This is a genomic window from Aureimonas sp. Leaf454 (genome assembly GCF_001424685.1).
Lineage (GTDB): Bacteria > Pseudomonadota > Alphaproteobacteria > Rhizobiales > Rhizobiaceae > Plantimonas.
In genome coordinates, this window is record NZ_LMQT01000001.1 from 738,397 (window position 1) to 794,153 (window position 55,757).

The 55,757-nt window shown below is 67.5% G+C and carries 55 protein-coding genes, 4 tRNA genes, 1 pseudogene and 1 riboswitch (2 of these 61 only partly in view); of the genes and pseudogenes, 12 read left to right on the plus strand and 48 right to left on the minus strand.

What is annotated here, in order from left to right; all coding sequences use genetic code 11:
* On the plus strand, nucleotides 1-5 hold the 3' portion of the coding sequence (locus ASG43_RS22525) for a hypothetical protein (protein ID WP_156386394.1). The gene continues 349 nt to the left of window position 1, outside the view; 5 of the gene's 354 nt are visible here — the last part of the coding sequence; its start codon lies off the left edge, out of view; its stop codon occupies nucleotides 3-5.
* Nucleotides 6-119: 114 nt separating this feature from the next.
* On the opposite strand, the gene ASG43_RS03290 is transcribed toward ASG43_RS22525, so the two are convergent.
* From ASG43_RS03290 to ASG43_RS03435, 30 genes are all read right to left on the minus strand, one after another.
* Nucleotides 120-1,046 carry a hypothetical protein gene (locus tag ASG43_RS03290; protein WP_056500073.1) on the minus strand — a complete coding sequence of 309 codons (927 nt, stop codon included), beginning with the start codon at nucleotides 1,044-1,046 and terminating at the stop codon, nucleotides 120-122.
* The gene (locus ASG43_RS03295) at nucleotides 1,043-1,528 is read right to left on the minus strand and encodes a hypothetical protein (protein WP_056500076.1); all 486 of its coding nucleotides are present in this window, start codon (nucleotides 1,526-1,528) and stop codon (nucleotides 1,043-1,045) included. The genes ASG43_RS03290 and ASG43_RS03295 overlap by 4 nt, the downstream gene beginning before the upstream one ends.
* Complete coding sequence (locus ASG43_RS03300) at nucleotides 1,525-2,709, minus strand: hypothetical protein (RefSeq protein WP_056500078.1); 1,185 nt, start codon at nucleotides 2,707-2,709, stop codon at nucleotides 1,525-1,527. The genes ASG43_RS03295 and ASG43_RS03300 overlap by 4 nt, the downstream gene beginning before the upstream one ends.
* 55 nt (nucleotides 2,710-2,764) lie before the next feature.
* On the minus strand, nucleotides 2,765-3,370 hold the full coding sequence (locus ASG43_RS03305; protein ID WP_056500080.1) for a DUF4376 domain-containing protein: 606 nt from the start codon (nucleotides 3,368-3,370) through the stop codon (nucleotides 2,765-2,767).
* On the minus strand, nucleotides 3,367-4,335 hold the full coding sequence (locus tag ASG43_RS03310) for a hypothetical protein (protein WP_056500082.1): 969 nt from the start codon (nucleotides 4,333-4,335) through the stop codon (nucleotides 3,367-3,369). Before ASG43_RS03310 ends, ASG43_RS03305 begins: the two co-directional genes overlap by 4 nt.
* Complete coding sequence (locus tag ASG43_RS03315; RefSeq protein ID WP_056500084.1) at nucleotides 4,332-4,967, minus strand: hypothetical protein; 636 nt, start codon at nucleotides 4,965-4,967, stop codon at nucleotides 4,332-4,334. The genes ASG43_RS03310 and ASG43_RS03315 overlap by 4 nt, the downstream gene beginning before the upstream one ends.
* A gap of 7 nt (nucleotides 4,968-4,974) precedes the next feature.
* Entirely contained in the window at nucleotides 4,975-6,861 is a 1,887-nt protein-coding gene (locus ASG43_RS03320) for a hypothetical protein (RefSeq protein WP_156386396.1), read from the minus strand.
* A 133-nt stretch (nucleotides 6,862-6,994) separates the two neighbouring features.
* Nucleotides 6,995-7,750 (minus strand): hypothetical protein, encoded by a 756-nt coding sequence (locus ASG43_RS03325; RefSeq protein ID WP_056500088.1) that lies wholly within the window; start codon nucleotides 7,748-7,750, stop codon nucleotides 6,995-6,997.
* Complete coding sequence (locus ASG43_RS03330) at nucleotides 7,750-8,208, minus strand: hypothetical protein (protein ID WP_056500090.1); 459 nt, start codon at nucleotides 8,206-8,208, stop codon at nucleotides 7,750-7,752. The genes ASG43_RS03325 and ASG43_RS03330 overlap by 1 nt, the downstream gene beginning before the upstream one ends.
* Nucleotides 8,208-9,632: a hypothetical protein gene (locus tag ASG43_RS03335; RefSeq protein ID WP_056500093.1), complete on the minus strand. Its 1,425-nt coding sequence runs from the start codon at nucleotides 9,630-9,632 to the stop codon at nucleotides 8,208-8,210. Before ASG43_RS03335 ends, ASG43_RS03330 begins: the two co-directional genes overlap by 1 nt.
* 12 nt (nucleotides 9,633-9,644) lie before the next feature.
* The gene (locus ASG43_RS03340; RefSeq protein ID WP_056500094.1) at nucleotides 9,645-10,211 is read right to left on the minus strand and encodes a hypothetical protein; all 567 of its coding nucleotides are present in this window, start codon (nucleotides 10,209-10,211) and stop codon (nucleotides 9,645-9,647) included.
* 11 nt (nucleotides 10,212-10,222) lie between these two features.
* Complete coding sequence (locus tag ASG43_RS03345; protein ID WP_056500096.1) at nucleotides 10,223-11,431, minus strand: hypothetical protein; 1,209 nt, start codon at nucleotides 11,429-11,431, stop codon at nucleotides 10,223-10,225.
* Entirely contained in the window at nucleotides 11,428-12,117 is a 690-nt protein-coding gene (locus tag ASG43_RS03350; protein ID WP_056500099.1) for a hypothetical protein, read from the minus strand. Before ASG43_RS03350 ends, ASG43_RS03345 begins: the two co-directional genes overlap by 4 nt.
* Before the next feature lie 4 nt (nucleotides 12,118-12,121).
* Nucleotides 12,122-12,586 (minus strand): hypothetical protein, encoded by a 465-nt coding sequence (locus ASG43_RS03355; protein WP_056500102.1) that lies wholly within the window; start codon nucleotides 12,584-12,586, stop codon nucleotides 12,122-12,124.
* A 153-nt stretch (nucleotides 12,587-12,739) separates the two neighbouring features.
* Nucleotides 12,740-13,741, minus strand: coding sequence for a N4-gp56 family major capsid protein (locus ASG43_RS03360; protein WP_056500105.1), 1,002 nt, complete (start codon nucleotides 13,739-13,741; stop codon nucleotides 12,740-12,742).
* Between the two features lie 86 nt (nucleotides 13,742-13,827).
* Entirely contained in the window at nucleotides 13,828-14,778 is a 951-nt protein-coding gene (locus ASG43_RS03365; RefSeq protein ID WP_056500107.1) for a hypothetical protein, read from the minus strand.
* Between the two features lie 86 nt (nucleotides 14,779-14,864).
* A complete protein-coding gene (locus ASG43_RS03370) occupies nucleotides 14,865-15,068 on the minus strand; it encodes a hypothetical protein (protein ID WP_056500110.1) in 204 nt (67 codons plus the stop codon).
* Nucleotides 15,058-15,396, minus strand: coding sequence for a hypothetical protein (locus tag ASG43_RS03375; protein WP_056500113.1), 339 nt, complete (start codon nucleotides 15,394-15,396; stop codon nucleotides 15,058-15,060). The genes ASG43_RS03370 and ASG43_RS03375 overlap by 11 nt, the downstream gene beginning before the upstream one ends.
* Nucleotides 15,396-17,723, minus strand: coding sequence for a hypothetical protein (locus ASG43_RS03380; RefSeq protein WP_056500116.1), 2,328 nt, complete (start codon nucleotides 17,721-17,723; stop codon nucleotides 15,396-15,398). The genes ASG43_RS03375 and ASG43_RS03380 overlap by 1 nt, the downstream gene beginning before the upstream one ends.
* Nucleotides 17,723-18,466, minus strand: a complete 744-nt coding sequence (locus tag ASG43_RS03385) for a hypothetical protein (RefSeq protein WP_056500118.1) — start codon at nucleotides 18,464-18,466, stop codon at nucleotides 17,723-17,725. The genes ASG43_RS03380 and ASG43_RS03385 overlap by 1 nt, the downstream gene beginning before the upstream one ends.
* A gap of 30 nt (nucleotides 18,467-18,496) precedes the next feature.
* Nucleotides 18,497-18,769 (minus strand): hypothetical protein, encoded by a 273-nt coding sequence (locus ASG43_RS03390; RefSeq protein ID WP_056500123.1) that lies wholly within the window; start codon nucleotides 18,767-18,769, stop codon nucleotides 18,497-18,499.
* Nucleotides 18,769-19,617 carry a hypothetical protein gene (locus ASG43_RS03395; protein WP_056500127.1) on the minus strand — a complete coding sequence of 283 codons (849 nt, stop codon included), beginning with the start codon at nucleotides 19,615-19,617 and terminating at the stop codon, nucleotides 18,769-18,771. The genes ASG43_RS03390 and ASG43_RS03395 overlap by 1 nt, the downstream gene beginning before the upstream one ends.
* Nucleotides 19,617-19,889, minus strand: a complete 273-nt coding sequence (locus ASG43_RS03400) for a hypothetical protein (protein ID WP_056500130.1) — start codon at nucleotides 19,887-19,889, stop codon at nucleotides 19,617-19,619. The genes ASG43_RS03395 and ASG43_RS03400 overlap by 1 nt, the downstream gene beginning before the upstream one ends.
* A gap of 8 nt (nucleotides 19,890-19,897) precedes the next feature.
* The gene (locus ASG43_RS03405; protein ID WP_056500133.1) at nucleotides 19,898-20,653 is read right to left on the minus strand and encodes a terminase family protein; all 756 of its coding nucleotides are present in this window, start codon (nucleotides 20,651-20,653) and stop codon (nucleotides 19,898-19,900) included.
* Between the two features lie 4 nt (nucleotides 20,654-20,657).
* Nucleotides 20,658-21,287: a terminase small subunit gene (locus tag ASG43_RS03410; protein WP_200939455.1), complete on the minus strand. Its 630-nt coding sequence runs from the start codon at nucleotides 21,285-21,287 to the stop codon at nucleotides 20,658-20,660.
* Nucleotides 21,288-21,425: 138 nt separating this feature from the next.
* Nucleotides 21,426-21,758, minus strand: a complete 333-nt coding sequence (locus ASG43_RS03415; protein ID WP_056500139.1) for a hypothetical protein — start codon at nucleotides 21,756-21,758, stop codon at nucleotides 21,426-21,428.
* A complete protein-coding gene (locus ASG43_RS03420) occupies nucleotides 21,758-22,024 on the minus strand; it encodes a hypothetical protein (protein WP_056500142.1) in 267 nt (88 codons plus the stop codon). The genes ASG43_RS03415 and ASG43_RS03420 overlap by 1 nt, the downstream gene beginning before the upstream one ends.
* A gap of 168 nt (nucleotides 22,025-22,192) precedes the next feature.
* On the minus strand, nucleotides 22,193-22,372 hold the full coding sequence (locus ASG43_RS03425) for a hypothetical protein (protein ID WP_056500145.1): 180 nt from the start codon (nucleotides 22,370-22,372) through the stop codon (nucleotides 22,193-22,195).
* Nucleotides 22,372-23,079 (minus strand): hypothetical protein, encoded by a 708-nt coding sequence (locus ASG43_RS03430; RefSeq protein WP_156386397.1) that lies wholly within the window; start codon nucleotides 23,077-23,079, stop codon nucleotides 22,372-22,374. Before ASG43_RS03430 ends, ASG43_RS03425 begins: the two co-directional genes overlap by 1 nt.
* 237 nt (nucleotides 23,080-23,316) lie before the next feature.
* A tRNA-Gly gene (locus ASG43_RS03435) sits at nucleotides 23,317-23,391 on the minus strand.
* A 316-nt stretch (nucleotides 23,392-23,707) separates the two neighbouring features.
* Between ASG43_RS03435 and ASG43_RS03440 the strand changes: the two genes are divergently transcribed.
* The 4 genes from ASG43_RS03440 (at nucleotide 23,708) to ASG43_RS03455 (ending at nucleotide 26,418) form a co-directional block, all read left to right on the plus strand.
* The gene (locus tag ASG43_RS03440; RefSeq protein ID WP_056501051.1) at nucleotides 23,708-24,256 is read left to right on the plus strand and encodes a YbaK/EbsC family protein; all 549 of its coding nucleotides are present in this window, start codon (nucleotides 23,708-23,710) and stop codon (nucleotides 24,254-24,256) included.
* 127 nt (nucleotides 24,257-24,383) lie between these two features.
* Complete coding sequence (gene trxA, locus ASG43_RS03445) at nucleotides 24,384-25,301, plus strand: thioredoxin (RefSeq protein ID WP_244487975.1); 918 nt, start codon at nucleotides 24,384-24,386, stop codon at nucleotides 25,299-25,301.
* 194 nt (nucleotides 25,302-25,495) lie between these two features.
* Nucleotides 25,496-26,176 (plus strand): LON peptidase substrate-binding domain-containing protein, encoded by a 681-nt coding sequence (locus ASG43_RS03450; protein WP_056500156.1) that lies wholly within the window; start codon nucleotides 25,496-25,498, stop codon nucleotides 26,174-26,176.
* 47 nt (nucleotides 26,177-26,223) lie between these two features.
* Entirely contained in the window at nucleotides 26,224-26,418 is a 195-nt protein-coding gene (locus tag ASG43_RS03455; RefSeq protein WP_056500160.1) for a Trm112 family protein, read from the plus strand.
* 66 nt (nucleotides 26,419-26,484) lie between these two features.
* Here ASG43_RS03455 and ASG43_RS03460 read toward each other — a convergent pair whose 3' ends face one another.
* The 12 genes and pseudogenes from ASG43_RS03460 to ASG43_RS03515 all read right to left on the minus strand — a co-directional run bounded on the left by ASG43_RS03460 (nucleotide 26,485) and on the right by ASG43_RS03515 (nucleotide 38,083).
* A complete protein-coding gene (locus tag ASG43_RS03460) occupies nucleotides 26,485-27,162 on the minus strand; it encodes a GNAT family protein (RefSeq protein ID WP_056500163.1) in 678 nt (225 codons plus the stop codon).
* Nucleotides 27,159-28,046: an alpha/beta hydrolase gene (locus tag ASG43_RS03465; RefSeq protein WP_156386399.1), complete on the minus strand. Its 888-nt coding sequence runs from the start codon at nucleotides 28,044-28,046 to the stop codon at nucleotides 27,159-27,161. Before ASG43_RS03465 ends, ASG43_RS03460 begins: the two co-directional genes overlap by 4 nt.
* Before the next feature lie 16 nt (nucleotides 28,047-28,062).
* Nucleotides 28,063-28,707, minus strand: a complete 645-nt coding sequence (locus ASG43_RS03470; protein ID WP_056500166.1) for a 2-dehydro-3-deoxy-phosphogluconate aldolase — start codon at nucleotides 28,705-28,707, stop codon at nucleotides 28,063-28,065.
* Between the two features lie 56 nt (nucleotides 28,708-28,763).
* A complete protein-coding gene (locus ASG43_RS03475; protein ID WP_056500168.1) occupies nucleotides 28,764-30,200 on the minus strand; it encodes a trehalose-6-phosphate synthase in 1,437 nt (478 codons plus the stop codon).
* Complete coding sequence (gene otsB, locus ASG43_RS03480; protein ID WP_056500171.1) at nucleotides 30,197-30,949, minus strand: trehalose-phosphatase; 753 nt, start codon at nucleotides 30,947-30,949, stop codon at nucleotides 30,197-30,199. Before otsB ends, ASG43_RS03475 begins: the two co-directional genes overlap by 4 nt.
* Before the next feature lie 155 nt (nucleotides 30,950-31,104).
* A pseudogene (locus tag ASG43_RS03485) lies at nucleotides 31,105-31,674 on the minus strand (N-acetylmuramidase domain-containing protein); the annotation flags it as partial.
* 94 nt (nucleotides 31,675-31,768) lie between these two features.
* The gene (locus tag ASG43_RS03490; protein WP_056501055.1) at nucleotides 31,769-33,046 is read right to left on the minus strand and encodes a D-amino acid dehydrogenase; all 1,278 of its coding nucleotides are present in this window, start codon (nucleotides 33,044-33,046) and stop codon (nucleotides 31,769-31,771) included.
* A gap of 153 nt (nucleotides 33,047-33,199) precedes the next feature.
* Nucleotides 33,200-33,288: riboswitch (glycine riboswitch) on the minus strand.
* 67 nt (nucleotides 33,289-33,355) lie between these two features.
* Nucleotides 33,356-34,165, minus strand: a complete 810-nt coding sequence (locus ASG43_RS03495; protein ID WP_056500173.1) for a transglutaminase family protein — start codon at nucleotides 34,163-34,165, stop codon at nucleotides 33,356-33,358.
* A gap of 284 nt (nucleotides 34,166-34,449) precedes the next feature.
* Nucleotides 34,450-34,526: transfer RNA gene (locus ASG43_RS03500), tRNA-Met, on the minus strand.
* Nucleotides 34,527-34,858: 332 nt separating this feature from the next.
* Nucleotides 34,859-36,526 carry an AMP-binding protein gene (locus ASG43_RS03505; RefSeq protein ID WP_200939456.1) on the minus strand — a complete coding sequence of 556 codons (1,668 nt, stop codon included), beginning with the start codon at nucleotides 36,524-36,526 and terminating at the stop codon, nucleotides 34,859-34,861.
* Between the two features lie 419 nt (nucleotides 36,527-36,945).
* Nucleotides 36,946-37,299, minus strand: a complete 354-nt coding sequence (locus tag ASG43_RS03510; protein ID WP_056500182.1) for an antibiotic biosynthesis monooxygenase — start codon at nucleotides 37,297-37,299, stop codon at nucleotides 36,946-36,948.
* 79 nt (nucleotides 37,300-37,378) lie between these two features.
* Nucleotides 37,379-38,083, minus strand: coding sequence for a TetR/AcrR family transcriptional regulator (locus ASG43_RS03515; protein ID WP_056500184.1), 705 nt, complete (start codon nucleotides 38,081-38,083; stop codon nucleotides 37,379-37,381).
* Between the two features lie 403 nt (nucleotides 38,084-38,486).
* Between ASG43_RS03515 and ASG43_RS03520 the strand changes: the two genes are divergently transcribed.
* From ASG43_RS03520 to ASG43_RS03530, 3 genes are read left to right on the plus strand one after another with little or no spacing between them, the layout of a single operon-like run.
* A complete protein-coding gene (locus ASG43_RS03520) occupies nucleotides 38,487-39,590 on the plus strand; it encodes an efflux RND transporter periplasmic adaptor subunit (RefSeq protein ID WP_156386401.1) in 1,104 nt (367 codons plus the stop codon).
* Entirely contained in the window at nucleotides 39,587-40,678 is a 1,092-nt protein-coding gene (locus tag ASG43_RS03525) for an efflux RND transporter periplasmic adaptor subunit (protein ID WP_244487955.1), read from the plus strand. The genes ASG43_RS03520 and ASG43_RS03525 overlap by 4 nt, the downstream gene beginning before the upstream one ends.
* Nucleotides 40,675-43,761 (plus strand): efflux RND transporter permease subunit, encoded by a 3,087-nt coding sequence (locus ASG43_RS03530; protein ID WP_156386403.1) that lies wholly within the window; start codon nucleotides 40,675-40,677, stop codon nucleotides 43,759-43,761. The genes ASG43_RS03525 and ASG43_RS03530 overlap by 4 nt, the downstream gene beginning before the upstream one ends.
* Before the next feature lie 19 nt (nucleotides 43,762-43,780).
* Here ASG43_RS03530 and ASG43_RS03535 read toward each other — a convergent pair whose 3' ends face one another.
* The 6 genes from ASG43_RS03535 to ASG43_RS03560 form a co-directional block, all read right to left on the minus strand.
* Nucleotides 43,781-44,824 carry a LacI family DNA-binding transcriptional regulator gene (locus ASG43_RS03535; protein ID WP_056500187.1) on the minus strand — a complete coding sequence of 348 codons (1,044 nt, stop codon included), beginning with the start codon at nucleotides 44,822-44,824 and terminating at the stop codon, nucleotides 43,781-43,783.
* Nucleotides 44,825-44,993: 169 nt separating this feature from the next.
* Entirely contained in the window at nucleotides 44,994-46,031 is a 1,038-nt protein-coding gene (locus ASG43_RS03540; protein ID WP_056500188.1) for an L-idonate 5-dehydrogenase, read from the minus strand.
* A gap of 277 nt (nucleotides 46,032-46,308) precedes the next feature.
* Nucleotides 46,309-47,397 (minus strand): substrate-binding domain-containing protein, encoded by a 1,089-nt coding sequence (locus tag ASG43_RS03545; protein ID WP_056501066.1) that lies wholly within the window; start codon nucleotides 47,395-47,397, stop codon nucleotides 46,309-46,311.
* Between the two features lie 78 nt (nucleotides 47,398-47,475).
* Entirely contained in the window at nucleotides 47,476-48,501 is a 1,026-nt protein-coding gene (locus ASG43_RS03550) for an ABC transporter permease (protein WP_056500191.1), read from the minus strand.
* A 45-nt stretch (nucleotides 48,502-48,546) separates the two neighbouring features.
* Entirely contained in the window at nucleotides 48,547-50,052 is a 1,506-nt protein-coding gene (locus ASG43_RS03555; RefSeq protein WP_056500194.1) for a sugar ABC transporter ATP-binding protein, read from the minus strand.
* A gap of 519 nt (nucleotides 50,053-50,571) precedes the next feature.
* Nucleotides 50,572-50,648: transfer RNA gene (locus ASG43_RS03560), tRNA-Pro, on the minus strand.
* 185 nt (nucleotides 50,649-50,833) lie between these two features.
* Here ASG43_RS03560 and ASG43_RS03565 point away from each other — a divergent pair.
* The 4 genes from ASG43_RS03565 to ASG43_RS03580 all read left to right on the plus strand — a co-directional run.
* Nucleotides 50,834-50,908: transfer RNA gene (locus ASG43_RS03565), tRNA-Gln, on the plus strand.
* Between the two features lie 391 nt (nucleotides 50,909-51,299).
* A complete protein-coding gene (locus tag ASG43_RS23040; RefSeq protein ID WP_056500197.1) occupies nucleotides 51,300-51,815 on the plus strand; it encodes a FecR domain-containing protein in 516 nt (171 codons plus the stop codon).
* A 5-nt stretch (nucleotides 51,816-51,820) separates the two neighbouring features.
* Nucleotides 51,821-53,710 carry an adenylate/guanylate cyclase domain-containing protein gene (locus ASG43_RS03575; protein ID WP_162244664.1) on the plus strand — a complete coding sequence of 630 codons (1,890 nt, stop codon included), beginning with the start codon at nucleotides 51,821-51,823 and terminating at the stop codon, nucleotides 53,708-53,710.
* A gap of 206 nt (nucleotides 53,711-53,916) precedes the next feature.
* Nucleotides 53,917-55,757: the 5' portion of a methyl-accepting chemotaxis protein gene (locus tag ASG43_RS03580; protein WP_056500201.1), read on the plus strand. 67 nt of this gene lie beyond the right edge of the window; only the first 1,841 of its 1,908 coding nucleotides appear in the window; the start codon lies at nucleotides 53,917-53,919; its stop codon lies off the right edge, out of view.

The window sequence follows — 55,757 nt, forward strand, 5'->3', positions numbered from 1 at the left end:
CTTGAACGGGGAACAGCAAAAACCCGCCGCGCTGGAAGCGGGCGGGCTCATTCGGTTCGGTGGCAGGGTCTAAATACCTGCGTAAGCTCGGGGCGCTCGGGCGTCAAGCGCCCGCTGCGTCAGGCGGCGACGGAGACGATGCGCCCCTGGGCCGGATCGTACTCGAAGCGCGTGCGGCCATAGGCTTGAGCCGGCGTCGGACGAACCGTCGTGTCCTGCGGCATCGGCTTCTCGTAGACGGCATCGCTCATGTTGTACGAGGCGCGCAGGCGCATCTCCTTCTCCAGCTCGGTCGCGCGCGACTTGTCGTATTCCTCCGCCTGCATCTTCAGCTTCTTGTCGTCCTCCTTGCTCTTGTAATAGGCCATCGCGCCCTCCCCGAGCCCGGCCAGCACGTTGCCGCCCGTCTCCGTGCCGAGGAAGCTCATCAGCCCGCCGCCGCCACCAGCGGCCGCCGCAGGGGCCGCAGCGGCAGCAACCGCCGGAGCCGCCGCCGCGCCGCGCGTCAGCGACGCCGTCTGATCGTTGAGAGCCGACGCGAGTCCGCCGCGGCCGTTCGCGGCCGGGACGTTCTCTCCGAACCGCGCGGAGTTCGGCGCCGATGACGTGATGCCGGTCGGAGCGACGCCTGTCGCGGTCTGCGCCGCCTGCAAGCCCGCGTCCGCCGCCGGCGCGGTCGTGGCCGCCGCTGGCATCAAGCCGGTGCCGGACGCGAGCCCCGTGAGCCCGCCCGTGACTGCCCCGCCAAGCCCGCCCATGAGCGCGCCCTTGCCGAAGCCGTTGCCGGTCAGCGCGCTGATGCCGCCGCCGATGATCGCGCCCATCGCCGCCTGCTTCACCGCGCCGGTGAGGACGTTGCCGAGGACGCTGTTCCCCATCGAGGAGGCGACCTGGGACAGCCCGCCGGATGCGAGCGACTTCGCGCCCGTCGCGGCGCCCGCGGTGAAGGTCGCGGCGCCAACGGCGCTGACGGCTTGGCCAACGCGCGCCACGGCCGAGCCGACGGACTGGAAGACCTTCGTGATGCCGGAAACGATGCCGCTCATCGGTTGAACTCCATTCGATAGATTTCGCCGTAGTGCTTCAGGCCCAGCCGCTCAAGGGCGCGCCCGGCTTCCTTCGGATCGGCGCGGATCACCGCGCTTGTCCCGCATTTCATCTCGATGCAGTCGGGTGCGGCCTCGGCCCACTCGATCATGCTCTTCATGAGCCGGATGGGATCGGCCGGGTCGACGTCCTCGGCCGCGAGCCAGAACAGATCGCTGGCCATGAGGCGGTCGTAAATCCCGTAGAGGCGCGACAGGGTGCCGACCAGGACGCCTGTGACCCGGCCATTCGTCTCGGCGACAACCGCCCATGTCCCGCCGAGGTTCTTCGAGCCATGTCGCTGGATCGCCTGGACGAGGAGACGCTTGGTCTCACGCTCGTCGATCATGCAGCCGGTCAGAGCATAGTGCGATCGGCGATGGCCGTCCTGGAGAACCGCGACGATGCCGGGAATGTCGCCGAAGGTGGCGGGCCGGATCACCAGCGCCGCCCTTCCGTCTTGCCGAACATCTCGTAGTGCTGTTCGGGCGTGATGAGCCCGGCATCCACTGCGGCAGCGACATCAGGGTTGGCCGCCAGATAGCTTTCCGGGTTGAACGGCTTGGTCGACTGCGCCGCGACGGGAGCCGCGGGGGCGAAGTCGGCGTCCGTCCATTTCAGGTCGATGGCATACATCTGCTCGACCATGTTGATGTTCTTGTCGCGCAGGTTCCGCGCGGACACGATCTGCGCCTCGCGCGCACCAGCGTCGAGGTTCGGGTTTGCCATGAGCGCAGTGTAGCTGTCCTGAAACGCTGCCTGCATGTTCACCAGCATCTGCGCCGCCTGCCCGCGATCCGAGGACTTGAGGTTCCAGGACGCGAGCTTCTCCTGAAGGCCGCGGTCAAGGTTCCTCTCTGCCGTCTGGTAGGCAATTTCCCTCTCCTGGGTAAGCTGCTGATTGGCGCGATCCTGTGCCGCCAAGCCCACCTGCACGTTGAGGGATCGGTCCTGAAGAAGCTGTTGGTTGATGCGGTCCTGGTTCGCCAGCCCCTCGCGCGACGCGATATCGCGGCCCTGCATCATCTCCTGCAACGCGCGCTCGGCCGCGGCCATGCCCTCTCGCGAGGAGATGTCGCGGAGCTGCTGCCGTTCCTGCAGGGAGATGTTCTTGTCCTGCATCAGGATATCGAGTTCGCGCTGCGCCTTCGCGATGCCCTCGGTCGACGCGCGATCCAGCCCCTTCTCGCCGCTCTGCCATTCCTGGTCGTCGTCCTGCCCGAGCATCCTGAACTCGAAGTCCTTGCCCTGCATGTTCTTCTGGAACGCCTGATTGGCGTCCTGGGCGGCGATCGGCAGGATGGAGCGGAGCGTGGAGTCCTGAACGGCGCCGGCGGCCATCGAGGAGTTGAGGAGGCCGCGGCGGTTGGCGATCTTCAGGCCGTCGGCCTTCGCCTGCTGCATCAGCACGCTGTCCTGCGACGACAGCTCCTTCACCTTGTCGGCGACGCTGTCGTTGATCTGAGCCGGGAGGGTCTCCTTCCAGGCCGCGCCCTGCGCAAGCCCGGTCTTCGGCGTCGAGAGCGCGGTGCTCGCGACGTCCGGCGTGGTCAGCGCCTTCACGCCAGCGGAGGTGACGGCCGGTGCGGCGGCGGTCAGCTTGAGCGGATCGGTGTTCGACATGCGAGCGTGCCTTCAAGGCGGGAGGATAGAGCGGGGCGGGAGGAAAAGCCGCCCTTCAGGACGGCCAGTACCGATCGTGGGCGAAGTCCGACGGGGCCGGCGAGGTCTCCTTGATCGCCTTCGCCGCGAAGATGATGGCGCTCTCCTGCGCGGCCGCGGCTTCCCCGAAGGCGAAGCACTTCCGCGCGTCCATCGGCACGAGGGTGTTGTCGCGTGCGATCCAGACGAAGTCGCTCGTGCCGCCGTGCCACCGCAGATCGCCCGGCAGCGAGCCGGCGGCAACGGCAAAGCCGGCGAGCGTCGCAGCGCCGGTGATGCGCTTCTGCGAGGCGTCGTCATAGTCGAAGGCGACGCCCTCGAAGGTGAAGCCGGCTCGGATGCGCCGGTCGCGCTCGGCGTTGATGTCGCGAGACTCGGGGCCGGGTTTTGTGGTGACGATCCAAGTCTGGCGCCAGACACCATCGGTCTTCTTCGGCGGGCCTTCAATGACGACCTCGGTGAGCAAGTCGAAGCCGGGCATGGTTGTCGGCTGGACGATGTCAGCTCCGACCTTCTCCAGGACGTCCAACGGAGGCGTCGCCCCGAACAGGGCCGATGCGGTTTCGCGGATATCCTCGGCGGTGAGCGGATAGCGGCCGTTTGCGCGGAGCCTGTAGTTCATATCTGACCTGCCTGTGTGCTCGGGAAGGCTCGATCCTTGCCCCAGATGATGCGGACGGCGCCGCTGGTTGCGGCTGTTGAGAGGGCGCCGCCGCCGCGCCCATAGTCGCCCGTCGAGCGGGAGGCCAAGCCGTAGGGGGCAACGCCCTCGCCTGGGCTTCCGCTCGATCCGCCGCGCCCGCTGCCGGCTGAGCCGGACGCCGCGGCTTCGGCATAGGCGGTGCTGTATGTCGTTGTCGTCCCGCCGGACTGGCGGCCGTTCGTCATCTCGTACTGGTAGTAGCCGCTGGTCATATACGAGGCGTAGAAGCCCGCGTAGGACCAAGGGTATCTCTTCGTGTCAGGCGGGACACCCTTGGGGTCGCCGACGACGCGATAGAGTTCGGGCTGATAGGTGATGCTCTCGGCGAAGGGCTCGATCTTGGTGTCCGAATACGCCGCGAGGCCGCCCGTGAACGTCCAAGAGTCACTGCCGGTATCCGGGTTCTGCGTTACCGTTGGCTGCTGATACGAATAGTAGGCCGCGCCCGTGCCGCCGCCGACGTTGTACCCGCCCGACGCCCCGCCGCCCCCGCCGTAGCCGCTGTAGTAGGTGCCGCCGGGTCCGCCAGCATACGAGACAACGCCCGTCCCGCTGGACGCCGGAGCCCCGCTCTGTCCGCTCGCGCTCGCTGCGCTGAGGAGGCTACCAACCTGCGCCGGCTGGCCTGAGCCGACCGATGGCACGACGATCGAGATTTGCTGTCCAGCCGTGACCGGGATGTTGTTGCGGTAGGCGAGCGCAGCGCCGCCTCCGCCATAGGCCCCATAGGAGCCATTCGCGCCGGCACCGATCGCAACAGCGCTGATGGAGGTGACGCCCGCTGGGACCGTGAAGATGTAGCTGCCCGGCGAAAGGTACGACTGCTCGCCGCCCTTCACCTTGCGTCCTGCGATCAAGAGCTTCTTGCCGCTCGGAAGGCTCATTGGATGGCCGCCGTTCGCCGATCGGCGACGATCTCAAGGATCAGGCGATAGGGCGTGCCCGCAGTGAGGACGACGCCCGTGTCTGCAATCGCAGTGCTCTTGGTGCCCGCGCCGAGTTCCCAATAGGTCGTCCCGCTGATCGAGATCGAGCCGCTGGAGTAGATCAGGTTGATCTGCATCACGTCGCCCTCGACCATCCCGGTCGGGTTGATGACGAGGGAGCCGGCGACCGTGACCTTATGGACGTTGCCGTCCGCATACTTGAACTCCTCGGTCACGGACGCCTTCGTGCCGTGATCGACCACCTTGGGCGACAGCGAGCCTGTCAGGCGATCGCCCGCCTTGGCGACGTAGGTGTTGTCGAGGCCAAGCGCGGTTCGAGCCTCCGCCGCTGTTTTGCCGCCGGTGCCGCCGCTCGCGATCGGCATCGCGTCCGTGATGGCGATGCTCTTGGCGACGAGGTTGCCGAGCTTGTCGACGGTGAACTTCGCAACGCCGCCGATCTGGAGGTTGAGGAGCTTCGAGTCGGGGGCGGACGCGGCATCCGAGACGTTGATCTTGATGCCGTTGTAGCTCGTGCCGATGCTGTTCCAGGAGTCGGTCAGCTCGTAGATATATTGGTTCGTCGCCATGGGAGCCCTATCGAAGCTGGCGGCGCGGGCTGAAATTCAGCGTCAGCGCGGTGAGGGTGTGGGGGTCTTCGGTGGTGTGCTCGGTGATGAACGTCAGCGCGATGTTCCGCCCGATGCCGGCCAGATCGTCGAGGTTGATCTCGCCCGCGGCGGCGAGCGTCCAATCGACGTCGGCATAGTTCAGGGTGGCCGCCATCAGATCGGCCGAGCCGGACGCGACGGCATAGCTGCGCAGCTCGCCGGCAAGGTTCTCGGTCGCGTTGTAGTCGACGTGGTAGCGGCACCCGACCGACATCGAGGAGGCGTTATCCGTCTCCACCCGAGCGCTGTGGAAGCGCTTCTCCATGTTCGGAGAGCCCAGCCCGTTCCAGGCGAGGCGGATATACGCAGGAACGGGCGCCCCATCGAACGACGGACCCTTCTGCATCTCGTAAACGTGGCCGTCCTGGGAGCCCACGAATGTGCGCTCACCGTCGCCCTCTCTGACCTCGCTCGAATAGGCGCAGAAGATCGCGGACGGGAGCCGGAACGGCATGAGTTCGGGCTTCTCTCGCCCAAGGTAGAGCACTATTCCCGTGCCGTCCGCGAAGAAGAGGCGATACTGATCCTTCGCCTTCACGGTGATGGAGGCGACAACCGGGACGCTCGCTTCACGCTTGGCGCGGATCAACGGCTCGATGAGCTGGGACAGCGTGCCCATGCGCCAGTCGCCGAAGGCAGATGTCGTGGTGAGGTTCCGAAGCCCGCCCTCGTCGAGGTAGATCGGGGACTCCCCTGCGACTTGCGCCGACCAGCGAGCCGCGCCGGAGCTGTCGGAGATCGGCTTCATCTCGAAAGTCTCGCTGTCGGTGCCCTGAAGGTACTCGACGCGCGACTGGCCGAAGATGACCAGCGACGTAGACACGGACGAGAGGATGCCAGTGGGAGCCGCGCCGAAGGACATCTCTCCGGCACCCGCGGTGGTTCGAAAGTCCAAGGGTTCGCCGACGCCGGAGTGCATTAGCGAGCCGGCATCGAAGCCGAGGAAGAGGTGGTTGGAGTGAACGCCGATGTGGGTCGGCTTGTCGGTCTCCCCGCGCAGCGCGGGAGTGTCGCCGGCTCGCGTCAGGACCGTGCTGCCATCCCGCGTCATGACGTTCGTGAACTCGGTCTGCGTGCCGGACTGGTTGCCGGTGCGGATCGGGGAGAGCGCTTTGCCGTCGAACTCGTATGCGGTGTCGACGCCGCTTGTGAAATAGAGGCGGCGACGTCGCGCCGCGCCGTAGAAGTTGTGAACCGTGAAGTCGTAGTGCCCGCCGCCGGCCAGCTTGATCGGAGCCGGGGATGAAATGGCTCCCTTGCCGCCCTGGCTGTCGGTGCCCTGCTCGGCCACGAACGTGCCGATCGCGCCCGACACCACGAGGTATCCTGCCGCCGATCCATTCCAGGCGCCGGATTGGAGAACGACGCGGTCGATGACGGCCGTCGCGGCGGACGTGCCGCCGGAGAGCGTCGCGCCTTCGTTGAACTCGACCGTGCCGGCGCTGAACGCGAGCGTCAGGCCGAAGCTGATCGCCGCCCAGCCGTCGGCCGTCGACTTGAACATCTGCCCAGCGCCCGAGAGGCTGTCCCGAAAGCAGTAGATGTCGCGCTCGTAGATGACGACGCCCCGGATCGGGCCTTGCCCTGGCGGTTTGGATATGGCCGCGCGCCGAGCCGCGATCGTCGCGGCGTCCCCGCCGGCGGAGGGAGACGGCCTGCCGTCGAAGCGCTCGAAGCCTCCTATGCGGCTATAGCCGCGCGCCTCGGACTCATAGTTCAGGGCGGCGATAGCACGGCCTTGCGGGAGAGCAATGGCTGGCGAGACAAGGTCCAGGCCGCCCTGCAAGACGAAGGACGTGGTCGACATTGGCACAGTGCGGGGACCTTTCGAGTGCGAGCCGGTCCCCGCCCGGTGAGCCAGACATGCGCCTGCCCTGCCGTCGCTTGTGGCGTCCGTTGAGAGATCAGCTCGGAGGGGCAGTTCGGGCGGACGGCCTGGGAGAGGCTTACTCGATCACCTTCACGGCGACGGAAGCGCTGGCCTTGACCACCAGCGTGTCGCCGGGCGTGAGCGGCAGGTCTTTCACGACGATGAACTCGTCCACCGCAAGCTCCTGGCGCACGAGGCGGTGCCGGGGCTGGATATTCGGCGTGAGGCTGATCGTGCCTGCAGCCGGGCCGTCGATGTCCACGATCGGCAGCTCGCTGTAGCCGCTCCCAGGCGTCAACAGAACGAAGCTCGCGACGCGGTAGGTGGCGCTGAGGATGAGGTCGCGCCCTTTGCCGCCGGTGGTTTTCAGGCCGACCTGCTCGCGCGCCAAGGTCGTGAGGAAACCCCGCGTGGTGATGCCCAAGCTGAGCACGCGGCCGTTGATGTCCACCGCCGTGACGGTGAGCGTCGGCTTGGTGCTGGCGCCGCATCCCAGCGTCAGGACATCGTTGACGCGATAGTTGAGCCCGGCATTGCCGATCGTCAGGCCGTTCAGCTCCATGCGAACCTGAAGCTCGGGTGCGACCTTGACCTTGGACGTCACGCGCGCCGCGGGAACGCTCGTGTAGCCCGAGCCCTGCGCGGTGAGCGTGGTCGAGGCGAGCGGGGCGTCCGAGGACGAGAGAAGCAGAAGCTCGACGGCGTTGGCCTTGGCGAGGTTGGTGGAGAGGTTGGTGAGCACCGCCGTGACGGGGCTCGTGTCGCCGTCCGGCTGTCGATAGACCTCGACAACCGAACCGGGGGCGATCTCCAGGCTGGAGCGGATCGCCATCAGCCGGCCAGGATTTCAGCGGCGCGGCCGTCGGCGATGAAGCCCTTGAACTCCAGGTAGCCCGTGCCGGCGACGGTGTCGGGATCGCGGAGGTCGATGGCCTCGGCGAGGTTCACCATCAGCATGAAGTCCTTGACCACGACGTCATCCGAGGCAGCGAGAGCGATGCGCTCGGTCTGAGTGAAGAGCCGCAGGAAGCCGAGACGGGTTTTCACCGCATTCTGCGCCTCGACTGCGGCGGCCTGCTCGGTGTTGGCGCGCTCGGTCTGGTCGGCCGCGAACGCCGCCAGGGCCTCCTCGTCGGTCAGCCCCTTGTAGCGGTCGACGACAACGCCATCCTCCAGCTCATAGCGCAGGAGCAGCTCCGACGTGGAGCCCGCGGGGAGAGCATAGCCCTCCCCTTCCGTGAAGCCGACGGCGTGGCGAACCTGCCCGACGTTAAAAGCAAGCTTCGCCATTAGGTGCGCTCCTTCCATTCCGTCGTGTTCCAGACGGGGTCCTGAACCTTGATGAAGCCGTTGCCGCCATACATCGTCGACGTCGTGTAACCATTCACGGCGAAGTGGTTGAACAGGAGGTTGTTGCTGGAGGTGAGGTTCTGACCCGCGAGCACGATGCTATCGAGGTCGATAACCGCGCCGTCGCGCAGCTTGCTGTCGGCGTTGTTCGCCCAGCCAAGCACGAAGTTCGAGCCGCCCATCGGCGCGATCGACATGCCGTAGGAGCTGTCCGTGTAGGAAGCGGTCAGGTAGCGGGTGGACGTTGCCGCCGTATCGCGCGGGGTGAAGAAGAACTGCCCGCCACAGAAGTAGTAGTAGTAGGGGCAGTAGGTTGCGACGAACTTGCCGTCATCGCTGACCATGTGGCGGATGCCGTAGAGACTGCCGCCATCTCGGCCATAAGAGGTGGTGAGCGTCAGGCTTGCCACTACGGCGAACGTGCGCGAGCCCGCGGCGCCCGTGATCCGCGCCAGTTCGATCTTCGAGGACGGCCACATGCGCGTCATCCAGAACGTGCCGTCATCACAAGGGATGATGCGCGTGCCGCTGTGCCACTCGGGACCGTTCATGCCCGACCATACGAAGTCGAAAACTTCGTAGGACGAGCCATTCTGACCCGCGATCGCCCCTTCAAGGAGCGCCTTCAGGTGGAGCGCGTTCGCCTTGATCTTCGCCGGCAGGTTCTTGAAGACGTGGGCGCGGTAAGTGTAGGCCGCGTTGTTCGTGGTCTCCAGGAAGATCAGCGTGTTGGTCACGCGGTTGTAGGCGATGTCGCCATGACCGACCGCAGCCGCGCCCGCCAGCCGCTGAAGACCCGTCAAAGCCGTCCAGTTGAAGGCGTAGTTGGTATCTGCGGTGCGGCCGGACAGATAGACGTCGCCGACGCCCCCGACGAGGATGTTCGTCCCCATCTTCAGAAGGTCGATGCCCTGGCTGTATCCCTCCTCACCCAGGACGACGCCCATGCCCGAGTGGGTGTTGGAGATCACGCCCTCCGCTCCGTTGAACGAAACGTAGTCCTCGGCCGTCACATCCATGTTGTTCAGGAGCATGGTGTGGCTATGGCCCGAAAGGCCCGTCCCGCCGCCCGCAATTGAATAGCCGCTGGTCCCCGCGAGCGCGCTTGCGGCCCCGCCCCAATAATTAATCGCCGCCTCGGTGTTGGTGTAGGTGGAATAGCTTGGCGGTTGGCCGGGGAGCAAAGCGCCGGTCCTCAAAAACGTCTTCATCGACCGCTTCTCGCGATCGGCGAAGAAGTTGAGCGAGTTGTTCGCGCTGGCCATGCCCGAGTAGTAGGCGAAGATGGGCTTGCGCGCGAAATACTCGTTGAACATCGCGCCCTTGTTCAGGCGCTGAAGCTGGTTGAGCGTCAGAATATCCATGTGAGCCGGTCCTTAAACGGAGACGCGCGACACCGTCATGTCGCCGGTGGTGGGATGGTAGGAGGCGGTGTAGAGCCACGTCGCGGTCTGGCCTAAGCCGTTCGTCGCACTCTCTTTCCAGGTCTTGATGCGGTCGCTCACATCGTAGGTGATGTCGGCATAGGAGATGCCGTCGGGAATGGACCAGGACTTCACGCGGCGCCGGGTGTCGTAGGTGGTGTTCCCGCTGTTCATCACGCCGGTGAACAGGACACCGAGAACGACGTTTCGGATCGCTCCCGTGGCTTGCCCTTCTGCGGTGTTCATCGTGCCGAGAATGCTCGCGAGCCTTGCGGCGATGTCCGACAGTGCGGTCGTGGCGGCGGTGTTGACCTCGGAGGTCTTCGTCGCGCCATGGGCCGTGAGAGCCGCCTTGAGGTCGTCGGCGATGATCTGAAGCTCGACCGCCGACACCCGGCCGGCGATCTTCTCCATCGCGACGCCAAGCATGGCGACCTCTTCAGCCGTCGCGGTCGCTGAAAGGCTCTGGATCTGTGTCTTCAGAGCGAGCAGCGCATCACTCAGCGGGGCGTCAGACATTCCGGGGGTCCTTAAAATTCGAGGCCGAACATGCGGCGGATACGCTCCTTGCGGAGTGCCTCTCGCAGTTCAGCGAGCGCGTCGTTGGTCTCCGTGGTGATCTCGTCCTTGAGGTCCACGAACTCCACGCGAAGGGTCGCCAGCTCGCCGTCTACGTTGTTCGTCAGAGCGGTAATCTGACTGTCGACCGTGGTCTGCAGGGTCGTGATCGTGCCGTTGACCGCGGTCTCGAGCGTCGTGATCGTGGCGTTGACGTTGGTCGTCAGCGTCGAAATGGCGGTGTCGGTCGCGGTCTGCGCATCCGCGAGCTGCGTGGTGGTCTCAGCCTGCAGCGTGGCGATCGCCGTGCTGACGTCGCCCTCGATCGCCACGACGTCGGCGCGGATCACATCGAGAAGGGCGTTGGCCTCGGGCTTGGTGTGGTAGAGCGCCGCGTCGAACTCTGCCGAGCGCACCGCCCTGTCAGCGCTGGCTGCGGCCTCGTCCGCGAGGACTGCAGCCACGTCACGAGCGGCCTCGGAACCTTGCCGCGCGGCAACGGAGCCGGTCTCTGCTGCAACGGCGCCGTCACGGGCGTCCTCTGCTGCGGCCTGCGCTGCAATGGATGCGTCGCGCGCAGCCTGGGACAGCCCGCGTGCAGTCTGAGCTGCATCCCGTGCCGCGTCCGCGCCGGCCTTCGATGTGGCCGCACTGCCTGCGCTGTCGTCTGCGTTCGCTGCGCTGGCGCCTGCGGCATCCTTGGCCGAGACGGCGGTGGCGGCTGATGCGGCCCCGGCCCCGGCGCTTTCTGAAGCGGACTGCGCCGAAACACTCGCATTCGAGGAAAGGGTCTGAAGCCGCAGCTCGACGGCATCGACGGCGTCATCCGCCGCGGTCTGTGCGGCGCTGTTGGCCTGATCGAGCGCGGCCTGCGCCTCCAGGGTGACGTCGCCGGTGTCGCCCCGCGGGAAGACGGCGTCGAGAACGTAGTTCTCCTCGCCGACCTTGGTCAGCGTCATGGACGCGGCCGAGCCGGGCGCGCCCGTGACGATGTCGCGGATGGTGATCGCGTCCACGACATAGTCGTCGGGCCGGTCGATCACTCGGCCCTTCGGGATCAGGGCTCCGGCCGCCCCGCTGCCCGGTGCGACCGGGGGCGTGGCCTCGATCTCGTCGACGACATAGTCCTCGGCGGCGATCGCCTGCCCTTTGGGGATCAGTGTGTCGACGACTTCGGTCATGCGAGCGTCCCGCCGAACGCGATGCGCGGGAGCTGGTCGCGCTCAAGCTGGCTGAAGCCGCGAAGCTGCCGGAGCTGGTAGAGCGTCAGCGTCGGGGCGCCCTCGTCGTGCGTGGTGAGCATCACGAGGGCGCCGTCGACGATGAGGTCGTGGAAGCGGGGCGGCATTTCGGGGACGTCGTTGTTGGCGTCCAGCTCCTGCACGTCTTTCCGGTAGGGTCCGCGGATCGTGTAGACCTTGTCCGGCGTCGGCGAGAGGCAGAGGGCGCCCGACGGGTCGATCGAGAAGAGGTTCGGCCGGCCCTGCCGCACAGCCTGCGCGCCGCGGAGCTGCGTGGCGTAGAAGGTGCGGTAGTCGACGAAGCGCAGCGGCGCCTCGCTCTCGCGTCCAAGGGCCGGGTCGAAGAGCGAATAGCGGTCCTCGTCCTCGCCCGTGCAGACGTACTCGGCAAAGCGCGAGAGCCGCGAGCTGTAGGCTGAGGTTCCAGGGACCGTGGCGCCGCTGAACTCGCCCTGCATCCAGTTCCACGCGCCATGCACGTTCTGGATCTGGCGGTAGGCGTCGTTCGTCCAATGGACGATCTTGGCGAGGCGGCCGGTCTGCCCGGCGACGGTGGTCGGCTGTGTGCCCGACACCGTGCCGGAGTCGCGGGCGACCTTCTGCACGAGCTGGAGGAAGGTCGCCATCGGATCAGGCCACGATGCCGATGATCGAGAACGGGTAGATCGGCACGAGCTTGGGGTTGGTCAGCTCGCCGTTCGGCCCGCGCTCGAAAATCTCCTTGTTCGCGTTCTTCAGCACCTCGACGTATTCGGCCGGCACGTCGACATCGACGCCGCGCATGATGCGGGCAACGGTGCCGTTGACGCCGACGGGAACCGCCTCGGTGCCGCCAGCGACGCCTTCCTGAACCGGGATCATGATGCGGATCATCTTGCGGCCGGCGACGTCCTCGGCGGCGATCGGCTTCTTGGTGGAGCCGACGAGCTCGTCAGCGACTTCGATCTCGTCGCCGTCAAAGCCGGTGGAGGTGATGAGCGCGCGCACGGCCGCCTTGCTGGGCATGGGCGTCGTGTCGACTTCCAGGCCGAGGTTCGTGGTGGCGAAGCTGATGAGCTGGACGAGGGTGGCGGAGGCGAAAAGGACTTTGGCCATGGTGGGCTCCTGGGTGATGAGACGGGGCTTGGGCTTCCGCCTTTCTGCACGGCCGGGCGGTGCAGAAAGGTCGAAGTCCAGATGCAGAAAGGCCGCCGCGAGAGGTCCCGCGACGGCCGAGTTTGATGGGAGTTTGATGCCGCCCTACACGCCTCAGAGGGCGGTGGTCGCCACTTCCAGACGCGCCATCCAGAGCTGGTTCAGGATCAGCGCGACGTGCCACATCTTCCAGCCGGCATAGCCGCGCTGGCCGAGCGGATCGTCCTTGGTCTTCGTGCCGGCCGAGATGATGGACGGCTCGACCGCGCCCTGGCCGCGCAGCGGGACCATGGCCCAGGCTTCACGACCGAAGAACAGGACCGGGTAGACGTCCGCGTTCACGCCGGTCGTGGAGACCATCGAGCCCTTGGCGCTGCCTGCGTCGAGGAAGGGGTTCAGGTCCGGCGACAGGACGTAACGCACGTCCTCGACGGAGCCGATCTCCTGCTCGCAGATCATCTGGCGACGGCCGTATTCCGCGCAGGGCACGAAGCCCGCGAGACCACGGATATCGTTCTCCAGATCCGTGTGGCCAACGGCGATGAAGGCCGCTTCCACCGGCTTGGTGCGGTAGTTCGGCGAGCCGTCGAGCACGTTCGTGATCTTGGTCGCCTTCTGGTTCTTGAGGCCACGCAGAACCGCGCGCTGCTTGGCGAGCGAGATCGGCGTGTTGACCGAGGCGCGGGCCGCACCGTTGGCGTAGAACACGTTCGTGCCGGCGCGCAGGGTGGCGTAGTTCAGCGCCTCCTTGGTGCGGCCGATGTTCTCGCCGAGCATCATCGTGATGTCCTTGAGGACGGGGTCCTCGTGGGTGTCCTCGATGACGTCCGTGATGACGGCAACCTCACCGTACTGAGCGAGCGTCGCGGAGACGTCCTCATAGGTGAAGGCACGCGACGCCGGGGTGACGCCTTCCGAAAGCTGCGTGGTGGCCGCGGCGAAGGGAACAGGACGACGGAACTTGATCGTCATGCTCTTGTTCTTCGGCATCGGCTTGATGAGCGGGCCGGTCTTTTCCAGGATGGTGACGGGCTCGGCGTGCTTGAGCATCTCGCGCTCGGCGAAGACGTTCGTGCGCTGGGAAATTCCGGCGGTGCCGGAGGTGATCGTGGGCATCGGTTCAACCTTGGAACGTGGGGATGCGACCCGGATCGCGGACGATCAGGCGTGGTCGCGGGAGGGGTGATGCTCGCGTGCAGCGCTTAGCGGCGCTCGGCGTCCTCGAAGGCGTCCCAAATGTCCTGCGGGTCGGCGTTCTCGGGGATGCCCGAGACGGTCGGCCGGCGATGGGCACGGGTGGGAGCTGCGGTTGCGCCAAGCTGGCGTTCGCGCCGGCTTGCGAGCGAAGGGGTGGCAGCAGGGCGCTCGGCAGCGGGCGCAGGCGCCGGCATTCCGAGGTGTTCCTTGAACATGCCAACGACGGCTGCGGCTTCCGCAGCGTTCACGACGTGCTCGGCGTTGCGGTTGAAGGCATCGCGGACGGCGCGGGGCTGGTCGTCGATCCAGGCCACGAACTTGTCCGAGTTGGTCTTCAGCACGTCGAGATAGTCGGGATGCTGCGACGTGAGAGCCGCGGCCTCGGTATCGAGATAGTCCGTCAGCTCGGTCTCGGCGGCCTTGCGGCGGCCTTCCTCGGCTTCGGCTAGGGTTGCTACGTCGCCCTGGATCGCATTGAGCGCCTGGGACAGGGGCTCGGCGATCTCGGGATAGTCCTCTTTCAGTGCGTCGAGAGCTGCTTGCGGTGCCGGTCGATCGCCCGGTGTCGCTCGCGGCTCGGCCGCCTTCTTGAGGTCTTCGTACCGGCGTTGAAAGCCGGACGCGCGCCCGGAGGCGGAGCGTTCTTTCTGGAGGAGCTTGGCGTTTTCCGCCTGCAGCGCCTCAAACTGGTTGCGCAGCGCTTCCGGGGCGCTGTCCCATACGCTCGGCGCGGTGTCGCCGGCGTCGGCACCACCACCGTTAGCCGCGACCGCGTCGTCATCGTCGCCGAAGTCGGCGCCCTCGCCTTCCTCGTCGCCAGCATCGGCGTCCGCGTTGGTGCCGGCATCGCCGGCCGGCGCGCCGCCGTCGGCCTCTTCGAACTCGGCCCACACGTCGGCGGCGGTCTCTTCGGTCTCGATCTGGTCGTCGGCGGCGGTGTCGAGTTCTTCGTTCAACGGTCACGTCCTTGGTTGGCAGCGCGCATGAAAAAAGCCCCGACGGAGCGGGGCTTTGCGCAGTGTTGACGGATGGGTTGGCCCGGTCAGTAGAGCCGGGTGGACGACTCGATCGGCGGCCGGGTGTCGGCGAGCGCGAGGATTTCGCGCAGGGCCTTGATGCGACCGCGCTGGTACTGCGCCGCTTCAATCGCCCCCTGCGTTTCGAGCTGGACGCGAGCCGCTTCGATCCCGGCCTCGCAGTGCGCCTTCACGGCGCGCCACGTCGGGCTGTCCTTCTCAACGGCCATAGCGCATGGCCTCCCGCCGGGCGCGCTTCTGCTCGAACGTCAGCCGTTCGCCGGGGAACTCGTCGAGATCGCGCTTCTCGATCTGCCGCGCGGTGAGGCCGAGGTCTGCGATGCAAAGGACACGGCCGGGCTGGGTCAGGCAGGCGATCTCCAGGGCGGCGCGATCCGACGCGGAGAGGCTTGGCATGACGACGACGGGAGCCGCATCACGGTCAAAGCTCTCGCGCTTCCAGATCGGCAGCTCGTCGACCTCGGCGGCGATGGCCGCGTTCAAGGCCGACCGGCGATCGAGGGCCGCGTTCACATGCTCGCGTGCTCGGTGTCGCATCACAAAAATCCTCCGCCGCTCGGCCCTGCCCGCTCCGTCATCGCGGCCTCGGCGGCGAAGATGCGCTCCTTCGACTGAGTGTCGTTGCGCGACTTCGCAAGCATGGCTTCGAGCTTGTCCATTTCCATGTTCTTGGCCTCGGCGAGCTGCATCATCTGCGTCTCGTGCGACAGCTCCGCGACCTTCAGGCGCGTGCCAGCATCCATGTTCGCTATCTCGATCTTGGCCGCGATCTCGGACTTGCGGACCTCCAGCTCCTCCATCTTGAGCTGGGCGGCCGTTTCGTCGACGGGCTCCTGTTCGGCCTGCGCCTGGGCCGCTGCGGCCTGGGCGAGCACGGCGTCGATCTCGTCGTCGGTCAGCAAGACCTCGTCGCCCGAGATCATGTGCGCCTGGAACAGCTTCCGCAGCAGGGCCTTGTTCTTCAGCATCGGCCCGTAGACCGGATGCGCGCCGAGCTGCAGCGCGATGATCATGAGGTTCTGCGCCTGCATCTCGCGCACGAGGAGGACGGAGGAGCCGCGGGCATCGACGCCATAGTCGCCCTTGATCTCGTCCTTGTCCGAGAACTGCATGTTCCAGTCGTAGAAGCGGCGGATGTTCGGCTCGGTCACGTCGTCGTCGAACCGCTTCACGATGCGGCGGAAGGTGACGTTGCTCGCGTTCATCAGGAGCGCGGTGCCCTGCGCGGTGCGCTCGGGCTTGGTCGCGCCGTCCTCGCCCTGCGCGATCGAGGGCATCCCGGTCATGTCGTCGATGAACTGCTTGGAGATGGCGACGATGTTCGCCAGCTCGGCTTGGTACATCGGGATTTCAGCGACCTGGAACGCGCGGCGGTCCTGCGGGATGCCGGCCTTGGCGCGCCAAACCTTGTTCGGCTCGATCGTCCAGTCGCCGTTCTCGGGCTCGATCAGGTCGGTCGCGACGATGATCTGCGGGCCAGCCGCCTTGCCGGCGTTGTCCATCATGGCGCGCCAGCCGGCGTTCAGCGACTTCTGCGGATGGCGCATCACATGCGGGATGCCGTAGCCGAAGATCGAGGCTTCGTCCTGGTAGAGGTTGAAGACCGAGTAGAGCGTTTCGCCGCTGTCGAACGGATAGGGCGCAAGCTTCAAAAGCTCGTTCTCGCAGAACCAGACGACCGCGTTGACCTCCGTCAGCGGGTCGAGTTCGGCGACATCCTCCATTGCGTCCTTGTCGCCCTTGGCCTCGGCGAGCGCGCGGATATCCTCGGCCGAGAGCGGGCCGCTGTATTCGTAGACGTGGTAGCAGTCGCGCCCGACCGACGAGTGCGAGCCGGCGACGATGTCGCGAAGGCGCGCCATGAAGCTCGGCGTGGTGCGGGTCGGCTTGCGCTGGAGAAGGCGACGGATGGCGTCCTTGTCGAAGCCGGGAAGCTGCGCGAGCTTCTTCATCCGCTTCTCGTTCATCAGATGGCGCTCGAAATCGCCCTCGCCGTCCTCGATGCGGCGCACGTCCATGTCGGGGAAGAAGTTCCAGATGTCGACGTAGCGCATCGCCGGCACTTCGGCGCCCTTGGCGGTGTCGAGCTGGTACGATCCTGGGATGACGACGCCGGCCTCGTCGGTCGAGGGCTTCGACTTCTTCCAGCCCCTGCGCACCTTGTCGCCAGTGACCGGACCCTTGCAGACGCCGGTGCCGATCTTGCAGGCGTCGTCGATCACATCGCGCATGGCGGCGTGGTAGTTCGACGCCTTGAGCTGGTCGTCGATCTCGGCTTGCATCGCGTCGGCGCGCTTGGACGCTTCCTCGATGATCTCGCGAAGGGCGTCGGCTTTCTCGCGGGCGAAGTCGGCCCGCTTCTGAAGCGCGATCATCGCCTCGTCGGGAGCGGCCGGCGCGGCCGGCTGTCCGTCGGGCCCGGGCTGCGCGCTCGCGGCGGCCTCCATCTCGTCCTGCTTGGCCTTGAGCTGCGCGTTGATCTCGCGCAGCGCCTTCACGGCCTTCTCCGCATCGTCGACGAGGAGCGGGACGGGCGTCGGCCCGATGCCCCAATTGCGATCGTCGGTCGGGAACAGGAGGTCCATGAGCCGGGCGGACATGGCGTCCGTCTTCGGCCGGGTCAGGTTGATGAAGAGCTTGGAGCGCTTGCCGCCGGCGAGGGCCTGGGCGGTCAGGGAGTCGTACTGGCCGTGGTACTGCTCCAGGTCTTCGAGCCAGCGATCCTCAAGCGGCTGGCGCTTGGTGATGCGGCTCGAGACTTCGCTTTCCAGGCGATGCACGATCGAGACGAGGCGCTCGTTGAGGCGCATGGCCTCGGCCTCGGGGTTCCGACGGGCGACGTCCTTGGTCTTGCGCGGCGCCATCAGTAGCCCGCCGTCGAGTCAGATATGGAGGAGATCATGCCCGTGCTCCTCTCAGGAGCCTGAACGGCCGCGATCTGATCCCACGTCATGACGAGGTATCGGAACGCATCCATCAGGTGATCGAATTGTTTGACGATCTTGCCGTGCTCATCACGGCGGTAGAGGCGGTATTCCGCCTTGAAGTTCATGAGGGTCGAGAAGACCTTGATGCGCCCGATCGACAGCTTCTCCCAGCACTCGTAGAGGCCGGTTTCGACGCCGTTGATGGCCGGAGCCAGCTTCAGTCCCTGTCCCTGGTAGAGCGCGAGGAGCTGTTCGCCGTCCTTCTGCGCCCGGCCGCGCGATGCCGGGTCGATGGCGCCCCTGATCCACGAGCCGCGCGCCTTGATCGCGCCAGCGTGGACGATGGGCTCGGCCTGTCCTCGGTAGTGTTCGGCGTAGACGTAGAGGGTGCTGTCGGACGGGTCCTGCGCGCCCCACACGGCGGCGGTCTTCTTCCAGCCGACGTCGAGGGCATAGCCCTTCTTCCAGTGCTTCGGGATCGGGAACGGAGCGACCTCGATCTCGGATATCTCGATCGGGTAGATCGCGCCGGCGCCGAGCGACGGGATGCCCTTGGATCGGGCGTCGCGCAGGAACGGCGGCGTGGAGGCGAGCAGCTCGCGCTTGGTGTCCTCGGATAAATGGGGCACGTCATCCCACCCCGCCTGGATCATGAAGCGGGACGAGGTGATCTCGGGCACGGGCGCTTCCTGGTGTGAGCCGTTCAGCGATCAGTCGACGGCCGGCAGGAAGATGACTTCGCTGTCGAGCATTCGGATCGGGAGGGTGGACAGGCGGCTGGACCAGACCGGGCCATATTCAGGGTCGTTCAGGATGCGAGCCGGCGCCACGAACTTCCCGACGGCCACCTCGGCATCGCCAAGCTGACCGGCGAGCGGGTTGTCGATCACGCGCGGGTCGACCTTGAAGTCGGTCGTCTCGCTGAACTGAACGGCATCCGCGCGCTGCGCAGGGGTGAAGATAAGCCAAGCCTGAACGGTCATCAGACAACTCCTACGGCCGAGCGATACGGCTCGAACCAGTTATAAAAATCGGTGATCTCTTGGTCCGTGAACCCCGCCCCTATCCAACCCATTGCGAACTGACACGCCCGCATGGAAGCATTAGTGATGGCGCCTAGACGGAACGTGCCGTTAGCAACCGCAGCCTCCGCTGCGATAGCGGTCCGCTGAATAACGACCCCATCCCGAGCCACGACTGCGTCAGTAGCCCCGTTGCGCGACGCACAGAACATGCCGACCGAGGTGCCATTGCCTGCTGTGAAGGAGGCGGACGCCTGATTAACCCGGAATGTGACACTGTTCCCTGCGTCTCTCGGGTTGATGGTTGTTCCTTTGCCGCCATCGTGAAAACCGGCCAGTGACCCGCCAGAGGAATTGTTGGTGTTAGACCTGACGCCTAGCGTTCCGCTGAGGCGGGAATACTTAGCTGCAGTCTCTACGAACGGGTTGAAGCCCGTGTTGAGATAGCTCGTCGAGCCGTCGCCCATGTAGCCGCGGTCAGTCGTGAAGGCTGGATTGTTGACCGGGATGCAGTTGTAGATGTCCCCCAGCCAGTTCAGGCGTCCGGCCTCTGGCGCGTGCGCCGCGTGAACCCACAGCGCGTCCAGCTTCGACCAGAAGGACTTCGCCTTGCCGGCCACGAAGCGGTCGGAGATGAGCTGCTTGCGTGTCGCGTCAGGCTGCGTGGCAAAGCGGGCGAAGAGGGCGGTGGCATCGGGGTCGTAGGTCGGCCCCTGTCCTTCCCCACCAGCGCCAAGGGCACCCGCGCCAAGGCCCAGGGTGAGCCCCTTCTTGGGCGCAAAGCGCGCAGCGCCGGCAATCAGCGGCATCAGCCGAAATCCCGACCATCGAGCGAGAACGAGAAGGTGCCGGACGTGAAGGTCTCCACGCTGAAGCGCACCTGACGCAGAAGAGCGAAGGCGACGCGGAGATAAGCGCCCGACGTGGTGCCGCGCTCGATCGTCAGCCACTCGTCATTGATGAGCGCTTCGAACTTCCAGGTGCCGGCGAAGGTCCCGGATACGACGAAGTCGCAGGCGAGGACCGCGGCGACGTTGGTCGTGCCGACGGCGGTCAGGCTCTGCTTGATGGTGGTGGCCATGGTGGCTCCTACTCGGGCCGCATGTCTTGCGGCATGAACTGAAGGACCGTCTCCGACAGGCCCTCAAGCGGCGTGAAGGTCAGCATCACGATGCCGCCGGTGGTCGCGGTGCGGATCAGGCACTCGCCGTAGACGTCGATCGGGCACTCCTCGTCGAGCCAGATCAGGTGTTGGGCCGTGCCCTCGAACGATCCGCGGCCCTGCTGGAAGCTCTTCATGCCGAGCGAGGAGAGCCCGCCGGAGGCGTGCTTGATCTTCACGACGTCGGCGAAGTCCTGGACGCCCTGCTTCCAGGTCACGGCCTCGATCAGCCGACCGGGAATCATCCCGGTACCGGAGAAGCCTTTGCGCCCCTTGCCGGCCGGCACGACGTCGCCGAGCAGTTCCTTCTGCACGACGTCGCGGGTCGACTCGTTGGTCTTGCCGGCGGCCCAGGCGCGCACCGGCTGATCGAAGCGCCGGCCGATCCACCAGTGCGGATAAAGGCCGGTCAGGTGGCAGGTGGTCTCGAACGATCCGCCGACCGTCTTGCCGATGCGGTTGGCGGCCATGAAGCACCGCTCGCGGTACGTCAGGCCGGTCGCGAAGAACTCCATGTGCCGCACGTACTTTTCGCGGGCATGGATCAGGGAGCCATCCGCCTGGATGGTGTCCTCGTCGGGGAACATGCGGTGGAACTTGCGCTGCAGGTAGCGCTTCTCGCGCTCGGCCAGGAGGAGAGCCAGGCGCTCCTTGGCCTCGCGATCGAGGCCGGAGAGGTCCACGGCTTTAGTTCACCTTCTTGGCGAGCAGCACCTCGATGTCGCGGTCCAGCTCGTCGTCACTGATCTCGGAATAGCTGTGCGCGACCTTGGCTTCGAGCTTGTCGACGAACATGCCGAGGTGGCGGGCGACGTTCTCCATCGCCTTGTCCTGGTCGCGGACCTTGATCTCGAGCCCGTCCTTCGTCGTCTTCACGCCGGCATAGAGGAGCCGAGCCGGCCCCTTGATGTTGCGCGTGTCGACGACGTGGACGGAGCTGTGCCCCTCGCCTGCGCACTCGACGCAATCGGGATGCGGCGCTCGCGTTGCGTCGAAGGGCTCGACCTCGGGCCAGCAGGCGCGGCAGTTGATGCGCCGATGCTGCATCAGCTCGTTCGGGTCGGCGGTGGCGATCGACCACCAGTGCCGAAGCACGCGATCGGCCGTGATCTCGGTACGCTCGGCGCGCGCAGCCTGGGCCGCCACGATGGCCGCGGACACTGAAGTATTCTGAAGGAGCTGGTAGCCCTGCTCGGACGCTGTCGCCTCGCTGTAGCCGGCGCGGATCGCAGCCTTGGTGGCGTTCAGATCGACGAGGTATTCGAGGACGAAGCGATCCTGTTTAGCGGTCAACGTGGACACTGACGTTCTCGCCATCGAGGTCTTCGTACCGCCACCACTTCTTGCCGCAGTCATGCGAGAGCCGGTGCTTCACCAGGGCGCCCTCGCGCGTCGCATAGACGAGGCGGGGCTCCGGCGTTTCAGTGTCGCAGCATCCGCAGGCGCGCGTCAGCATCAGAGTGCCCAGCCTGCGAGCTTGGCGAGGCTTTTGACCGCGGCTGGCTCTGCGGGGATGACGCGGACGATGCCGCCGGGCTGCGGCCGGATGAAATAACCGCGCTTCTCGGACATCAGGACGTAGCCCATGCCGGCCGGCGTGCGACCGACGAACACGGCGGTGGGCTGGAAGTGCTTCAGGATCGCGCCGACCGGATCGACGGTGGCGACGGCCGGCGGTGCAAGGACGAGCAACGGCTCGGCGGCGCAAGCGTCACGCGCTGTCATGTCGATGGCCAGCGCGGCGACGGCGATCGACAGCACGAGAAGCGGCGGGATGATCGCGCGCATCAGGCGGTCGCCATGTCGAAGAGGCGCGAGACGATGTCGTCCTTGCGCTCGTGGTAGCGGTTCGGGTCCTTGTGGCATGGCGCGAGCTTCTTGACCCCGTCGAGGAGGTCGAACAGCGCCTCGCGGGACACGCAGACATGCGTGCCGCGCTCGTCGACGACCGAGGACTTCGGCGCGAAGGCGTGGGCGGGCGCTCGGCCGGACGGCGCGGGCGCCGGGATGAGCTTGGTGGGCGGAGCTGTGGCCCCGTGATCCGTGTCGGACATGGGGGGCTCCTGAAATGCGAAAACCCCGCCGAGATTGCTCTCGACGGGGTTTTCTAACGTGGGCCTAGAGCGGCCCTTGGTATTTCTGGAAGGGGCGGTTCTGTCCGACCCTCAAATTCACTGCGCTCAGGGATAGCCGACAAAGCGGCTACGCTCAAGAGGGCGGAGCTACGCCGCGAGCACCAGACCGATCATCTTCAGCCGCTCCCAGGACGCGCGCTCGGCATCCTCACGCTTCAGCCGCGCCTCGATCGCGGAGATCCGGTCCTCAAGGGCGGCCTCGCGCGGCGTGATGAGGCGGAAGTCGACGACCTGGGGCGGGAGGAGCGGCGAGCGGGGAGCCGGCATCAGGCGACCTTTGCGGTTCGGTCGGGATCGGGCGACAGGCGGAAGTGCGCGACGAGCGCCTGGACGCCGGCCAGGAACGCCGGACGGAGGGAGTGGGGCAGCTCTTCGCGATCCCGGCAGACGCGAGCGACCGCCCAGGCCGCGGCGAGGCCGGCGCGCTTCAGCGCCTCGTCGGCTTTCACGAAGCGGTCGCGAGCAATCACGACGGATGCGCCGGACGGCGGGGCGGCGACGGCGCGCGGTTCGGAGGGTTGGTAGCGGGCCAGCATGTTGCTCGGCGCGACGGGCATTCCCATCGCCCGGCTGAACTTGGCGACGACCGTCAGATAGTGCTCGACGGCGAGCAGCTCGGTGGCGGTGATGACGCCCTTGAGGTGCAAGCGCCCCTCGACGGTGGATGCGTGGTGGCTGGCGGCCTGCGTGGGGGTGAGGCCATAGACCCGGCCGCGTGCGAGCTGGGTCTTCTCTTTCAGCGCCATCCCGACACGGGCTTCGCGCTTGGCAGACTCGGTGCTGGCTTGGCGTCGTTTGTCGGCTCGCTTGGCGAGGCTCGTCTTAGACCGGGAGATGGCGCCGGAGGGCGTCCGCTCCATACCGGCAATCGGCCGGCGACCTTGCGAGGTCATTTCCCTGCTCGCTTTCCCTCGTCGCCGGACAAAGGTGCGGCGATCAATGGGGAGTAAGGCGAAAGGTTCCAGTGACTTCAAGCTTTTTTTACGTGGCAACACGTATGCGGCGCAGATTTCCTACGGCGGGGCGACTCACCCTCCGACCGGCGCAGACCGCAGATCCGGCCGAAAATCGTGTGTGTCAGTTTTGTGCCGCAGGTCTGTGCCAGCTTGTGCATTGTTATGCGCGAAATCGACACGCTTTTGTCGAGTTCTGCGAGGGCATTTAGCCCCCTGGAAGCCCTGCAAAACCTGGGAAAACCCTTGTGGGAAAGATGGAGCGGGCGAAGGGATTCGAACCCTCGACCCCAACCTTGGCAAGGTTGTGCTCTACCCCTGAGCTACGCCCGCCCGCTCCCCGCAGCGACTTGCTGCGGACGAGGCGGTGTATGCCCCAGCGCCTTTCGGATTGCAACAGGCTTCGATGCGATTTCGTGCGCTTTTCCGGATGTCCCAGGCTAAGCATCTGATGGCCCTCGCCATTTTCGTCAGCCGCGGTCCTGTGCGCCGGCGCGGGCGATGGGGAGCGCCCCCGCCGCCGCCCTTCGGCACGCGTGGCCGGCAGGGAGCCTGCGAGGCCGACGCCGGCGGGGCTCGGCGGCGGCCCGCTTGATCGGCGCTTCGTTGCGCATTACGCCAGGACGGGGACAGGATGGGAACGGGCGAGATGGCGAAGACGCGGGCCGAGCTGATCGAGATGCTGGAGGGTCTCTCGATCGAGACGACCACGGTCGAGCACCCGCCCCTCTTCACCGTCGAGGACAGCCGGGCGGTGCATCGCGACGTTGCCGGCGGGCACACGAAGAACCTCCTCGTGAAGGACAAGAAGGGCACGGTCTTCCTGATCGTCGCGGAAGCCGATCGGAGCATCGATCTGAAGGGCATCCACAAGGTCATCGGCGCGCAAGGGCGGGTGTCCTTCGTCGGAGCGGAACAGATGGAGGCGATGATCGGCGTCCGTCCCGGCTCCGTCACCGCCTTCGCGCTCATCAACGATCCCGAACACGCCGTGCGGCTCGTGCTTGATGAGGGCCTGCTCCTGCACGATATGGTCAATTGCCATCCGCTGACCAACGAAGCGACCACGACCATCCGCCGCGACGATCTCCTGCGCTTCTTCGCCGCCACGGGCCATCGGCCCCTTGTCCTCGCGCTCGACGCGGCGGACGAAGGCCCGCTGGTGCCCGCGCCGCCCGGCGACGTCGAGACCGCATGACCGACCGGCACCCGAACCGCCCGGCATCGAGGATGCCCGCAGCACGAGGACGAGCATGAGCAACAACCCCTACGGATCGGGCTACGGCACGCAGACGACCTCGACGGCCGGTCGCGCCGGTGCGGGCATGGCGACGGGAGCGGCCGGGGCGACGCCCGGTGCCGCGGCCGGCGAGCTCATCAAGGACACGACCACCGCGAAGTTCTCGGCCGACGTCATTCAGGAATCCCGCCGCCAGCCTGTTCTGGTCGATTTCTGGGCGCCCTGGTGCGGTCCGTGCAAGCAGCTGACGCCGGTTCTCGAGCGCGTCGTCACCGCGGCGGGCGGGCGCGTCAAGCTCGTCAAGATGAACATCGACGAGCATCCCTCCGTCGCCGGCCAGCTTGGCGTCCAGTCGATCCCGGCCGTCTTCGCCTTCGTCAACGGCCAGCCCGTCGACGGCTTCATGGGCGCCCTGCCGGAAAGCGAGGTCAAGGCCTTCATCGACCGTCTCGGCGGAACGGGTCCGGCCGATGCCGATCCGATCGCGGCCGCGCTCGAAGAGGCCAAGGCGCTTCTCGCTGGGCACGACGTCACGCAGGCCGCCGAGCTCTTCAGCGTCATTCTGCAGCACGAGGCGGACAACGTGCCAGCCCTGGCGGGCCTGGCCGAATGCTATCTCGCCATGGGCGACGCGGTGCGCGCGCGCGCCGTCCTCGATGCCGTTCCGGCCGACAAGGCCAGCGACCCCGCGGTTTCCGGCATTTCGACCCGGCTGAAGCTCGCCGAGGAGATCGCCGAGCTCGGTGATCCCGTGGCGCTGCAGGCGCGCATCGAGGGCGACGCCGACGACCACCAGGCGCGCTACGATCTCGCCCTCATCGCGCAGGCCAGGGGCCAGCGCGACGTGGCGGCCGGCCATCTTCTGGAGATCATCCGGCGCGACCGCGGCTGGAACGAGGACGGCGCGCGCAAGAAACTGCTCGAATTCTTCGAGGCCTGGGGCGGCGGCGATCCCGCGACGAAGGATGCGCGCCGCAAGCTCTCGACGCTGCTCTTCTCCTGAGGCCCCAGCGGCGCCGGACGGCGCGTGCGCATCGTCGCAGCTCTTGAGATTGCCGCCGGCGGCTCCAGTTTCGATGGAGCGGCCGGTGCAACCAGCAACGGCACTTCCCGTTTCGCGCGCGCGAGGACTGCTCGCGCCGCAGTTCGAACGATCCGGCGGGACGACGGGCGGATCAGGCCGAAGAGGATGCTCGATTGGTTCACGCGGGAAACTACAACTACACCGTCGAATCCGACCTGCCGGACGCCGTCCCCCTCTTTCCGCTTTCGGGCGCCCTGCTCCTGCCGGGCGGCCAGATGCCGCTGAACATCTTCGAGCCCCGCTATCTCGCCATGATCGACGACGTCATGGCCGGCGACCGGGTGATCGGAATGATCCAGCCCCGGCTCGACGGCGCGCGGACGGCGAGCGGCGAGCCCGAACTCTGCCGGGTCGGATGCCTCGGTCGCATCACGTCCCTCAGCGAGACGGGCGACGGCCGTTACATCGTTTCCCTGCATGGCATCGCGCGGTTTCGCGTGGTCGAGGAACTCGACGTGAAGACGCCCTATCGGGCGTGCCGCCTCACCGCCTTCATCCGCGATCTCGACACCAGTCTCGGTGCCGAGGACGTCGACCGCGACGGGCTGCTGCGCGCCTTCCGCATGTATCTCGACGCGAACCAGCTCGACGCCGACTGGGACAGCGTGACCAAGGCCTCCAACGAGACCCTCGTCAACGCCATCTGCATGATGTCGCCCTATGGACCCGCCGAGAAGCAGGCGCTGCTGGAAGCGCCCGATCTTCGCTCGCGCGCCGAAACGCTGGTCGCCATGACGGAGATCGCGCTGGCCCGGGGCGCGGGCGAGGACGGCGGCTCGGGAACGCTGCAATAGGTCTCGGCTTCGCCGAACGCTCCGGCACCATCAGGAAAGACGAATCCATGCCGAACATCGCGCGCGCCGACGGGAGGCCCGACCCGAAGCTCCTGGAGCTTCTCGTCTGTCCCCTGACGAAGACGACGCTGCGCTACGATGCCGGGCGCGGCGAATTGATCTCGGATGCCGCCCGCCTGGCCTTCCCGATCCGCGACGGCATTCCGATCATGCTGGCGTCGGAAGCCCGCGCGCTCGACTGAGCTCAGCGGCCCGGCCGATCGGCGTCGGTCGACGGCCTCTCCGGAAAAAGTCCGGACCCGCAGCGATCAGACCTTGGCGCGAAAGCTCGCGAGAGAACGGTGCTGGCGACCGGACGCGTCGAAATTTTCCGGCCGAAGCCAGTCCTGGAAGCTCCGCGCGAGGGCGGGCCATTCGCCGTCGAGGATCGAGTACCAGGCGGTGTCGCGGTTCGCGCCCTTGACGACCATATGCTGGCGAAACAGGCCCTCGTGGGAAAAGCCGAGACGTTCGGCAGCGCGCTTGGACGAGCCGTTGGCGTCGTTGCACTTCCATTCCAGCCGACGATATCCGAGGTCCTCGAAGACGCGGCGCAGGAGCAGGTAGAAGGCCTCCGTCGCCGCGCGCGTTCCCTGCAGGCTCGGCGACAGGCAGATATGGCCGATCTCGACGACGCCATTCGGCGGATCGATGCGCATCAGCGAGGCGACGCCGGTCGCCCGGCCGCCCGGCTCCGGCACGATCGCATGGAAGAGCGGATCGGGCGTCAGGTAGGTTCGCTCGGCGAAGCGTTCGAAGTCGGCGCGATCGGCGAAAGGGCCATAGGCCAGATAGTCCCAGAGCGCGTCTCCGCCGGAAACGTCGAACGCCTCGTAGAGCTCCGCGAACCGCCGGCCGTCCACCATCGGCTCGACGCGAACGCAAGTGCCGACCAGCGGCTCCATGCCGGGACGCGGTCTGGCGGTCCATCGATCGAGGGGAATCATGAATGCTCCTCGATGAAGGCGACGACCGCGTCTCGGATGGCCGGATCGTTGAAGGGAAGCGCCGTGGACAGGGCGCTGACCGCCCCGATGTGATCGACGCCTCGCACGATCATCGCCCGCGCCGTGCCGCCCGCGCGCTCGACCGTCCGGGCGAGCGAGCGCGTGTTCTCCGGATCGACGGTCGTGTCGGCGTCCCCCGCGACGAGAAGCATCGGCGGCTCGCGCCCGTCGACGAAGCGGACCGGCTGGCTCGCCGCGCGTGTCGCCTCCGGGAAGACCCGCTTGTAGCGCTCCTCGGTCAGCGGCAGGAAGTCGTAGGGACCGGCCAGTCCGACGAAGCCGGCGAGCCGCCCGGCCGCAAGTCCCTGCCGCGCGAGATAGCGCTCGTCGGTGGCCAGCAGCCCCGCGATCTCCGCGCCGGCCGAATGCCCCATCAGGAACAGCGGGTGACGGCCGGCGGGAAGCCCGTTTCGCCCTTCGCGCGCCGCCTCGTCGACGAAGCGCACCGCCGTCGCGCCGTCCTCGACGAAGGCGGGAAACCGCACCTCGGGATAGACCCTGTAGTCCGGCACGGCGACGATGAAGCCTCGGCTCGCCAAAGCCTGTCCGACGAAGAGGTAGAGGTCCTTGGAGCCGGAATCCCAACTTCCGCCATAGAAGAACACGACGACGGGACTCGTCGCTCCCGCTCCCGCGGGCACGTAGAGGTCGAGCGTCCCGCGGTCGCCCTCCCCGTATCGCACATCCCTCTCGATGCGGTAGCCGGCGCTGGAGGTCACGGCATTGAGGATGCCCGCCGCCGAACAACCCGCGAGCACGGACAGCGCCGCCAAGAGGGCGACGACGACGGGAATCCTGCGGCGGAAAGCGGCCGTCAAGGACAAGGCGGCGCGGCTCCGCTCAGCCGGCGGACCGCAGCGCCACGGCCTCGGCAGCAAGACGCGTGATCTCGTCGAAGTTTCCGGCCGCGACGGCCGCCTTCGGCGCGACCCAGGACCCGCCGACGCAAACGATGTTCGGCAGCGCCAGATAGTCCCGCACGTTCGCCATCGAGACCCCGCCCGTCGGGCAGAAGATGATCCCCGGGAAGACCGGCGCCAGCGCCTTCAGATAGGCGATGCCGCCGAGCTGCTCGGCGGGGAAGAACTTCAGCACGCTGTAGCCCTCCTCCAGCATGGCCATCAGCTCGCTCGGCGTCGCGGCACCCGGCAGAAGCGGCACCGGGGCGTCCTTGGCCGCATCGAGAAGCTCCACCGTCGTGCCGGGGGAGACGACGAACTTCGAGCCTGCCTCGAGCGCCTGCTCGAACTGCCGGGGATTCAACACGGTGCCGGCGCCGACGATGGTCTCCGGCACCTCGGACGCGACGGCGCGAATGGCCTCCAGGGCAGACGGGGTGCGCAGCGTGATCTCGATCGCCTTCAGCCCGCCCTTGGCGAGCGCGCGCGCCAGAGACACGGCCTCGGACGCGCTGTCCACCGCGACCACCGGCATGACCGGCTGGGCACGAAGGACGGTGAGGAGGGCTTCGGAATTCTGCGCCATGATGGATTCCCGATAAGTGGTGCATCGGACGGAGAGAAGCGCCCGCGCTCGACGGTCTAGTGCCTGTCGGAGGCCTTGAACAGAGGGGCGGACGCCTCTTCGGGGACATCCGGCGGAACGGCTCCGAGAGCCTCGAGAAAGCTCTCGCACCAACGCGTCGCCGTACCGGAAAAGACCGGCCGGCGCATGGCGTCGTGCCGCCGGATCCGCTCGGCCTTCGGCATGGTGAGCGCGCGCTGCAGCGCCTCGGCCAGATTGTCGGGATTGTAGGGATTGACGAGCAGCGCGCCCTCCTCGAGTTCGGCCCGGGCCCCGGCGAAGCGGGACAGGAGAAGCACGCCGGGATCGCCTGGGTCCTGTGCGGCGACATATTCCTTGGCGACGAGATTCATCCCGTCGCGGAGCGGCGTGACGAGGCAGACCCGCGCGGCCCGGTAGATGCCGGCGAGCGCCCGTCGCGTGAAGCCGGTCGTCATGATCTGGATGGGCGTCCAGTCGAGGGACGCGAAACGGCCGTTCACCCGGCCCGCCGTCGCCTCCATCTCGGTGCGTAGCTCCGCATAGGTCTCCAACTCGGCCCGCGACAAAGGCGCGATCTGGAGCAGATTGACGCCGCCGCGCATCTCCTCGCGCGTTTCCAGGAGCCGTTCGAAGCCGAGAAGGCGCTCGACGATGCCCTTGGTGTAATCCAGTCGGTCGACGCCGACGACGAGGGGACGTCCCTTGGCGATGTCGCGCAGCATCTCCTCGTGCTCGCCGGCCTCCGGGGAGACCGCGAACCGCGAGAAGCCTTCCGCATCGATGCCGATCGGAAAGGCCGAGGCGCGCACGATCCGATCCCCGACGCGCACGCGGTCGTCCGCCAGCGCCTCCCCGCCGAGCTCGCGCACGCAGAAGGCGACGAAGTTCAGCCGGTCCGTTTCGGTCTGGAAGCCGACGAGATCGTAGGCGAGAAGGGCGCGCACAAGATCGTGGCTCGCGGGCAGAGCGGTGAAGACCTCCGGCGGGCAGAACGGAATGTGCAGGAAGAATCCGAGCCGGCCGAGGTAACCTGCCTGCCGGAGCTCGGCACCCATCGTGAAGAAATGGTAGTCGTGGACCCAGACGAGATCGTCCTGTCGAAGACGGGGCGCGAGGCGTTCGGCAAAGCGCTTGTTCACCGCCCGATAGGTGGCGTCGAAGCTTCGGTCGAACTGCACGAGATCCAGCCGGTAGTGCAGCAGGGGCCAGAGCGAACGGTTGGAATAGCCGAGATAGAACCCGTCGAGCTCCTCCGGCGTCAGGTCGAGCGTCGCAAGCTCGGTCGTCCCGTGCTGCTCCGTCTTGATATCCCCCGTCAGGGCCCCCTCGTCGGCGTCCCCGCTCCAGCCGAACCAGAGCCCGCCACGCCGGCGCAGCGCGTCGGCGAGACCGACCGCCAGTCCGCCGGCCTTGCCCTCGTCGTCGAGCGGTCCGACCCGGTTGGAGACGACCACCAGTCGCGGCTCGCTCATCGCGCTCTCCCCTGCCCTGCGACGCGGTTCGATTCGCTCAGCCAGCGATGGACGTCCGGAACGTCGCCGAGCCGAAACTGCGCATCGGTGTCGCCAAGCCCGACCTTGATCGAGACGCCGCCGGCCTTGCGCACGACGCGCAGCGCGAACTCGTCCGTCGCGTCATCGCCGATATAGACCGGGCGACGTCCGGCGAACGGAGCATTCTGGCAAAAGATGTCCACGGCCCGTCCCTTGTCCATGCCGGCGAGATGCACCTCGACGACGTTCTTCCCGTGGAGCACGACGAAGCCGTCCTCGTCTCCGACGGCCTGCCGCATGAGGTCCTCGGCGAGTGGACCGAGTTCGGGATGCCGGCGGGAATGAAGGACGAGCGCGGTGCCCTTGTCTTCCAGCTCCAGGAGCGGGGAGGCGACGAGGCCCGGCCACAGCGCCGAGCGGAGGCGATCGAGAGCTTGCGGCCCGGTCAGCCGTCGGACGTCCCCGCCCGGCTCGGGCCGCTGCTCCAATCCGTGGACGCCGGCCGCGGCGAAGGCGAGCGGCGCCAGGAAGCGGTCGAGATCGTCGATCCGCCGCCCGCTGACGATGGCGAAGGCGCCGGAAACGTGCCGCTGGAGCGCGGTCAGGACGTCGAGGACGCCGGGTTCGAGACGGACGGCGGCGGGGTCGTCGGCGAAGCCGACGAGGGTCCCGTCGAAATCGAGAAAGAGCGCATCGGCGCCCGGATCGAGAAGCGGTGGAATAGCCATGAGATCACCTGAGATAGGCCACCGCCCGGCTTCGACCACCCTTTCGCCGCGTTCGGACCGGCTTTCGCAAGCCCCGGTCCGTCCGACATCCGGGCACCCGAAGCGCCGGTGACGGCTTCCTCCGCCAGCCAGCGGCGGGCGATGGCGAAGGCGCGCGCGATCTTCACGTCATAGGCATGTCGCCGGAAGGCCGGTCCATTGTAGGCCCTGGCGAAGGCTTCGACGTCCCCGGCCTCCAGCCGATGGTGGACATCCCCCCGCCGCAGAAACCTCGCGACCAGCCGGAACTGGCCATCGATCGATTCCCGCGCATCGGCCGCCAGGGCGTCGGCGCTTTCGTAACCGAGCGCCTCGGCGTGAAACCCCATCACCTGCCCGAGCCCCCAGGAGGTCGCGGCATGGGCGGCATCGGAATCGATGGCGGCGGCCCTGGCGAGAAGCCGCCATCTCGCGCTCTGGGCGGCCGGATTGGGGATCGCGCCGGCGCGGGGGCTGGCGAGACCGGCCGCGCGAGCCGCCTCGCGCCGCCCGGGCGCCAGCAAGCGGTCGAAGACATGCCCCTCGAACCGCACGAGCGGTTCCCGGCGTCCGTCGAATTCGGCAAACGGAACGGCGTCGGTCTCCACGATCGCGACCGCCAGCAACACGGCGGGCGAGACCCCGCTCGCCTCGCCGGCCCGCCTTGCGGCTGCGATCACGCTCGTCCTCGCGTCTGGCTTCGTCATGGCCGTCCCTTCCGCTCGATGCTCGAAGGTCGCAGTGTGACGGCGACCGGCCGGGCGGGGACAAGTTTCCCGTCCGGCCGGTCGATCGCCCCCATCAGGCGTGGTGCGGGATGGCGGCGCCCGTGAGACGCTGAGCGGCCGGCTTGACGCTCTTGCGCATCGAACCGGCGATCTCGGCCGCGACGAGCTCGGCGGTCATGCCGGACAGCGTCCAGCCGAGATGACCATGGCCCGTGTTGTAGAAGACGCCCGCCTTCGACCCCGCGCCGACGCGCGGCAGCATGTTCGGCATCATCGGGCGAAGGCCGGCCCAGGGCACGACCGAGTGCGTCGCGACGCCCGGGAAGCGGTGGCGGACCCAGGCCGTCAGCGGCTCGATGCGCGCCATGCGGATATCGCGGTTCTCGCCCGCGAATTCCGCGGTGCCGGCCACGCGAAGCCGATCCGCCCCGAGGCGGCTCGTGACGATCTTGGCCTTGTCGTCGAGAAGACTGACCCAGGGCGCGGCGGCTCGGCTCTCCTCGTCGGTGAGTTGGACCGTCACCGAATAGCCCTTGACCGGATAGATGTTGACCCGGTCGCCGAGCTGCGCGGCGAAGCGACGGCTCTGCGTTCCCGCGCAGACGACGGTCGCATCGAAGCTTTCGCGGGCCTCCACGCCGTCGACCGCAAAGGATACGTCGACGCCTGATCCCGTATGGTTCAACCGCTCGACCGACGCATCGTAGACAAAGCGCACGCCCCGCCCCTCTGCGGCCCGCGCAAGGCCGACCGTGTATTTGTGAATGTCGCCGGTGAAGTCGGACTGGGTGAAGAAGCCGCCGTGAAAACGACCGGCGAGCGCCGGCTCGATCGTCCGGATCTCCTCCGGCGAGACGGCGCGGCGATCGAGGCCGCCTTCGGCGAGCAGGGCATTGACCTTCAGCCCGTGCTCGAACTCGGCCGGCGTCTCGTAGACATGAAGGATTCCGCGCGTCTCGAGATCGAAGTCCACGCCCTCGGCCTCGGCCATGCCGACGAGATGCTCGCGCGCCGCGATGGCGAGGCGCACCGTCTTCACCGTGTTTTCGCGATAGTTGCGCGCCGCGGCAACGAACTCGGCCATCCAGGTCAGCTTGTGCCAGGAGGGCGCGGGATGAACGAGAAGCGGCGCATCCTTGCGCAGCATCCACTTCAGGCCCTTCAGGAAGGTCGAGGGATGATTCCAGACCTCGGCATTCGAGGCGGAAAGCTGTCCGCCATTGGCGAAGGAGGTTTCCATCGCGGCGTGGGCCTGACGGTCGAAGACAGTCACGTCGAAACCAAGGGAACGGAGCTTATAGGCAGTCGTCACGCCGGTGATACCGGCGCCGATCACGGCAATGGAGGTCACGGTCAATCCTTCCGACCCGGAGCCGCGGCTCAAGGGTCCAGACGTCGTGCCCCTCCGTCATGAGCCTGAGAGTTTCATGGCCCGGGGATCATCCCTCCGCGCCACTTGCTCCTTCGGCGGACAGCCGAACGGGGCCGTCACTCTCCGGATCGTTGATGCCGCGCGGTCCTTTTGCCTGAGAGTTTCCGGGGCGGTTGCTCCTTCGGCGCCGGCTGACGCCGGTCTCTCCCGCTGCGGCGGGTCCGATCAAGTTACGCCCCGCGCCCGCATTGAGCAAGCGCAAAGAAGCGGCATTTCGCACTGCACGCGTCAGTCCGAGATCTTGTCGATCCAGACCTTGAAACCCGTCAGGCGGTTGGAGCCGAACGTGTGCGTCAGCGGCACGTCGGCGGCATCGCGGCCCTGCGCAACGAGAACCCGGCCCTGCCGCGCCTGATTGTTGCGGGGATCGAAGACATGCCATCGCCCGCCGAGATAGACCTCCATCCAAGCCGCGAAATCCATCGTGGCATAAGGCGGCGGCAGGCCCACATCGCTGATGTAGCCAGTGCAATATTTCGTCGGAATGTTCATGCAACGGCAAAAGGCGACGGCAAGATGCGTGAAGTCGCGGCAGACGCCGCGGCCTTCCGCATAGGCTTCCGACGCGGTCCGCGTGTTGCGCGCGTCGTTGTAGTTGAAGGCGATGTGGTTGTGGACGAAGTCGACGATCGCCTGGACGCGGCTGGCATCCGGCGCCGTGTGGCCGAACAGCCGCCAGGCCTCGTCCATGAGAAGATCGGTTTCGCAGTAGCGGCTGCCGAGGAGATATTGCAGCGCGTCGGGAGGAAGATCCTCCACCGGATGCTGGATCGCGTAGGGGTCCCTCGCGTCGGGTTCGCCGCTGTCGCGGATCACGGCGTCGGTGCCGAGGCTGAACGGGCCGACGGGCGCGACGAGCCGGCAGCACCAGTTGCCGAAACTGTCGCGATAGCTCCACACGGGAACGCTCGGGTCCACCTTGAGGTGGTCGGGATGTTCGAGATCCGACGTGCGGGAGTAATGCACGTTCAGCATCACGATCATCGGCGTCGGGACGGAAAAATTATAGTTGAGTTCACAACCGAGCCGCATGCGCATGAATCTTCTGCTCCCGGAACCATCGTCAACGACGCACGATCATGGGTTCAACTTAGCGCAGGCCAGCGGCAGCGCAACATGCACTCACGGCTCAAATCCCGCGAAGCGCAACTTTTTTGACGGTTTTATCGGCGACGACGGCAACTGCGGGAATTTTAGGCATTCAACTTCGACTGCACGCCATGCCAACGCAAGGGAGCAACGACAGCAGCTGCGGCACCCTCACCAGACCCTAAAACGCAAAAAGCCGCCCTGAAGGCGGCCTTTGCACATCGTCGAACGGTTGGTTGCGGGGGCAAGATTTGAACTTGCGACCTTCAGGTTATGAGCCTGACGAGCTACCGGGCTGCTCCACCCCGCGCCACCGCCGTCAGCGCCATCAGCGCCGCCGGTGAGTTCGATATAGGCGCATGCCGTGCGAAAGAAAAGCCCTTTCTCGCGGAATTTGGCGCCAAAAAACACCATGCCGTCGGGAGCACCCGAAAGCCGGTGTCATCGTTGACACGATCAGATCTCAAGAAACCCGGTCTGGCAAGGCCTGCGGATCGGCTCCGGAGGATCCGAACGACCCTGGCGCGCGGGAAGTGGAAAGGAATTTCCGCCGCCGCCTCGCTCGCATCCCAAGGGACCTTCGCGAGGCGGGCTGTCGATACCGTCGAACGGTCGGGCCCGCTGTGTCAGGATCGCCCCGGCTCAGTCCCGCAACGCCCGGCGCAGGACCTTGCCGACGCCCGTCTTCGGCAGGGATTCGCGGAACTCCACATGCTTCGGCCGCTTGTAGCCCGTGAGATTCTCGCGGCAGAAGGCCCGAACCTTCTCGGCATCGACGCTGGGATCGTCCGTGACCACGAAGAGCTTGACCGCTTCGCCGGACACGTCGTCCGTCACGGCGATCGCCGCGGCCTCGACCACGCCGGGCATCCGCGTGACCACTTCCTCGATTTCGTTCGGATAGACGTTGAAGCCGGAAACGTTGATCATGTCCTTCTTCCGGTCGACGATCCGGAAGCGGCCCTCCGCGTCCATGATGCCGATGTCGCCGGTCTTGAAGAAGCCGTCCGGCGTCATGGAGCGGGCGGTCTCCTCGGGGCGCTGCCAGTAGCCGGCCATGACCTGGGGGCCGCGGATCGCGATCTCGCCGGCTACGCCGACGGGCAGGTCCTCGCCCTCCTCGCCGATGATCTTGAACTCGGTCGAGGGAATGGGAACGCCGATCGTGCCGGTATAGACGGTGGAATCGGTCGCGTTGCAGCTGGCCGACGGCGAGGTCTCGCTGAGCCCGTAGCCCTCGCAGATCGCGCTCCCGGTCTTCTCCAGCCAGAGCTTGGCCGTCGCCGCCTGCACCGCCATGCCGCCGCCGAGCGAGAGCTTGAGATGCGACCAGTCCACGCTGGCGCAATCGGGATGGCGCGCGATCGCGCCGAAGAGCGTGTTCACCGCGGGAAAGAGGTGGAACCGCTTGCCGCGGATCGCCTTCAGGAGCGCTGGGATGTCGCGGGGATTGGGGATGAGGATCAGCGCGCCGCCCTGCCGAATCGACAGCATCATGTTCACGGTGAAGCCGAAGATGTGGTAGATCGGCAGCGCGCAGACGAGGAGCGCCTGCTCCCCCGCCGGGATGCGCGAGGTCGCCGGCTTGTTCCAGAGTTCCGACTGCAGGACGTTGGCGATGATGTTGCCATGCGTCAGCACCGCGCCCTTGGAGACGCCGGTCGTTCCGCCCGTATATTGCAGCACCGCGACATCGGGCAGGCCGGCCTCGGAGGGCTCCAGCCGCGCGCCGCGCCCGGCCGCCATGGCCTTCTTCCAGCGGACGGCGCCGGGAAGCTGGAAGGGCGGCACCATCTTCTTGACGCGCCGAAGCACGAAATCGACCAGGAGCCCCTTCGCCGTCGGCAGCATGTCGCCGATCGAGGTCACGACGACGTGGCGCACCGGCGTCTGCGGCAGGCAGGCCTGAAGCGTGCTCGCCATGTTTTCGAGGATCACGATCGCCGTCGCGCCGGAATCCGCGAGCTGGTGCTGGAGTTCGCGCGGCGTGTAGAGCGGGTTCGTGTTGACGACCACCATGCCGGCCCTCAGCACCCCGGCCACCGCCACCGGATATTGCGGCACGTTCGGCATCATCAGCGCGACGCGGTCACCCCGCTTGAGCCCGAGCGACTGGAGATAGGCGGCGAAGGTCCGCGAGGCCTCGTCGAGGGCGCGGTAGGTCATGACCGTGCCCATGAAATGAACGAAGGGCCGGTCGCTGTAGCGCGAAAAGGCCTCGGTCAGGAGTTCCGCCAGCGAGCGGTACGGATAGTCCGGCAGTTCATGCGGCATCTCGGCCGGATAGTGCCGCAACCAGGGCTTGTTCACGTCGTGCCTCCCAGCATTTTTTTCCATGAATACCCGAGTCTGCGGCGAAGCGAAACGGCTTACGTTTACGTCAAAGTCGACATTCGCTTCCGCGAGCGTCGCGACCGGTTTTCCATCCTGACGTTCGTGCATGAATTTGGAAGGGATACTTATAGAACCACGGACACCGGCGTCGCGAGGCGTGAACGCGCGGGACTGGCGGACGAGGCGGCAGCGGTCAGCCCTGACGCGGGTCTTCATCGGGCCGTCGACCCTCCGTCCGGTCACTCTGGCCCGGCTCCTGATCCCGTCACTCTGGCCAGGTCACTCTGGCCCGGCTCCTGATCCGATCACTCTGGCCGGGTCACTCTGGCCCGACCCGGGAACAGGCCCGAGGAAGCGAGCGGAACGCCGTGGATGCGGCCTCCGCCCGCCTATGCTCACCGGTCCGGCGAGCCCGCCTCGCCCGCCGACGTCCCCGTGATGTGCTGAAAGACCTCGAAGCCCTCGAATTGCGGGCCGCCGAGATAGGTCGGCTCCCGTTCGCTCGTCTTCGGCCGGGAATGGGCGGCCCGGAAGGCATCGGAGCGCGTCCAGGCCTCGAAATCCGCCTTGCTGGCCCAGACCGTGTGCGAGGCGTAGAGGACGTGGTCCTCGCGGACCGGCCCGCGCAGCATGTGGAACTCGACGAAGCCCGGCAGGCCCGTGAGATGGCTTTCGCGCTCCAGCCAGATCGTTTCGAACTCCGCCGTGCGGTCGGGCATGACGCGGAAGCGGTTCATCGCGATGAACATGAGGGTCTCCTGATGTCGGTCTGCGTTTCGGTCGGCCTGCGCGGACATCGCGCCGCCGGCTGGTGAAGAGGCGGTCTGGTCAGGCTCCGCCGGATTTCGATGCCGGCCCCCGATAGCCCGCCAGGAAGAGGGCGATGCCGCTTTCGATCGTCGCGTCGTGATCCGGCTTCAGCATTGGTTCTAGACCGAGCAGGCCGACCATCGGGATCTCGCCCGCGATGAGATGGATGAACTGGACGGCACCGGTTTCGGGATCAGGCACGCACAGCACGCCCCGCCGGTTCGCCTCCCGCAGGAAATCCGCCAGCCGCGCCTGGAAACGCTTCGGCCCGGCCTCGTAGAACAGCCGGCCGAGTTCGGGAAACCGGACCGATTGCGAGACGATGCTGCGATAGAGAGCCAAGGAGTCCGGACTCGCCAGCATGCCGATGAAGTTGCGCGCGATCTGGCGAAGCTCCGACTTGACCCCGTCGACGTCGGGATCGCTTTGCCACAGATGGTCGGCGATCTCGTGGCAGCGCGAGCAGACGAGGGTGGCGAAGAGCTTTTCCTTGCTCGGAAAATAGACGTAGAGCGTCGCCTTCGAGACCTTGGCCTCCTTGGCGATCGCATCGGTGCTGACGGCATCATAGGGCAGATCGAGGAAGAGCCGTCCCGCCGCCTCCAACAACCCCCGAACCTTGGGATGGTCGAGATCGGGCATGTCGGCGTCGACGGGAAGAACCGGACCGGAGGGCGTCGGCGGCCCCTCGAAGGCGTGGCGATGGTCGTCCTGCGACGTCATGACGTCCCTCCCGACGCTCGGCTAAACTGAACGGTTCAGTTTTAGATTGACGAGTGAAGGAGGCTGCGGCACATGTCAACTGAACTCGGCGGTTCGTACCGGCGAGCTCGTAGACGGACCTGTTTCGTGGCCTTGGATGGCGTTTCGGGGAAGAGCGGTGTGGTGGGCGTGCCGGTGGCATGTTCGAATGCCGCGATCGACTTCGAAGGGCTGCATCGGGTCATTCGAAGGGCCGGACCTCCTTCGCCGTGGACGATGTCGTGCTCAGGTCACGGCCGAAAGGCCGGCCCCCTTGCCCCCTTGTCCACGACGAGAGACGCTCCGGAACGACAGGTCGATCCATGGGCTCGCCGGAATCGGCCGGGTGGCCATCAACGGGTCGAGCGGGGTCATCGGGATTCGCATGCGTCAGTCTTCGATCCGACGGTTTCGGTGGGCGCTGCGCGCGGGCGCGCCGCTTCTCGCGGTCTTTCTTCTCGCCTGCAGCGAGCCGGAGGCGCCGCCGCCCCGCACGCCCGAGATCGTCCGCGTCCAGACGATCCGCTTCGATGACATCTCCCGGACCATCTCCCTGACCGGAACGATCGCGGCGCGGGTGGAGAGCGACTTGTCCTTCCGCATCGCCGGTCGGATCGCCGAACGGCGCGTCGATGTCAGCGACACCGTGCGCAAGGGCGACATTCTCGCCACGCTCGAAACGGCCGAGCAGCAGGCCGATCTCCAAGCCGCCGAAGCCACGCTCCAAGCCGCCCGCGCGACTCTCGCCCAGGCCGAGACGAACTTCCGGCGCCAGACGTCGCTGATCGACTCCGGCTATACGACGCGCAGCACCTTCGACGCCGCCGAAGAGCAGCTGCGAACCGCGCAGGGTTCGGTCGCGTCCGCCGAAGCCGATGTCGGAACGGCGCGCGACCAGCTTTCCTTCACCGTGCTTCGCGCCGATGCGGACGGCATCGTGACGACGCGCAACGCGGAGGCCGGTCAGGTCGTCGCGGCGGCCCAGACCGTCTTCGCCGTCGCACAGGCCGGGGCTCGAGACGCGGTCTTCGACATCTACGAGGCCCTTCTCGCCGAGGATCCCCCGAAGGACGATATCCGCGTGCGTCTCGTCTCCGACCCCGCCGTCGAGGCCCGGGGAGCCGTGCGCGAGATCTCGCCCACCTTCGACACGGCCACCGGCACGGTTCGCGTGAAGGTCTCGCTCGCCGATCCGCCGCCGGCCATGAGCCTCGGCGCCGCGGTCATCGGGGAGGCGCAGTTCGAAGCGCGCCGCCTCGTGGCGCTTCCCTGGCAGGCGCTTTCCGTCGGGCCCGGCGGCGCGCGCGTCTGGATCGTCGATCCCCGGACGAACACCGTCTCCGAACGCGCCGTCACGGTCGCGCGCTATCGCACCGGCGACGTCCTCGTCGGCGGCGGGCTGAACGACGGCGAGATCGTGGTCACCGCCGCCGGTCAGTTCCTGAGAGCGGGCCAGGAGGTCACCATCGCTTCCGGAGACCTGTCGTGAAGCGGACTGCCGCCCCGTTCCCGGCGCTCGTCGCCGCCCTTCTCCTCACCGTCCCCCTCTTGGCCGGCTGCCGGGAGGAAGAGCCCGCGCCGCCGCCGGTCCGGCCCGTTCTCTCCGTGGTCGTCGCGCCGCAGGCGCAGAGGACGGCGGGCTTCACCGGCATCGTCGAGCCCCGCTTCTCCCGCGAACTCGGCTTTCGCGTGCTCGGCCGGATGATCGCCCGCAACGTCGATGTCGGACAGCCCGTGACGAAGGGGCAATTGCTCGCCTCCCTCGATCCGACCGCCCTCACCCTCACCGTTCGCCAGTTGCAGGCCGAATATGCCAAGTCCGAGGCGCAGCTCGCCAACGCCGCCGCGACTCGCGAGCGCCAGCAGGTCCTGGTCGAACGCCGCGTGAACTCGCAGGCGGAGCTCGATGCGGCGGAAGAGGCCCGCGCCTCGGCCGCCGGCGCCGTCAGCCGCGGGCGCGCCAGCCTCGACAAGGCCCGCGAGCAGCTGTCCTACACGCGCCTCGTCTCCGACACGGACGGCATCGTGACGGCCGTCGGCGCGGAGGTCGGGCAGACGGTCACGGCCGGTCAGACCGTCGTCACCGTGGCACAGGCCGAGATCCGCGAGGCGGTGGTCGACATTCCCGACGAGATCGCCCAGCGCCTCCGCGAGGGCGACCGCTTCGAGGTGAGCCTCCAGGTCGATCCCTCGATCATCGCCGAAAGCGTCGTGCGCGAGGTCGCGCCCGAAGCCGATGCCGCGACCCGCACGCGCCGCGTGAGAATCACCCTCGAAGATCCCGCCCCCGCCTTCCGCATCGGGACGACCGTGACCGCGCGCCCTAAAGCCGGCGACCTCCAGTCGATCGACCTGCCGAACACGGCGCTTCTCGAAGAGGACGGCAAGACCTTCGTCTTCGTCGTGGACGAGGCGGCGAAGGTCGTCCGGCGCCGCCCGGTCGTCGTCGGCGACGCCGTCGGCGCGCAGTTCCGCATCCAGAGCGGCATCGATATCGGCTCGCGCGTCGTGACCGCCGGCGTCCACACGCTGAAGGACGGCGACGCCGTCAAGATCGGCGAGGAGATCGTTCCTTGAAGTCCCCCTTCAACCTGTCCGACTGGGCGCTCGGCCATCGCTCGCTCGTCTGGTACTTCATGCTGGTCGCCTCGGTGGCCGGCGCCCTCGCCTACGTCAATCTCGGTCGCGAGGAAGATCCGAACTTCACGATCAAGACCATGTTGATCACGGCCACCTGGCCCGGCGCCTCGGTGGAGGACACGGTCGATCAGGTCACCGACCGGATCGAGAAGAAGCTCGAGGAGATCACCACCCTCGACTACACGAGGAGCCAGACCGCACCGGGCCGCACGACGATCTTCCTGCAGCTGCTCGACACGACGCGCGGCCGCGCCGTGTCCGACACCTGGCTGCGCGTGCGCAACATCCTCTCCGACATTCGGGGCGAGCTTCCCTCCGGCGTCCAGGGTCCGTTCTTCAACGACGATTTCGGCGACGTCTTCGGCAACATCTACGCCTTCACCGCCGACGGCCTCAGCCAGCGCCAGCTGCGCGACTATGTCGAGGCGGCCCGGGCCCGCATCATGACCGTGCCGAATGTCGGCAAGGTGAACCTCGTCGGCGAGCAGGACGAGGTGATCTATCTCGAATTCTCGACCCAGCAGACCGCCGCGCTCGGCCTGACCCAGCAGACGATCATCGATGCGCTGGCCGCGCAGAACGCGATCTCCCCCTCCGGCACGATCGAGGCCGAGGGTGAGCGGATCTCGGTCCGAGTCAACGGGCAGTTCGCCTCCGAGGCGGCGCTGCGCGACGTCAACCTCTACATCAACAACCGGTTCTTCCGGCTGTCCGACGTCGCGACGATCACGCGCGGCTACGTCGATCCCCCGACCTCGCTGTTCCGCTACAATGGCGAGCCGGCGATCGGGCTCGCCATCGGCATGAAGCCGGCCGCCAACCTTCTCGAGTTCGGCGAGGCGCTCACCGCGGAAATGGCGCAGATCACCGCCGAGCTTCCCGTCGGCGTCGGCGTTCATCTCGTCTCGGACCAGCCGCATGTGGTGGAGGAGGCCGTCGGCGGCTTCACCAAGGCGCTGGCCGAGGCGATCGGCATCGTCCTCGTCGTGTCCTTCATCAGCCTCGGGATGCGGGCGGGCTTCATCGTCGCCCTGTCGATCCCGCTCGTTCTTGCGATCACCTTCGTCGCGATGCAGTATTTCGGCATCTCGCTTCAGCGCATCTCGCTCGGCGCGCTCATCATCGCGCTCGGCCTGCTCGTCGACGACGCGATGATCGCGGTCGAGATGATGGTCTCGCGCCTCGAGGTCGGCGACCCCCTGGAGAAGGCCGCGACCTACGTCTACACCTCCACCGCCTTTCCCATGCTGACGGGGACGCTGGTGACGGTGGCGAGCTTCATCCCCGTCGGCCTCAACAATTCGGGCGCGGGCGAGTTCACCTTCACGCTGTTCGTCGTCATCGCGGTCTCGCTGGTCGTCTCCTGGATCGTCGCGGTGGTCTTCACGCCGCTGCTCGGCGTCACCTTCCTGCCCAAGACGATGAAGAAGCACCACGATCGGCCGGGTTGGTTCACCCGCGCCTTCCGCGCCCTGCTCCTGGTCTGCGTCCGCTTCCGCTGGCTGACGATCATCGCCACGCTGGCGCTCTTCGGCACCTCGCTCTACGGCATGGGCTTCGTTCAGCAGCAATTCTTCCCGACCTCCGACCGGCCGGAGGTGATCGTCGACTGGACCGCCCGGCAGAACGCCTCGATCACCGAAACCCGGTCCGAGATGGACCGCTTCGAGGCGGAGATCGCGGGCGATCCCGACGTCGCCTACTGGTCGTCCTATGTCGGCGAGGGCGCGCAGCGCTTCCTCCTGTCCTTCGACGTGCAGCCGCCGAGCCCGAATTTCGGGCAGATCGTCATCATGTCGAAGAGCGTCGAAGCGCGCGACCGGGTGATCGCCCGCCTGCGCGAGGTCGGAGAAAAGGCGTTCGTCGGCACCGACGTCTTCGTCCACACGCTCGACATCGGCCCGCCCGTCGGTCGCCCGATCCAGTATCGCATCGGCGGCCCCGACCTGCAGCAGGTTCGGAACTTCGCGCACGAGCTCGCCGGCATCGTCGGCGCCAACGTCAATACGAGTCGCGTCACCTACGATTGGAACGAGCCCGCGCGCGTCGTGAAGGTCGACCTCATCCAGGACAAGGCGCGCCAGCTCGGCATCACGTCGCAGGATGTGGCGAGCGTTCTCAACGGCGTCGTCGGGGGCACCACCGCGACCCAGATCCGCGATTCCATCTACCTGATCGACGTGGTCAGCCGCGCGCGACCCGGCGAGCGCTCCTCCATCGAGGTGCTGGAGAACCTGCAGATCCCCGCGCAGAACGGCCGGGCCTTCCCGCTCGCCGCCATCGCGACCTTCCGCTACGAGCTGGAGCAGCCGATCGTCTGGCGGCGCGATCGCGTGCCCACGATCACGATCAAGGCCGCGCTCGTCACCTCCGTCCAGCCCGCGACGGTCGTGGCGGAGCTGAAGGGCGCGGTCGACGCCTTCGCCGCCAAGCTTCCGCCGTCCTATCGCCTCGAGACCGGCGGCGCGGTGGAGGAAAGCGCCAAGGGTCAGGGACCGATCGCCGCCATCGCGCCCCTCATGCTCATGGCCATGGCCACGCTCCTGATGTTCCAGCTCCAGAGCTTCCAGCGCCTGTTCATCGTCGTCGCGGTGGCCCCGCTCGGGCTGATCGGCGTCGTCGCCGCGCTCCTGCCCTCGGGGGCCCCGCTCGGCTTCGTCGCGATCCTCGGCGTGCTCGCGCTGATCGGCATCCTCATCCGCAACTCGGTGATCCTGGTCGTGCAGATCGAGGACCACATCCGGGACGGGTTCGACCGGTGGGATGCCGTGATCGACGCGACGGAGCACCGGATGCGGCCGATCCTCCTCACCGCGGCCGCGGCCTCGCTCGCCCTCATTCCGATCTCGCGCGAGATCTTCTGGGGACCGATGGCCTACGCCATGATGGGCGGGATCATCGTCGGCACGGTGCTGACGCTCCTCTTCCTGCCCGCGCTCTACGTCACCTGGTTCCGCATCCGCCCGCCGAAGAAGGACCCGGCGGCGGCAGCGAGCGAGGAAGCGGCCGCCACCGCCTGACGCGTCCGCCGCGTCCCGCTCAACGCGAAGGCGGCCAAGGCGATGAAGGCCGGGCGGGCCGAAGGGCCGTCGTGCCGCGCCCGACCACGCTGATCCCGACGTCGCGCAGGATCGGCGGGGGGGTGCCGTCCGTCCTGTCGAACAGTTCGAGCAGAAGCCGCCCGGTCTCCTCGCCGATCGCCTTGGCGTCGACCCGGACCGTCGAGATCGCGGGCTCGCATTGCCGGCCGATCTCGAAGTCGCCGAAGCCGAGGACGGCGATCCCGCCGGGAACGTCGATCCCGCGGCGGCGGCATTCCATGATCGCGCCGAAGGCCGAAACGTCCGAAACCGCGAAGACGGCCTCGACGTCGCCCGCCGCCTCCAGGAGAAACGCCATCGCCTCCGCGCCGTGTCCGTACGACACCGGCGCATGACCGCGCCGCAGGACGAGATCGTCCGGAAGGCCGGCATCGCGCAAAGCCGCGGCGAAGCCCTGCAGGCGGGCCTCGCCGCGATGATCCGCGGCATCCGCGTCGACGAGCGAGCCGACGGCCGCGATCCGGCGGTGGCCGAGATCGATCAGGTGGCGCGCGGCGGCTCTCCCCGCCTCGAAGTTGGAGAAGCCGACGGATCGGTCGATCGGCGGCTCCGGACGCTCCCAGATCTCCACGATCGGAATCGCCGCATTGGTCAGCATCCGCCGCGTCGCCACGGTGTGGATCGAGCCGGCGATCACCAGGGCCTCGGGACGCCGGGACAGGAGAGCGCGCACCAGACGCTCCTCCTCCGCGATCCGGTAGAGCGTATAGCCGATGAGCAGCTGGTACGACGGGCCGAGCACCTCGGCCAGGCCCTGCGCGCTGTTGCCGAAATTGCTGTTCGTCAGTGTCGGCAGGATCAGGCCGACGAAGTTGGTGCGCCGCGAGGAGAGCGAACCCGCCACGAGGTCCGGCACGTAGCCGAGTTGCTCGACGGCGGTGAGGACGCGCCGCCGCGTCTCCTGCGAGACGATGCCGGGATCGGCGAGGACGCGGCTGACCGTCATCGTGGATACGCCGGCCAGCCGCGAGACGTCGCGCATGGTCGGCTTCTTGGGAGGGCTCGACATGGACGGTCAGGGTCCCGTGGCTGGGGTCCAAAGGCTCGGCCGGCGTTCGGCGATTCCGATCCCGGCGGGACCATGGCGTCGCGCGGGCCGGTCGGGGGTACGACGCGATCCCGCCTTGCCGCGGAGCGGGACCGCGCCTCGATCAGAAGTGAAGATGGACCTTGATGGACTGCTTGCGATCCACCGCCAGCTCGAAGGCTTCGCTCAGCCGATCCATCGGCATTTCGGCCGAGAGCACGGGCGCGACGTCGATGCGGTCGGCGACCAGCCAGTCCACGGCCGTCTGGAACTCGCCGGAGAACCGGAACGCGCCGACGAAGTCGATCTCGCGCGCCATCAGCATGTTCGCCGGCACCGGAATGTCCCCCGGCGGCATCATGCCCAGCTGCACGACGCGCCCGCCCGGCCGCGTCACTTTGAAAAGCGACGCCAGCGCGAGAGGCGAGCCCGTGGCCTCCAGCGAGACGTCGAACGTGCCCTTGTCCGCCTCGAAGGCGGAAAGCTTGTGCGCCTGCGTCGCCACGTTGATCGTCTCGTCGACGCCCGCGCCGCGGGCGAGCGCCAGAGGCTCGTCGACGAGATCGGTGATGGCGATGAAGCTCGCCCCGGCGCGGCGCGCCGCGAGTGCGAGCAGGAGGCCGATCGGGCCGGCGCCCGCGATCAGCACCGTCTTGCCGAGGATATCGCCCGCACGCCGGATGCCGTGCAGCGCGACCGACAGGGGCTCTGCCAGCGCCGCCTTGGCAAAGGGCATCGCGTCCGGCACGGGAAAGGCTTGATCGGCCCGGCAGACCAGGCGTTCGGAAAAGCCGCCTTGAACATGCGGATAGATCGCGGCCGAGCCGAAGAACCGCATGTTGCGGCAGAGGTTGGAGCGCCCGATCCGGCAGAAGTCGCAATGCAGGCAGGGACGGCTTGGATTGACCGCGACCCGCTGTCCGATGGCCAGCCCGGACACGCCCTCGCCGAGCTGCTCGATCTCGCCGGAGATTTCATGGCCGAGAACGAGCGGCTCCCTCAAGGCGAAGTCGCCGACGCGCCCCTTGCCCCAATAGGACAGGTCCGATCCGCAGATCCCGCCGGCGCCGAAGCGCACGAGCACCTCCCCCGGAGCGGCGGCGGGCTCGGGACGATCGTCGAGACGAAGGTCCTTGGCGGCGTGGATGACGGCAGCTTTCATGCGGGATCTCACGAGCGATCGAGACAAGGTGATGGCGACTGATATCGATAACGGCGCGACAGCACGATGGCGGAATCCGGTCGCATCAACCGAGCCCCTTCCGGAGACCGACTCCGGCGGGCCGAAGAGAGGATCGTCACGGGCTCGCGACAGGCGAAGCGAATCCGGAGACGCGAATCTCGGTGCTCTCTTCGGGGTCCCCGATCGGGGCGCTGTCTCGTGTCGGCCGACAGGCGAGCGGAGCCGGCGGAATGCCCGCCGGCTCCGTCCGATCGGCCTACTGGATTCCCCAGATCGCCTTATACGCGTCACGGTAGCCGTTATCCGGATCGAAGGCGTCGGACGGGCCGCCGTCGAACTCGACATTGGCCTTCGTCACGACGTGCAGCGGGGACACGTAGCCGGACCATGCGGCTCCTGCGAAGGCGCGGTTCAACTCGTCCACGAGCTGCCATCCCTGCAGGTGCAGCGGCTCGGCGACGGTGACGGCCTGATACTCGCCCGCGCGGATCCGCTGATAGGCCGATTGCGAACCGTCGCCGGCCGCGACGCTGACTGGAGCGCCGTTGCCGGCGATGCCGGCGGACGCGAGCGAGGGACCCATGAAGTCGAAATAGAGATCGTTGATCGCCAGCGAATGCGTCCAGGCCGCGCCGTGCCGCTGAAGGAGCGACGTGGTCAGCTGGGGCATGCGCGAGGACGTCTCGGCGATGGGCGTGTCGACATATTCGACGACCGTCCCGCCGAGCCGCTCGATCTCCACCTTCATCGCATCGGCCTTGGCGATCGCGACGGCATAGGTGGAATCCGTGAAGATCACGACGCCCGGCTTGCCCTTGGCATCGAGATAGGCCCAGGCCGCGGCGGCCTTGGCGACCTCCATCGGATCGGTCGTGACGTTGGCGAAGACGCCGGCGGCGGCGACCGGGCCGCTTTCGGGGGCCGCATGCCAGGCGACGATCGGGATCTTGGAGTCCATCGCCTGCTGCAGGCCGGCCTGCTGCTCGACGGCGTCGAAGCCGGCGATGACGATGCCGCTCGGATTGAGGGCGATGCCCTGGCCGACGGCGGCGGTGCGGCCGGAGATCGAACCCGCGCCGTCGATCGTGCGAACGGTCCAGCCGGCCGCCGCGGCGGCTTCCTCGATCCCGGACACGACGCCGAGGACGCCGCCGTTCTTCATGTCGGCGGCCAGGACGACGACCGTCTTGTCGGCCTGGATCTTCGGTCCGCTGGTCGGACCGTCAAAGGCCGTGACCTTCGAGGCGTAGCGATCGACGACCGCCTGTGCGTCGGCCATGGCGTCGGCCCGGACCATGGGCGCAGCGGCGATCAGCAGCGCACCGCCGATCAGCAGCGCGGACATCAGGTTTCGCATGTCGTCTTCTCCCAAACCGGCGAGACCGCTGTTGTCGCGTCTTGCGCCCCTGCTTTGTCCGGTCCGTCAGCGGCCGGACTTGGTGATGCGCCTGCGCTGCGCGTAGGCGGCGATGCCGATGGCGACGAGCAGGGTCGCGCCGTTGAAGAGGGGCTCGACATAGAAGGAGCCGCCGAACTGCTGGATGCCGGAAATGCCGACCGCGAGGATCACGACGCCGACGACGGTGCCCCATACGTTCACCCGGCCGGGCTTGATCGTGGTCGACCCGAGGAACGCGCCGACGAGCGCCGGCAGGAGATATTCGAGCCCGACGCTCGCCTGCCCGATGCGCAGCTTCGAGGCGAGGAGAACGCCTGTCGCCGCGGTGAGGAGGCCCGAGGCGACGAAGGTCGCGATGGTGAAGCGCCGCACCGGAATGCCGTTCAGCGCGGCCGCCTTCGGATTGGATCCGATGGCGTACAGGTACCGGCCGACCGGCGTGTATTCGAGCATGAGCCAAAGGACGACCGCGAGCGCCAGCACATAGAACCCGCCGATCGGCAGTCCGAACATGGTGGAGCCGTTGAGCGCGAGAAAACCGGCGGGAAGCGGCGCCACGACCTGTCGGCCGCCCGTGTACCAGAGCGCCACCGCATAGAGGATCGTTCCGGTTCCGAGCGTGGCGATGAAGCTGTCGATCTGGGCGACCTCGACGAGAAGCCCGTTCAGGAAGCCGCAGACGGCGCCGAGAGCGAGGACGATCACCACCGCGATCGGCCACGGAATGCCGAAGGCGGTCTGCAGCGAGATCGCCAGGATGTGCCACAGCACGATGCCGTAGCCGACGGTCAGGTCGATCTTGCCGGCGGCCATGGGCAGCATGGCGGCGAGCGCGAGGAGCGCGATGATCGACTTGTCGGAGACCACCGAGCGCAGGTTCAGAAGCGTCGGGAAGGTGGTGGGCAACAGCAGCGAGAAGAGGAGGATCAGCGCGAGCGTCAGGATCGGCAGGCCGTAGACGGGCAGAAGCCTCAGCACGGCCTGTCCCGTCGACAGCTCGCGCAGCTCCGAACGGGTCGGCTCGAGCGCCGTCGATTTCAGCGAGTTCATGAAGGCCTCCCAGACCTCGTCGGCGCAGCGGAACGGATGGCGATGTCAGGCCGCTTCCGCCGCGCTCGCCGTGGCGATGACGCGTTCGGTCGTGACCTCTGCGCCCGTCAGCTCCGCGATGATCCGGCCGCGATTGAAGACGAGCGCCCGATGGCACAGCATCGCGATCTCCTCGAAATCGGTGGAGACGACGAGCACCGTCAGCCCCTCCGCGACGGCGGTGTCGACCAGGCGGTAGATCTCGGCCTTGGCGCCCACGTCGACGCCGGCCGTCGGGTCCTCGAGGATGAGGAGCTTTCGTCCCGTGTCGAGCCAGCGGCCGACCACCACCTTCTGCTGGTTGCCGCCGGACAATCCTTCGATGGCGAGATCGGGACTGTTCGGACGCAGCCCGACCTTGCGGCCGAGCGCCCGTGCCGCCTCGCGCTCGCGCCGGCGCGAGCCGAAGGACAGGAGCCTGCGCCCCCGCGCCGCGGGATTGAGGAAGGTGTTTTCCCGGATCGACAGCGAACCGGCGATCGATTCCTCCGCGCGATCGCGCGCGACCAGCCCGATGCCGGACACCAGCGCCGTCTGCGGCGAGCCAAGGTCCGGCGCGACGCCGTCGATCTCGACGACGCCCCGGTGCGCCAGCGCGCCGAACAGCGCCCGGCCCACCGCTTCCTGCCCCGCGCCGCGCAAGCCGACGAGCCCGAGAATCTCACCGGAGCAAATGTCGAAATCGACCGGCCCGACATCGGCGACCTCCAGGCCGCGGACGGTGACGCGCGCGGCTGGACGCGCCGCGGGCGGCCGCTTCTCGAACGCCCGCAGCGCGCCCGCTCCGACGATCATCTCGACCAGCTGCTCGCTCGACGTCTCCGCGACCGCCTGCAGTCCGGTGACGGCCCCGTCGCGCAAAACGACCACCCGGTCCGCGATGCGGAAGATCTCGTCGAGCCGATGCGAGACGTAGATGATGCCGACGCCGGCATCCCGAAGCCGGCGGACGGCGCCGAGCAGCTTCTCCACCTCGTCGGCCGGAAGGCTCGCCGTCGGCTCGTCGAGCACGAGGAAGTCGCAGCGCGTGGCCAGCGACCGGGCGATGGCGACCAGCGACTTTTCCGTCCGCGTCAGCGAGGACACCCGGCGACCGGGATCGAAGTCGCATCCCAGACGCGCCAGCGCCTGCGCAGCCAGACGCTCGCCGGCCGCCCAGTCGATCAGGCCGCGGGTGCCGCCGCCCCATCGCGGATATCCGTTGGCGAGCGAGACGTTTTCGGCGATCGTCATCCATTCGACGAGACCGAGATCCTGGTGGACGAAGGCCACGGGCGCCTCCGCGCCGACCGAGCGGTTCGTCTCGTGGCGATAGGGCACGCCGTCGATGGAGATCGCCCCCGCGTCCGGCTTGTGGATCCCGCCGAGGATCTTGATGAGCGTCGACTTGCCCGCGCCGTTCTCGCCGAGCAGCGCCATGACCTCGCCGGAACGAACCGTGAAGCTCACGCCCTTCAAGGCCTGCGTCCCGCCGAAGCGCTTCTGCAGGTTCGTGAACTCCAGCTGCGCCACGTCAACCTCCCAGTTGCTCCGGACCCATTTTTGTTATCGATATCACTCTTAGCTGTCAATCGGCCGGTCGACGGCTCCAAGGCCCGGAGAGACCGCGGCGAGGCACGAGCGGTCGCGGGACGGAGGGCCCCTCGGCCTGCCGCCATCGACGGCCCCGCGGGGCCTTTCGATCAACGCCGACAGGCTCTCGGCCGGCGATGGCGGCGGAACGACGAAGGATGCTGGACGATGAAGGGTCGTCGCCGCGAAAGCACGGCGTGGGAAAGGCAGGTCGGCGATGCGGTTTCGAGCCCCGCCCCGATGCGAAACGCAGGCGTCGCGACGCCACCGATTCCGCTTGTCTCGTCTGACCCGTCTGACCCGCCTGACCCGTCGTTCGCCGCCGTCACGACGGCCCGCTGCCAGCGGCCGGCAAGCCCTGCAGGCGCACGACTTCGCCGACCGACACGGATCGACGTCGAGAAACCGTTGCACGAAAGGATCAGGAGCTTTGAGGGCCCGGGACGCCCTGCGAACACGTGGTCGGAGTGGCAGGATTCGAACCTGCGACCCCCTCGTCCCGAACGAGGTGCGCTACCAGGCTGCGCTACACTCCGTCACATGGAGGCGTCTATAGCGACCCTTCGGCGTCGCCGCAAGCTGCATTCGCTCCGTGTTCGGCGAGAATCCGCCCGGGTTTTCGCAAGACGAGGCTGCCGCCGTTTTTCCCGCCGCAGCCCGACGTCGCCGTTGCCAGCGCGGGTGCGTCCGGTTATGACAGCGACCCGTGCCCGACCGGCATTGGGGCGTCGCCAAGTGGTAAGGCAGCGGTTTTTGGTACCGCCATTCCCAGGTTCGAATCCTGGCGCCCCAGCCAGACGGGTCTTTGTCTCCGGTCGACGATGGCCATGCGCGGCGGCCTTTCTCGCGGACGGCGATCCCTCGGGGACAATTCCGCACGACGGCGGGCGAAGGATCTCGGCGATCCCTCGGAGCGGCCGCTTCGATCATCCCATCGCGCGCCGCTGCGATCATCCCATCCTGCGCCTTCGCCCATCACGCCCGTTCCCGATGTCGGTCGCGGGTGCGGGGCCGCGCCCTGGCGACACGCGGCGCGGCGTTCGGATCCTCGCAGTTCCGACGAGTTGTCGAAACCCTCGCGCTCGGCCACACTCGCCCTCATCCGCCGGATGCCATCGCCCTCGCGCGCCGAGGGGGTGGAAGCCGATCCGGGGCGGCTTGATCGGGCGTTGAAGGGACGGTGCGGCATGGCTTCTCGTTGGGCGACCTCAGGCGTGCTGGCCGCAGGTCTCGTCGCGCTCGCCTGCGGCTCCGGTTTTTCTCAGGACGCCTCGACCTGCAGCACCGTCGCGCTGACCGACCCGCCGCGCACGGCCTATCGCTGTGCCGGCGGGCTCGTGATCGAGGCTGAGGCCTCGGCCGAGCTTCGCATCGCCGCGCCGGCCTCGGACGGGCTACCGGACTCGGTGGACCTGACCGGCAAGGCCGCGCTCGTCGACCTTCCCGTCCGGCGCGACTTCCAGATCCGCACGCCGCATGCCATCGCCGCGGTTCGCGGGACACTTTATGCCGTCGACGTCGCGGACGGCTCCACGTCGGTCTTCGTCGTCCGGGGCCGCGTGGAAGTCTCCGAAACCGATGGAGCGGGTTCCGTCGCCCTCGGCCCCGGCGAGGGCGTCGACGTCGCGCCGGGGAAAGCCCTCGTCGTGCGGCGATGGCCCGAGCCGCGGGTCCGGGGCCTCCTGTCCCGCTTCGGGCGCTGAGATCGGTGCGAGCCGGCGGCTGGCGGCACGGGCTCGGCGGGGCCGCGATCCTGGCTGCCGCCCTGCTCTGGACCGGCTGGCTCGGTCAGCAGCACGTCGCGGGCCTGCGCAGCCTGGTCGATCGCTTCGAGGAGCCCTTGACGGATCTGCGCCTGCGTCTCGCCGGTCCGGCGACACCGCCCGCCGAGGTGGTGATCGTCGCGATCGACGACGAGACCGTGGCGGCGGAAGGCGGCTATCCGCTGGATCGCTCGCGTCTGGCCTTCCTCCTCTCCGCGATCCGGACGGCCGGAGCGAAGACGATCGGCCTCGACATCCTCTTGGCCGACCCCGGGAACGCGATAAGCGACGCGGCTCTGGCAAGGGCGCTGGCCGGGGGACACTCGGTCATCACGGCGGCGGGCCGCTTCGCGCCGGGCGATGCAAGGCTTGCCAGCATGCCGCGCCTGGACGGGGAACTGCGACCGCTCGCCGCGTTCGAGGCTGCTTCGTCCGTCGGTCTGGCCAATGTTTCCACCAACGACGCGGGAACGCCGCGCCATCTGCCGCTGGTCTTCGCAAGTCCGACGGGCCCCCTGCCGGGCTTCGCCCTGCGCGCGGCGGCCCTGCATCGCGGGGTGGATCCCCGCCTTTCGACCGACCATGTCGCCATCGCCGACCACGTCGTTCCGCTGGACATCGGCTGGCACCTGCCGCTCCGCCTGTTCGGTCCGGCCGGCTCCGTTCGCACGATCGGCGCGGAGGCGTTTCTCCGGGACGGAGCCGTGCCGCCCTCGCTGGAGGGCGCCATCGCCATCGTCGGCGTCACCGCGACCGCCGTCGGCGATACGTTCGGAACGCCCTTCGATGCGGTGACGCCGGGAGTCGAGATCCAGGCGAGCGGCATCGCGACCCTCTTGGGTGGGCCGGGCCTCGTGCGGACCACGACCCTGCGCTGGATCGACGTCGCCGTTGCGCTGCTTTTGGCCGGCGCGGGCACGCTGATCGTTCTGGGCGTGCCGCTGACGCGCGGCCTGCCGCTCGTTGCCCTCGTCCTCGCCGCCTTCGCGGCGGCCAATGCCGCGATCTTCGCCGCCGGCATCTGGATGAGCGCGGCCTTGCCGCTCGTCTCGGCGCTCCCCCCGCTGGCCGCCGCCGTCTTGCGCCGGCAGACCCTGGAGCGGCGAAGGGCGCGCGCGGCCGAAGAGGCCGAGGCCTCGCTGCGGCGCTTTCAACCGCTCGCCATCGCAGAGCGCATCGCGCACGATCCGGCCTTCCTGCGCCAACCCGTCGAGCAGCTTGCGGCGGTGCTCTTCGTGGATCTCTCGGGCTTCAGCGGCCGCAGCGAGACGATCGGGCCGGCGCGGACGCAGGATCTTCTCAAGGCCTTCCACACCCTCATCGTCGATGTCGTCGAGGCCCATGACGGCCTCGTCCTGAACTTCATGGGCGACGGCGCGATGATCGTGTTCGGCGCGATCGAACCGGCTCCCGATCCGGCGGGACGAGCGATCCGGGCGGCCCAGGCGCTCTTCTCGCGGGCATCCCGCTGGCTCGGGCGGGAGACGCCCGACGGTCGGGGTCTCGGCCTTCGGCTCGGACTGCATCTCGGCCCTGTCGTCCTGTCGCGACTGGGCCACGAGCATCATCAGCAGATCAGCATCAGCGGCAACACGGTCAACCTCGCGAGCCGGCTGATGGAGGTCGCCAAGATCGAAGGGGCGACCATGGTGGCGTCGGCTGCGCTGCTCGATGCGCTCGATGCGTCCGGGCCGTCCATCGATCCGCCGGACGACCGACGCGCCGTCGGCATTCGCGGCCTGCGCGAGCACGTGGTCGTCGGGCTTTGGTACCCGGCACGCGACCGGGAGGATCGAGAGGCCGACCGATCCGGTTCACATCGGGACGAGCGATGACGCAACGATCCGTTCGTCAGCGCGGCCAGTGCCGGATGCCGCAGCCGACGAGGGATCAACGGGCGTCGCGCGCCCCGCAGAAGAAACGCGAGCCATCGATAAGCTCAATGCATAAGTATGCAAGACTTATAGTATGCTCTCATATGTAATTATCTTAACCGTCTTTGCCGAGATTGGGCCTGTCGATCCGGAAAGGCCCCCGCAGCATGTCGTTCAATGATCTCAAGATTTCTCGAAAGCTCCTGGCGGCGTTCGCCATGGTCATCGTGGTTTCGATCGCCTGTGATGTCCTCATCTTCCGCGCTCTCAGCACCATTTCGAGCGATGTCGAAAAGAACCAGACGAGCTTCGCGCTGTCGATCGAAGTCGAGCGCATGCGCTTGGCGGCCGTCGAGCAGCAGAACGCCGTCCGGGGATACATGGCGACGAGCGATCTTGCCTTCGTCGAGACCTACGAGGCCAGCAAGAAGAGCCTGACCGATCTCGCCGCCGATTTCCGAGCGAAGACCTCGTCGGACCAGCAGCGCGATCGCGCCGCCCGCGCGCTCGCCTCCGTCGCCAACTGGCAGGCCAACTCGGCCGAGCGGCAGATCGCCCTCATGAAGGAGCCCGCCACCCGCGACCAGGCTCTGGCGCTGACGGGAAAGCTGACCTTGCGGGAGGCCGGCGTCATTTTCGACGAGATGATCGCGACGCAGAACGACATCATCAACCAGCGCGCCATCGACACGGATGCCGCCGACGCGACCGCCCGCACGACCCTCATCCTCGGGGGCCTCAGCAGCATCGCACTCGCCATCGCCATGGGCTTTCTCCTCTCGCGCAGCATCGCCGCCCCCGTCACGGCCATGACCGACGCGATGCGACGCCTCGCGGGCGGCGACCGCACGATCGAGGTGCCGGCAACCAAGCGGCGCGACGAGATCGGCGCGATGGCGGCCGCCGTTCTCACCTTCCGGGAAGCCGCCGTCGAACAGGCGCGGCTCGAGGCGGAAGCTTCGGCGAACCAGGCCGCGCAGGAGGCCATGCGCCATCGTCAGTCGGCCATCGACAGCGCCAAGGCCGAGGATCTGAAGCTCTTCGTCCACGCCGTCGAGGATGGGTTCGACGGCCTGTCGGCCGGCGACCTGACCACGCGGATGAACCATGCGGTCGCGCCGGAATTCGAGCCGATCCGCGTGAAGTTCAACGAAAGCATCGCAGCCCTCGAAGAAACGATCGGCGCGGTCGTGGCCGGCGTCGGCTCCATGCGCACGGGTCTGTCGGAAATTTCCGTCGCCTCGGCGGATCTGTCCCAGCGAACCGAGCAGCAGGCCGCCTCTCTCGAAGAAACGGTCGCGGCCCTGTCGCAGGTGACGCGCGGCATCAACGAGACGGCCGAGAACGCCGGACGTGCCCAGAACCAGGCTGCCGCCGCGCAGAAGAACGCCGAGCGCGGCGGCGAGATCGTCGGGCGCGCGATCTCCGCCATGTCGGAAATCGAGCAGTCTTCGGATCAGATCGGCAAGATCATCGGCGTGATCGACGAGATCGCCTTCCAGACGAACCTCCTCGCCCTCAATGCGGGCGTCGAGGCGGCGCGGGCCGGCGAGGCCGGCAGAGGTTTCGCCGTCGTCGCCCAGGAGGTTCGCGGGCTCGCCCAGCGCTCGGCCGAGGCCGCCAAGGAGATCAAGGAACTGATCTCCACCTCCTCCGCCCAGGTTCAGACCGGCGTCGAGCTCGTCAGCACGTCCGGTCGCGCGCTCGACGAGATCCTGACCCAGGTGGTCGCGATGAACGGCGTGGTCTCCACGATCGCGGCCAGCGCCGGCGAACAGGCCCTCAGCCTGCGCGAGGTGTCCATGGCCGCCGACAGCATGGACAAGGTCACGCAGCAGAACGCCGCCATGGTCGAGGAAACGACCGCCGCCGCCCAGACGCTGACCGGCGAGACGGAGGAACTCGCCGAGATGGTCGCTCGCTTCCGCACCCAGATGATCGCGACGGGCGCCGCCGCCAAGCCCTCGCGCCGGACGCCGCCCGCCGCGTCGGCCCGCCCCGTCGTCCA

Excerpts from the sequence above, each read along its gene's own strand:
- ASG43_RS03290 (WP_056500073.1), bottom strand. The coding sequence starts at position 1,046 with ATGAGCGGCATCGTTTCCGGCATCACGAAGGTCTTCCAGTCCGTCGGC.
- ASG43_RS03300 (WP_056500078.1), bottom strand. The coding sequence starts at position 2,709 with ATGTCGAACACCGATCCGCTCAAGCTGACCGCCGCCGCACCGGCCGTC.
- ASG43_RS03305 (WP_056500080.1), bottom strand. The coding sequence starts at position 3,370 with ATGAACTACAGGCTCCGCGCAAACGGCCGCTATCCGCTCACCGCCGAG.
- ASG43_RS03310 (WP_056500082.1), bottom strand. The coding sequence starts at position 4,335 with ATGAGCCTTCCGAGCGGCAAGAAGCTCTTGATCGCAGGACGCAAGGTG.
- ASG43_RS03315 (WP_056500084.1), bottom strand. The coding sequence starts at position 4,967 with ATGGCGACGAACCAATATATCTACGAGCTGACCGACTCCTGGAACAGC.
- ASG43_RS03325 (WP_056500088.1), bottom strand. The coding sequence starts at position 7,750 with ATGGCGATCCGCTCCAGCCTGGAGATCGCCCCCGGTTCGGTTGTCGAG.
- ASG43_RS03330 (WP_056500090.1), bottom strand. The coding sequence starts at position 8,208 with ATGGCGAAGCTTGCTTTTAACGTCGGGCAGGTTCGCCACGCCGTCGGC.
- ASG43_RS03335 (WP_056500093.1), bottom strand. The coding sequence starts at position 9,632 with ATGGATATTCTGACGCTCAACCAGCTTCAGCGCCTGAACAAGGGCGCG.
- ASG43_RS03340 (WP_056500094.1), bottom strand. The coding sequence starts at position 10,211 with ATGTCTGACGCCCCGCTGAGTGATGCGCTGCTCGCTCTGAAGACACAG.
- ASG43_RS03345 (WP_056500096.1), bottom strand. The coding sequence starts at position 11,431 with ATGACCGAAGTCGTCGACACACTGATCCCCAAAGGGCAGGCGATCGCC.
- ASG43_RS03350 (WP_056500099.1), bottom strand. The coding sequence starts at position 12,117 with ATGGCGACCTTCCTCCAGCTCGTGCAGAAGGTCGCCCGCGACTCCGGC.
- ASG43_RS03355 (WP_056500102.1), bottom strand. The coding sequence starts at position 12,586 with ATGGCCAAAGTCCTTTTCGCCTCCGCCACCCTCGTCCAGCTCATCAGC.
- ASG43_RS03360 (WP_056500105.1), bottom strand. The coding sequence starts at position 13,741 with ATGCCCACGATCACCTCCGGCACCGCCGGAATTTCCCAGCGCACGAAC.
- ASG43_RS03370 (WP_056500110.1), bottom strand. The coding sequence starts at position 15,068 with ATGGCCGTTGAGAAGGACAGCCCGACGTGGCGCGCCGTGAAGGCGCAC.
- ASG43_RS03375 (WP_056500113.1), bottom strand. The coding sequence starts at position 15,396 with ATGCGACACCGAGCACGCGAGCATGTGAACGCGGCCCTCGATCGCCGG.
- ASG43_RS03380 (WP_056500116.1), bottom strand. The coding sequence starts at position 17,723 with ATGGCGCCGCGCAAGACCAAGGACGTCGCCCGTCGGAACCCCGAGGCC.
- ASG43_RS03390 (WP_056500123.1), bottom strand. The coding sequence starts at position 18,769 with ATGACCGTTCAGGCTTGGCTTATCTTCACCCCTGCGCAGCGCGCGGAT.
- ASG43_RS03395 (WP_056500127.1), bottom strand. The coding sequence starts at position 19,617 with ATGCCGCTGATTGCCGGCGCTGCGCGCTTTGCGCCCAAGAAGGGGCTC.
- ASG43_RS03400 (WP_056500130.1), bottom strand. The coding sequence starts at position 19,889 with ATGGCCACCACCATCAAGCAGAGCCTGACCGCCGTCGGCACGACCAAC.
- ASG43_RS03410 (WP_200939455.1), bottom strand. The coding sequence starts at position 21,287 with ATGGCGAGAACGTCAGTGTCCACGTTGACCGCTAAACAGGATCGCTTC.
- ASG43_RS03415 (WP_056500139.1), bottom strand. The coding sequence starts at position 21,758 with ATGCGCGCGATCATCCCGCCGCTTCTCGTGCTGTCGATCGCCGTCGCC.
- ASG43_RS03420 (WP_056500142.1), bottom strand. The coding sequence starts at position 22,024 with ATGTCCGACACGGATCACGGGGCCACAGCTCCGCCCACCAAGCTCATC.
- ASG43_RS03425 (WP_056500145.1), bottom strand. The coding sequence starts at position 22,372 with ATGCCGGCTCCCCGCTCGCCGCTCCTCCCGCCCCAGGTCGTCGACTTC.
- ASG43_RS03440 (WP_056501051.1), top strand. The coding sequence starts at position 23,708 with ATGGCGAAGACGCGGGCCGAGCTGATCGAGATGCTGGAGGGTCTCTCG.
- trxA (WP_244487975.1), top strand. The coding sequence starts at position 24,384 with ATGGCGACGGGAGCGGCCGGGGCGACGCCCGGTGCCGCGGCCGGCGAG.
- ASG43_RS03455 (WP_056500160.1), top strand. The coding sequence starts at position 26,224 with ATGCCGAACATCGCGCGCGCCGACGGGAGGCCCGACCCGAAGCTCCTG.
- ASG43_RS03460 (WP_056500163.1), bottom strand. The coding sequence starts at position 27,162 with ATGATTCCCCTCGATCGATGGACCGCCAGACCGCGTCCCGGCATGGAG.
- ASG43_RS03470 (WP_056500166.1), bottom strand. The coding sequence starts at position 28,707 with ATGGCGCAGAATTCCGAAGCCCTCCTCACCGTCCTTCGTGCCCAGCCG.
- ASG43_RS03475 (WP_056500168.1), bottom strand. The coding sequence starts at position 30,200 with ATGAGCGAGCCGCGACTGGTGGTCGTCTCCAACCGGGTCGGACCGCTC.
- otsB (WP_056500171.1), bottom strand. The coding sequence starts at position 30,949 with ATGGCTATTCCACCGCTTCTCGATCCGGGCGCCGATGCGCTCTTTCTC.
- ASG43_RS03495 (WP_056500173.1), bottom strand. The coding sequence starts at position 34,165 with ATGCGCATGCGGCTCGGTTGTGAACTCAACTATAATTTTTCCGTCCCG.
- ASG43_RS03510 (WP_056500182.1), bottom strand. The coding sequence starts at position 37,299 with ATGTTCATCGCGATGAACCGCTTCCGCGTCATGCCCGACCGCACGGCG.
- ASG43_RS03515 (WP_056500184.1), bottom strand. The coding sequence starts at position 38,083 with ATGACGTCGCAGGACGACCATCGCCACGCCTTCGAGGGGCCGCCGACG.
- ASG43_RS03520 (WP_156386401.1), top strand. The coding sequence starts at position 38,487 with ATGCGTCAGTCTTCGATCCGACGGTTTCGGTGGGCGCTGCGCGCGGGC.
- ASG43_RS03535 (WP_056500187.1), bottom strand. The coding sequence starts at position 44,824 with ATGCGCGACGTCTCGCGGCTGGCCGGCGTATCCACGATGACGGTCAGC.
- ASG43_RS03540 (WP_056500188.1), bottom strand. The coding sequence starts at position 46,031 with ATGAAAGCTGCCGTCATCCACGCCGCCAAGGACCTTCGTCTCGACGAT.
- ASG43_RS03545 (WP_056501066.1), bottom strand. The coding sequence starts at position 47,397 with ATGTCCGCGCTGCTGATCGGCGGTGCGCTGCTGATCGCCGCTGCGCCC.
- ASG43_RS03550 (WP_056500191.1), bottom strand. The coding sequence starts at position 48,501 with ATGAACTCGCTGAAATCGACGGCGCTCGAGCCGACCCGTTCGGAGCTG.
- ASG43_RS23040 (WP_056500197.1), top strand. The coding sequence starts at position 51,300 with ATGGCTTCTCGTTGGGCGACCTCAGGCGTGCTGGCCGCAGGTCTCGTC.